At 56.4% G+C, this 55860-nt stretch carries 53 protein-coding genes and 2 pseudogenes (2 of these 55 cut by a window edge); 25 read left to right on the top strand and 30 right to left on the bottom strand.

Going from position 1 to position 55860, the window contains the following annotated elements:
- The 3 genes and pseudogenes from ACTJKZ_RS05240 to ACTJKZ_RS05230 form a co-directional block, all read right to left on the bottom strand.
- Positions 1-752 carry the 5' portion of an MFS transporter gene (locus ACTJKZ_RS05240; RefSeq protein ID WP_405038435.1) on the bottom strand. It extends 553 nt beyond the left edge of the window, so 752 of the gene's 1305 nt are visible here — the first part of the coding sequence; it begins with the start codon at positions 750-752; the stop codon falls past the left edge of the window.
- A 321-nt stretch (positions 753-1073) separates the two neighbouring features.
- A pseudogene (locus ACTJKZ_RS05235) lies at positions 1074-1331 on the bottom strand (amino acid-binding protein); the annotation flags it as partial.
- A gap of 1 nt (position 1332) precedes the next feature.
- On the bottom strand, positions 1333-1647 hold the full coding sequence (locus ACTJKZ_RS05230) for an antibiotic biosynthesis monooxygenase family protein (RefSeq protein WP_161732365.1): 315 nt from the start codon (positions 1645-1647) through the stop codon (positions 1333-1335).
- A gap of 144 nt (positions 1648-1791) precedes the next feature.
- Here ACTJKZ_RS05230 and ACTJKZ_RS05225 point away from each other — a divergent pair, with 144 nt between their 5' ends.
- A complete protein-coding gene (locus tag ACTJKZ_RS05225; RefSeq protein ID WP_260058173.1) occupies positions 1792-2685 on the top strand; it encodes a dihydrodipicolinate synthase family protein in 894 nt (297 codons plus the stop codon).
- A gap of 12 nt (positions 2686-2697) precedes the next feature.
- Here ACTJKZ_RS05225 and ACTJKZ_RS05220 read toward each other — a convergent pair whose 3' ends face one another.
- The 3 genes from ACTJKZ_RS05220 to ACTJKZ_RS05210 form a co-directional block, all read right to left on the bottom strand.
- Positions 2698-3192: an AAA family ATPase gene (locus ACTJKZ_RS05220; protein WP_222924044.1), complete on the bottom strand. Its 495-nt coding sequence runs from the start codon at positions 3190-3192 to the stop codon at positions 2698-2700.
- Between the two features lie 307 nt (positions 3193-3499).
- Positions 3500-3739 (bottom strand): hypothetical protein, encoded by a 240-nt coding sequence (locus ACTJKZ_RS05215; protein ID WP_013357838.1) that lies wholly within the window; start codon positions 3737-3739, stop codon positions 3500-3502.
- 264 nt (positions 3740-4003) lie between these two features.
- Entirely contained in the window at positions 4004-4333 is a 330-nt protein-coding gene (locus tag ACTJKZ_RS05210) for a cupin domain-containing protein (RefSeq protein WP_161732360.1), read from the bottom strand.
- Between the two features lie 139 nt (positions 4334-4472).
- Between ACTJKZ_RS05210 and ACTJKZ_RS05205 the strand changes: the two genes are divergently transcribed.
- The gene (locus ACTJKZ_RS05205) at positions 4473-5111 is read left to right on the top strand and encodes an RpiB/LacA/LacB family sugar-phosphate isomerase (protein WP_161732358.1); all 639 of its coding nucleotides are present in this window, start codon (positions 4473-4475) and stop codon (positions 5109-5111) included.
- A 66-nt stretch (positions 5112-5177) separates the two neighbouring features.
- Here ACTJKZ_RS05205 and ACTJKZ_RS05200 read toward each other — a convergent pair whose 3' ends face one another.
- The 6 genes from ACTJKZ_RS05200 to ACTJKZ_RS05175 form a co-directional block, all read right to left on the bottom strand.
- Positions 5178-5942 (bottom strand): ABC transporter ATP-binding protein, encoded by a 765-nt coding sequence (locus ACTJKZ_RS05200; protein WP_285085778.1) that lies wholly within the window; start codon positions 5940-5942, stop codon positions 5178-5180.
- A gap of 10 nt (positions 5943-5952) precedes the next feature.
- Positions 5953-6819 carry an ABC transporter ATP-binding protein gene (locus ACTJKZ_RS05195; protein ID WP_161732553.1) on the bottom strand — a complete coding sequence of 289 codons (867 nt, stop codon included), beginning with the start codon at positions 6817-6819 and terminating at the stop codon, positions 5953-5955.
- On the bottom strand, positions 6791-7696 hold the full coding sequence (locus ACTJKZ_RS05190; protein ID WP_161732354.1) for an ABC transporter permease: 906 nt from the start codon (positions 7694-7696) through the stop codon (positions 6791-6793). Before ACTJKZ_RS05190 ends, ACTJKZ_RS05195 begins: the two co-directional genes overlap by 29 nt.
- Positions 7693-8724, bottom strand: coding sequence for an ABC transporter permease (locus ACTJKZ_RS05185; RefSeq protein ID WP_440829331.1), 1032 nt, complete (start codon positions 8722-8724; stop codon positions 7693-7695). Before ACTJKZ_RS05185 ends, ACTJKZ_RS05190 begins: the two co-directional genes overlap by 4 nt.
- Positions 8721-10352 (bottom strand): ABC transporter substrate-binding protein, encoded by a 1632-nt coding sequence (locus tag ACTJKZ_RS05180; RefSeq protein ID WP_161732352.1) that lies wholly within the window; start codon positions 10350-10352, stop codon positions 8721-8723. Before ACTJKZ_RS05180 ends, ACTJKZ_RS05185 begins: the two co-directional genes overlap by 4 nt.
- A gap of 90 nt (positions 10353-10442) precedes the next feature.
- Entirely contained in the window at positions 10443-11597 is a 1155-nt protein-coding gene (locus ACTJKZ_RS05175; RefSeq protein ID WP_222924040.1) for a mandelate racemase family protein, read from the bottom strand.
- A 346-nt stretch (positions 11598-11943) separates the two neighbouring features.
- On the opposite strand from ACTJKZ_RS05175, the gene ACTJKZ_RS05170 reads away from it, so the two are divergent.
- The 4 genes from ACTJKZ_RS05170 (at position 11944) to ACTJKZ_RS05155 (ending at position 16210) form a co-directional block, all read left to right on the top strand.
- Entirely contained in the window at positions 11944-13059 is a 1116-nt protein-coding gene (locus ACTJKZ_RS05170; protein WP_222924039.1) for an ABC transporter substrate-binding protein, read from the top strand.
- 165 nt (positions 13060-13224) lie between these two features.
- Positions 13225-13632: a DUF2231 domain-containing protein gene (locus ACTJKZ_RS05165; RefSeq protein WP_013357848.1), complete on the top strand. Its 408-nt coding sequence runs from the start codon at positions 13225-13227 to the stop codon at positions 13630-13632.
- Between the two features lie 12 nt (positions 13633-13644).
- Positions 13645-14946, top strand: coding sequence for a PQQ-dependent sugar dehydrogenase (locus ACTJKZ_RS05160; RefSeq protein WP_440829330.1), 1302 nt, complete (start codon positions 13645-13647; stop codon positions 14944-14946).
- A 631-nt stretch (positions 14947-15577) separates the two neighbouring features.
- Entirely contained in the window at positions 15578-16210 is a 633-nt protein-coding gene (locus ACTJKZ_RS05155) for a DapH/DapD/GlmU-related protein (protein ID WP_253421887.1), read from the top strand.
- Positions 16211-16254: 44 nt separating this feature from the next.
- Here ACTJKZ_RS05155 and ACTJKZ_RS05150 read toward each other — a convergent pair whose 3' ends face one another.
- Positions 16255-16521 carry a hypothetical protein gene (locus ACTJKZ_RS05150; protein WP_161732341.1) on the bottom strand — a complete coding sequence of 89 codons (267 nt, stop codon included), beginning with the start codon at positions 16519-16521 and terminating at the stop codon, positions 16255-16257.
- A gap of 224 nt (positions 16522-16745) precedes the next feature.
- Positions 16746-17957, bottom strand: a complete 1212-nt coding sequence (locus ACTJKZ_RS05145) for an MFS transporter (protein WP_440829329.1) — start codon at positions 17955-17957, stop codon at positions 16746-16748.
- A gap of 129 nt (positions 17958-18086) precedes the next feature.
- Here ACTJKZ_RS05145 and ACTJKZ_RS05140 point away from each other — a divergent pair, with 129 nt between their 5' ends.
- Both ACTJKZ_RS05140 and ACTJKZ_RS05135 read left to right on the top strand, forming a co-directional pair.
- The gene (locus tag ACTJKZ_RS05140; protein ID WP_440829328.1) at positions 18087-18542 is read left to right on the top strand and encodes a winged helix-turn-helix transcriptional regulator; all 456 of its coding nucleotides are present in this window, start codon (positions 18087-18089) and stop codon (positions 18540-18542) included.
- A gap of 355 nt (positions 18543-18897) precedes the next feature.
- The gene (locus ACTJKZ_RS05135) at positions 18898-20328 is read left to right on the top strand and encodes a purine-cytosine permease family protein (protein ID WP_440829327.1); all 1431 of its coding nucleotides are present in this window, start codon (positions 18898-18900) and stop codon (positions 20326-20328) included.
- Positions 20329-20435: 107 nt separating this feature from the next.
- Here ACTJKZ_RS05135 and ACTJKZ_RS05130 read toward each other — a convergent pair whose 3' ends face one another.
- Together ACTJKZ_RS05130 and ACTJKZ_RS05125 are read right to left on the bottom strand one after the other, a co-directional pair.
- The gene (locus ACTJKZ_RS05130) at positions 20436-21758 is read right to left on the bottom strand and encodes an MFS transporter (RefSeq protein ID WP_161732332.1); all 1323 of its coding nucleotides are present in this window, start codon (positions 21756-21758) and stop codon (positions 20436-20438) included.
- Between the two features lie 191 nt (positions 21759-21949).
- On the bottom strand, positions 21950-22954 hold the full coding sequence (locus ACTJKZ_RS05125) for a GT-D fold domain-containing glycosyltransferase (protein WP_161732330.1): 1005 nt from the start codon (positions 22952-22954) through the stop codon (positions 21950-21952).
- 666 nt (positions 22955-23620) lie between these two features.
- On the opposite strand from ACTJKZ_RS05125, the gene ACTJKZ_RS05120 reads away from it, so the two are divergent.
- The 7 genes from ACTJKZ_RS05120 to ACTJKZ_RS05090 all read left to right on the top strand — a co-directional run bounded on the left by ACTJKZ_RS05120 (position 23621) and on the right by ACTJKZ_RS05090 (position 32595).
- Positions 23621-25978, top strand: coding sequence for a membrane-bound PQQ-dependent dehydrogenase, glucose/quinate/shikimate family (locus tag ACTJKZ_RS05120; protein ID WP_440829326.1), 2358 nt, complete (start codon positions 23621-23623; stop codon positions 25976-25978).
- Between the two features lie 297 nt (positions 25979-26275).
- On the top strand, positions 26276-27256 hold the full coding sequence (locus tag ACTJKZ_RS05115; protein ID WP_285085772.1) for a TIM barrel protein: 981 nt from the start codon (positions 26276-26278) through the stop codon (positions 27254-27256).
- 55 nt (positions 27257-27311) lie between these two features.
- Entirely contained in the window at positions 27312-28352 is a 1041-nt protein-coding gene (locus tag ACTJKZ_RS05110; protein ID WP_161734703.1) for a sugar ABC transporter substrate-binding protein, read from the top strand.
- Positions 28353-28368: 16 nt separating this feature from the next.
- Positions 28369-29871, top strand: a complete 1503-nt coding sequence (locus ACTJKZ_RS05105) for a sugar ABC transporter ATP-binding protein (protein ID WP_440829325.1) — start codon at positions 28369-28371, stop codon at positions 29869-29871.
- A gap of 32 nt (positions 29872-29903) precedes the next feature.
- Positions 29904-30875: an ABC transporter permease gene (locus tag ACTJKZ_RS05100; protein ID WP_260058185.1), complete on the top strand. Its 972-nt coding sequence runs from the start codon at positions 29904-29906 to the stop codon at positions 30873-30875.
- Positions 30875-31732, top strand: a complete 858-nt coding sequence (locus ACTJKZ_RS05095; protein ID WP_161734709.1) for a MurR/RpiR family transcriptional regulator — start codon at positions 30875-30877, stop codon at positions 31730-31732. Before ACTJKZ_RS05100 ends, ACTJKZ_RS05095 begins: the two co-directional genes overlap by 1 nt.
- Positions 31733-31734: 2 nt before the next feature.
- Positions 31735-32595 carry a PfkB family carbohydrate kinase gene (locus ACTJKZ_RS05090; RefSeq protein WP_440829324.1) on the top strand — a complete coding sequence of 287 codons (861 nt, stop codon included), beginning with the start codon at positions 31735-31737 and terminating at the stop codon, positions 32593-32595.
- A 41-nt stretch (positions 32596-32636) separates the two neighbouring features.
- Here ACTJKZ_RS05090 and ACTJKZ_RS05085 read toward each other — a convergent pair whose 3' ends face one another.
- Positions 32637-33668 (bottom strand): NADP-dependent oxidoreductase, encoded by a 1032-nt coding sequence (locus ACTJKZ_RS05085; RefSeq protein ID WP_161734715.1) that lies wholly within the window; start codon positions 33666-33668, stop codon positions 32637-32639.
- Positions 33669-34089: 421 nt separating this feature from the next.
- Here ACTJKZ_RS05085 and ACTJKZ_RS05080 point away from each other — a divergent pair, with 421 nt between their 5' ends.
- Positions 34090-34488, top strand: coding sequence for a VOC family protein (locus tag ACTJKZ_RS05080; protein WP_161734718.1), 399 nt, complete (start codon positions 34090-34092; stop codon positions 34486-34488).
- Positions 34489-34647: 159 nt separating this feature from the next.
- A complete protein-coding gene (locus tag ACTJKZ_RS05075) occupies positions 34648-35127 on the top strand; it encodes a glutamate racemase (RefSeq protein WP_237566716.1) in 480 nt (159 codons plus the stop codon).
- Here the strand turns inward: ACTJKZ_RS05075 and ACTJKZ_RS05070 are convergent.
- Positions 35120-35869 (bottom strand): DeoR/GlpR family DNA-binding transcription regulator, encoded by a 750-nt coding sequence (locus tag ACTJKZ_RS05070; RefSeq protein ID WP_440829513.1) that lies wholly within the window; start codon positions 35867-35869, stop codon positions 35120-35122. The genes ACTJKZ_RS05075 and ACTJKZ_RS05070 overlap by 8 nt on opposite strands.
- 82 nt (positions 35870-35951) lie before the next feature.
- On the opposite strand from ACTJKZ_RS05070, the gene ACTJKZ_RS05065 reads away from it, so the two are divergent.
- Entirely contained in the window at positions 35952-36536 is a 585-nt protein-coding gene (locus tag ACTJKZ_RS05065; protein ID WP_161734724.1) for an NUDIX domain-containing protein, read from the top strand.
- Positions 36537-36578: 42 nt separating this feature from the next.
- On the opposite strand, the gene ACTJKZ_RS05060 is transcribed toward ACTJKZ_RS05065, so the two are convergent.
- The gene (locus tag ACTJKZ_RS05060; RefSeq protein WP_161734727.1) at positions 36579-37679 is read right to left on the bottom strand and encodes an NADH:flavin oxidoreductase/NADH oxidase; all 1101 of its coding nucleotides are present in this window, start codon (positions 37677-37679) and stop codon (positions 36579-36581) included.
- A 222-nt stretch (positions 37680-37901) separates the two neighbouring features.
- Between ACTJKZ_RS05060 and ACTJKZ_RS05055 the strand changes: the two are divergent.
- Positions 37902-38200 (top strand): annotated as a pseudogene (locus ACTJKZ_RS05055) (LysR family transcriptional regulator); the annotation flags it as partial.
- Between the two features lie 32 nt (positions 38201-38232).
- Here ACTJKZ_RS05055 and uraH read toward each other — a convergent pair.
- Positions 38233-38655, bottom strand: coding sequence for a hydroxyisourate hydrolase (gene uraH / locus ACTJKZ_RS05050; RefSeq protein WP_222924034.1), 423 nt, complete (start codon positions 38653-38655; stop codon positions 38233-38235).
- Between the two features lie 527 nt (positions 38656-39182).
- Positions 39183-39485: a hypothetical protein gene (locus ACTJKZ_RS05045; RefSeq protein WP_440829323.1), complete on the bottom strand. Its 303-nt coding sequence runs from the start codon at positions 39483-39485 to the stop codon at positions 39183-39185.
- A gap of 77 nt (positions 39486-39562) precedes the next feature.
- Between ACTJKZ_RS05045 and ACTJKZ_RS05040 the strand changes: the two genes are divergently transcribed.
- The 4 genes from ACTJKZ_RS05040 (at position 39563) to ACTJKZ_RS05025 (ending at position 43559) form a co-directional block, all read left to right on the top strand.
- Positions 39563-40372: a thioredoxin domain-containing protein gene (locus ACTJKZ_RS05040; protein WP_440829322.1), complete on the top strand. Its 810-nt coding sequence runs from the start codon at positions 39563-39565 to the stop codon at positions 40370-40372.
- Positions 40373-40746: 374 nt separating this feature from the next.
- Positions 40747-41766, top strand: a complete 1020-nt coding sequence (locus ACTJKZ_RS05035; RefSeq protein WP_440829321.1) for an alpha/beta hydrolase — start codon at positions 40747-40749, stop codon at positions 41764-41766.
- A gap of 753 nt (positions 41767-42519) precedes the next feature.
- Positions 42520-42999 (top strand): fimbria/pilus periplasmic chaperone, encoded by a 480-nt coding sequence (locus tag ACTJKZ_RS05030; RefSeq protein WP_440829512.1) that lies wholly within the window; start codon positions 42520-42522, stop codon positions 42997-42999.
- A 224-nt stretch (positions 43000-43223) separates the two neighbouring features.
- Positions 43224-43559 (top strand): gamma-glutamylcyclotransferase family protein, encoded by a 336-nt coding sequence (locus ACTJKZ_RS05025; RefSeq protein ID WP_161734767.1) that lies wholly within the window; start codon positions 43224-43226, stop codon positions 43557-43559.
- A gap of 387 nt (positions 43560-43946) precedes the next feature.
- On the opposite strand, the gene ACTJKZ_RS05020 is transcribed toward ACTJKZ_RS05025, so the two are convergent.
- The 5 genes from ACTJKZ_RS05020 to hipB form a co-directional block, all read right to left on the bottom strand.
- Positions 43947-45992, bottom strand: a complete 2046-nt coding sequence (locus ACTJKZ_RS05020) for an FUSC family protein (protein ID WP_440829320.1) — start codon at positions 45990-45992, stop codon at positions 43947-43949.
- A gap of 114 nt (positions 45993-46106) precedes the next feature.
- Positions 46107-47489 (bottom strand): M24 family metallopeptidase, encoded by a 1383-nt coding sequence (locus ACTJKZ_RS05015; protein ID WP_440829319.1) that lies wholly within the window; start codon positions 47487-47489, stop codon positions 46107-46109.
- A 172-nt stretch (positions 47490-47661) separates the two neighbouring features.
- Positions 47662-47868, bottom strand: a complete 207-nt coding sequence (locus ACTJKZ_RS05010; protein ID WP_099257387.1) for a type II toxin-antitoxin system MqsA family antitoxin — start codon at positions 47866-47868, stop codon at positions 47662-47664.
- A gap of 103 nt (positions 47869-47971) precedes the next feature.
- Positions 47972-49285, bottom strand: a complete 1314-nt coding sequence (locus ACTJKZ_RS05005; protein ID WP_440829318.1) for a type II toxin-antitoxin system HipA family toxin — start codon at positions 49283-49285, stop codon at positions 47972-47974.
- Complete coding sequence (hipB, locus tag ACTJKZ_RS05000; protein ID WP_161734780.1) at positions 49285-49533, bottom strand: type II toxin-antitoxin system antitoxin HipB; 249 nt, start codon at positions 49531-49533, stop codon at positions 49285-49287. The genes ACTJKZ_RS05005 and hipB overlap by 1 nt, the downstream gene beginning before the upstream one ends.
- A 180-nt stretch (positions 49534-49713) precedes the next feature.
- Between hipB and ACTJKZ_RS04995 the strand changes: the two genes are divergently transcribed.
- Positions 49714-50151, top strand: coding sequence for a GNAT family N-acetyltransferase (locus ACTJKZ_RS04995; RefSeq protein WP_440829317.1), 438 nt, complete (start codon positions 49714-49716; stop codon positions 50149-50151).
- Positions 50152-50184: 33 nt separating this feature from the next.
- On the opposite strand, the gene ACTJKZ_RS04990 is transcribed toward ACTJKZ_RS04995, so the two are convergent.
- The 4 genes from ACTJKZ_RS04990 to ACTJKZ_RS04975 form a co-directional block, all read right to left on the bottom strand.
- Positions 50185-50976 carry an inositol monophosphatase family protein gene (locus ACTJKZ_RS04990; protein ID WP_161734785.1) on the bottom strand — a complete coding sequence of 264 codons (792 nt, stop codon included), beginning with the start codon at positions 50974-50976 and terminating at the stop codon, positions 50185-50187.
- Positions 50977-50999: 23 nt separating this feature from the next.
- Complete coding sequence (locus ACTJKZ_RS04985) at positions 51000-52061, bottom strand: ABC transporter ATP-binding protein (RefSeq protein ID WP_161734788.1); 1062 nt, start codon at positions 52059-52061, stop codon at positions 51000-51002.
- Positions 52058-54283, bottom strand: a complete 2226-nt coding sequence (locus ACTJKZ_RS04980) for an ABC transporter permease (RefSeq protein WP_440829316.1) — start codon at positions 54281-54283, stop codon at positions 52058-52060. The genes ACTJKZ_RS04985 and ACTJKZ_RS04980 overlap by 4 nt, the downstream gene beginning before the upstream one ends.
- Positions 54284-54371: 88 nt before the next feature.
- Positions 54372-55394, bottom strand: coding sequence for an ABC transporter substrate-binding protein (locus ACTJKZ_RS04975; protein ID WP_260058212.1), 1023 nt, complete (start codon positions 55392-55394; stop codon positions 54372-54374).
- 222 nt (positions 55395-55616) lie between these two features.
- On the opposite strand from ACTJKZ_RS04975, the gene ACTJKZ_RS04970 reads away from it, so the two are divergent.
- On the top strand, positions 55617-55860 hold the start of the coding sequence (locus ACTJKZ_RS04970) for a LacI family DNA-binding transcriptional regulator (RefSeq protein ID WP_161734797.1). 791 nt of this gene lie beyond the right edge of the window; the window shows 244 of its 1035 coding nt (coding positions 1-244); it begins with the start codon at positions 55617-55619; the stop codon falls past the right edge of the window.

Raw genomic sequence — 55860 nt, 5'->3', positions numbered from 1 at the left:
GTGGTGGTCATCGCGACCATCAGCATCCCGGCAATCACCACCTGCCAGTTACTGAGCAGAATGCGGAACACCTGTTTCACATCAGGATGACTGCGACGATTGCTGAATTCCTGCGTCTCTTCCAGCTTGCGACGCAGCACGAAAATAAATGGCACAATCAGACAGCCAAACAGGAACGGAATGCGCCAGCCCCATTCGCGGATGGCACTCTCTTCCAGCACCGCGTTGAGGATAAAGCCCATCGCCGCCGCGACCATAATCGCGACCTGCTGACTGCCCGACTGCCAGCTCGTGTAGAAGCCTTTGCGGCCCGGCGTCGCGATCTCGGCCAGATAAACCGACACGCCGCCCAGCTCTGCTCCCGCGGAGAAACCCTGCAGCAGTCTGCCGATCAGCACCAGCAGCGGTGCCCACAGGCCAATACTCTGGTAAGAGGGGATCAGCACGATCATAAAGGTGCCTGCCGCCATGATGGAGAGCGTGACGATCAGCCCCTTGCGACGGCCAACCTTATCGATGTACGCCCCCAGCACCACTGCGCCAATCGGGCGCATCAGGAACCCTGCACCAAACACGGCAAAGGTCATCATCAGTGAGGCAAACTCACTGCTGGCCGGGAAGAAGGTATGGGCGATATAGGTGGCATAAAAACCGAACAGGAAGAAATCAAACTGTTCGAGGAAATTGCCAGAGGTCACACGAAAAATGGCGCCAATCCTGGCGCGGTGAGTCATGGGTGAGGTTGTCTGCATCAGTAACTCCAGTAAGGTATGACGCTTTTTGCCGCGCCTGTGACTGAAGAGTGGATCAGTGCCCGGCGCTAAATAAGTGCAAAAAGGACAATGATTAATGTGCGCACCGCATGATTTCATAGGGTTACTATTTAAAAGCATTTTGATTCATAAAGTTACAGAGACTGCCGATTTTGTCGGCGTGTTATCGGCTCTGAGGTGAGTTTGCGAAAATGTGACAGAATTCATAAGCCTGTTACGGGCAGATAAGGGGATTCCGGGCAGTGTGAAGCCGCCCGTGCAGAGTCTTGCGGCAAAGGGTCTCTGAACTCAGGCGAGCCATATCGCTCCAGGCTCGCCAGGACGCTGCTGCGGTAGCCTGCGAATCAACGGGACATTTACCGCCTCGACGGTGATCCGCTCCGCTTCCAGCACGGCACGCGCCCGTTCGCCTTCCGCAACCAGAAAATGGGCATGGCTCTGCGCACCAGACGAGAAGAGGCCGCCGCCTTCCAGGCCGATTCCATTACGGCCCAGCAGCGTGGCGAGACGGGAAAGGGTGCCTGGACTATTTTGCAGGATCACATGAATATCGAACATGTTAATTTACTCCCTGTTGTGAGGCATATTCTCTGACCAGCGCGGCGATATGAATGCGATAACCGGCAAAGAGGGTTTCACGGCCTTCACGCTGTGCGGCCTGGTGGCAGAGGTTATGTTTCCAGGCCTGCACCGCGGCGTCATCGCGCCACCAGGAGAGCGAGAGTATTTTTCTCTCATCACCCAGGCTCTGAAAGCGTTCAATAGAGATAAATCCATCACTGTCCTTTAACAGCGGTCTCAGGTCAGCGGCCAGTTGCAGATAACGCATCTGGTGTTCGGGGCGGGCTTCAGCTTCAAACAGTACGACAATCATCGCTATCTTCCTTCAGACGAGAGTAAAGAGGGTGATGGCGCAAAAATAGCGGGCGGAGCCAACCGATGCTTCGGCCCGTAACGAAATATGGCTGTGCGGACGAACGTCAGCCAGGCAACGCATTCTTACGATGGAGCAGATGATATGTTCAGCGGACTCAGTGCCTTTCCCCTTACTCCCTTTGCCGAGGGTAACCCCGATGAAGCGGCCTTTCTGCGGCTGCTGAGCAGGCTGACGGAGGCAAAAGTCGACTCCCTTGGTGTGCTGGGATCAACCGGCAGCTATGCGTATCTGACCCGCACGCAGCGCAGGCGCATCGCAACGCTGGCTGTGGAACATGCAGATTCGATTCCGGTGATGATCTGCGTGGGTGCGGTAAGCACCGACGAGGTGCTGGCGCTGGCGGAAGATGCGCAGCAGGCGGGTGCCGCCGCGCTATTACTGCCGCCACTGGGTTATCAGGCATTGAAAGAGGAGGAAGTGTTCACGCTCTATGAGACCGTAACGCGTTACGCCTCGGTGCCGATCTGCGTCTATGACAATCCGGGCACAACCCATTTTACGTTTTCGGATACGCTGCTGGGCCGTATCGCTGAACTGCCTGGTGTGGGTTCAGTGAAAATTCCGGGTGTACCGGCGGAGCAATCAGTAGCGAATGATCGCCTCATGCAACTGCGCGGCACGCTGCCTGCTTCCGTGTCGGTTGGCGTCAGCGGTGATGCCGCTGCCGCCAACGGATTGATTGCAGGCTGTGATGGCTGGTATTCGGTGTGCGGCGGGCTGTTTCCGCGCGTCGCAAAAGCGATGACCGATGCGGCAGCCGCAGGCGATTATGCGAGCGTCAGAGCGCAGTCCGATCGTCTTCAGCCATTGTGGGCACTGTTCCGCCATCACGGCGGCAGTTTCCGGGTGATCAGTGCCGCAGCAGGGCTGCTGGGGCTGACTGAACGCGACTGTGTACCGCGCCCGCTGTTGCCGCTTTCTGCTGCCGATTGTCGGGAGATTGCTGACGTGCTTGCCGCTCTCGGACTCTCCTGATATCAGAAGACGTTAAACGTGGCGCACCAGATGAAAGCCTTCTTCCTCCTGCGGCGGTTCAAAATAGCGGGTAATCAGCGCGAACTGCTCCTCCGTTGCAGCAAAGGCATGTTCGCCGCTCTGATTACGGGCGTGCAGACGCGATTTACACAGTGCGTCCGGCACGTCCAGATAATGCAGGCGATGATCAGCAGAGGACGCCTCTATCACCGAGCGCATCCAGTCACGATTTGCCCGGGTGTTGGCCGGAAAATCGAGCACCACCGGGACACCAGCGTTAAGCAGCGCCACCAGATGGGGCGTCATCGCCTTCCTGAGTTTTGCCGCAACGCGCACGTAATCGGCCACTGAATGCATCTCGTCCTGGTAAAGCGCGGCGAGCCACTGATCCTCGCTGAGGACGACGTAACCGGGCAACGCGCCCAGCTGAGCCGCCAGCGTCGATTTTCCTGAAGCAATTTTGCCACACAGCAGATGCAGTGTGGCAGGTGCAGAGGTCATGAACATGTCACTCCTTTAACAGACGGGTAATAAACCGTGCGGCCGATGTAAGACGCGTCTCGTCGATGCGCGATTCAGGCTAACAAAAGCATGGAGGGATAAGCAATGAGAGGCTGGGGGCGTGTAAGTAAACCCGCATTGACCACCCGGATCAGCATCCGTAGCTGTGGGCAATATGGTGTTGAGAACACCAGGCAATGTTTACACAGACACTAATACGCCTGAACGGCGGAATGCGGTCAGGCGTATGTGCGGAATATCGATGAACGTCCCGAAGCGTAGTGAAGTTGCGCTGAACAGCCAGCCACAGGCATCATTTTTGTGCCATCAGCAACGTCAACAGTTCGCGGCAGCACGCTTCTTCTTCGGCACTGTCCGCAGAGGCCAGATGGCGCAGCAGTTCCATGCAGCTTTTTTCTTTGCCTGCTTCCAGTAATTCCTCAATCAGAAAATTGAGTTTGTCCTGCTCAGAGGCGGCAAAGGATGATGTGAACTCATTTTTGACCGGGATGGTATGGTTCACCGGCAGGGTCAGGGTGTTTTGCATTGGCATATTATTGTCCTGTTTCGGGTTAAAAAACGCACTGATGTTGCTATTAAACTTATACAACGATCCGGTTTTTGTACAGGAATCTGCCTGAATGATTTTTAAGCCGGGGCTAAGCGCAGCGCGGCTGAAGAGGAAGTGCTGGCTAATCATTCAGTTAGGAGTGAACGGAATTTCAGAAAAATTGTACCGGTTTTAAGTTAAATCCGGCGGGCAGGGAAAAGACACAGCATTGGGCAGTTAAACAGGCGGCCCATTGGGCCGCGTGAATTATTTAGCGGCGAGGAAATCTTCGCGCTGCGGTGTAAACGTATCCAGTAACGTGCCCGCCTCAAGACAGACACAGCCATGAACCACATTGGGCGCTTTGTAGAGTGTATCTCCTGCGCCCACCTCACGCGTTTCACCATTGATGGTGAAGGCAAAACGTCCGCTCAGCACATAGGTCAGTTGCTCGTGGGGATGGTGATGCAGCGGGCCGACAGCCTCTTTCTCAAAAATCACTTCTACCGCCATCATGGTGCCGCCGTACGCCAGCACACGGCGGGTTACGCCGTTGCCCAGATCTTCCAATGGTCGCTCTTTATGGTAGATAAACATCGCAATCCTCCTGCGGTTGCCCCTGCTGCGGTAACCGTTTTGTGATGGATCTCACAGCACTCGGGTGAATTAGTTCATGCACTTTAGTGGTTTTTCACTAAAATGAAACAGTGTTTCAATTAATTTATAAGGGTAGATCATGAAAATCGCGTTAATGATGGAAAACAGCCAGGCCGCTAAAAACGTTACCGTGCTGAAAGAACTGGAAGGCGTCGCACAGCCGCTGGGCCATCAGGTCTTCAACGTCGGTATGAGCGATGAGCAGGATCACCATCTGACCTACATTCACCTCGGTATTCAGGCCAGCATACTGCTCAACAGCCAGGCCGTGGACTTCGTGGTCGCGGGCTGCGGCACCGGGCAGGGCGCGCTGATGTCACTTAACATCCATCCGGGCGTCAACTGCGGCTACTGTATCGATCCGGCGGATGCCTACCTGTTTGCCCAGATTAACAACGGTAACGCACTGGCGCTGCCCTTTGCCAAAGGGTTCGGCTGGGGCGCAGAACTGAATCTGCGCTTTATCTTTGAAAAAGCGTTCACCGGTGAGAAGGGCAATGGCTATCCGCCAGAGCGTAAAGAGCCGCAGGTACGCAATGCCGGTCTGCTGAATCAGGTTAAGGCTGCGGTAATTAAAGATAACTATCTCGACACCCTGCGCGCTATCGATCCTGAACTGGTGCGTACCGCGGTCAGCGGCCCGCGTTTCCAGCAGTGCCTGTCTGAGCATGGCAAAAATCAGGAGATCGTTGCGTTTGTGCGTCAACTGACGCACTAAGCCATCCGATTTCACGAGGCCGGTCTGACCGGCCTTTTTTTATCTTCTCTCGGCGTCCATTGCTCTTCAGCTCTGCTGCGCAAGCGCCGGAGGGTTGTGGCGACTCGCCTCGACCAGCATCCGCGTATAGGGAATCGCAGCGCGATCCGCCACCAGCGTCGGCACATCCAGCGTCTCCAGCACCTTACCCTGTTGCATGACCGCCACGCGATGGCAGAGATGCGCCACCACGCCCAGATCGTGTGTCACCATCAGATAGGTCAGGTTCTCCTGCTGCTGCAGATCGCTGAGCAGATTCAGGATCTCCGCCTGCACCGAGACATCCAGTGCGGAGGTTGGCTCATCCAGCAGCAGTACGCGTGGCTCTAAAATCAGCGCCCTGGCAATCGCCACGCGCTGACGCTGGCCTCCCGAAAGCTGGTGCGGATAGCGTGTCTGCCAGGCGCGATTCAGCCCGACCTTATCCAGTATCGCCACCACCCGCTGCTGGCGCTGCCCGATACCCTGAATCTGCAACGGCTCTTCAAGGATGTCGCCCAGCGTGTGACGCGGATGCAGCGAACCATAAGGATCCTGAAACACCATCTGCACCTGACGACAGCGCGCCCGATCGATGCGGTGCGCCAGCGGCTGATCATCAATGCTCAGCTCACCCTGCCAGTGAGTAAACAGTCCCGCCAGGCACTTCAGTACCGTAGTTTTGCCCGATCCCGACTCGCCCACCAGCCCGAAAATTTCACCCGGTTTCACCTGCAGATTTACGTCGAACAGCACCTGACGCTGGCGAGCGTCATCACCAAAACTCAGGCTGAGATTTTTCACATCAATCATCACGTACTCCTTAGTCCGTCAACCAGCTGGCATGACGTTGTAATACCGGCAGGCGTGTACGGCGGTGATCAAGGTCGGGCAGTGCCGCCAGCAATCCCTGGGTATAGGGATGCTGCGCGCGATCGAGTTCACTGGCGGCCAGCGACTCCACCACGCGTCCGGCGTACATCACCAGCACCCGATCGCAGAAGCTGCGCACCAGACTGATGTCGTGGCTGATAAAAATCAGCCCCAGCCCGCGCGCCTTCACCAGATTGTCCAGCAGCGCCAGCACCTGCAGGCGAACCGAGACATCCAGCGCAGAAGTCGGCTCATCGGCAATCACCAGTTCCGGCTCGGTGATCAGCATCATGGCGATCATCACCCGCTGCCCCTGACCGCCGGAAATCTCATGAGGATAGAGCTGATAAACCCGTTCAGGATCGCGGATCTGCACCTCTTCCAGCATCGCCAGCGCCCGCTGACGGGCCGCCGCTTTCTGGTCGCGATGGTGACTGCGCCAGGCTTCGGCGATCTGCTCGCCAACCCGAATCACCGGGTTCAGGGAATATTTCGGATCCTGCATAATCATGGAGATGCGTTTACCGCGAATGGCGCGCATCTGTGCCGGGCTGGCGTGCAGCAGGTCAATATCACCAAACTGCATCCGGCTCGCCTCAATGCGCGCCCTGGCCGGATGCAGGTGCAGCAGGGCGCGGCCCACGGTCGATTTACCGGAGCCGGACTCGCCGACAATCGCCAGCTTCTCCTGTCCGAGCTGAAAGGAGACGCCGCGCACCGCCGGGGTGATCTGGCGTCCGTTAACAAAGTTCACGTGCAAATCGCGCACGTCGAGCAACGGCGAGGCGTTACTCACTGCGGGGATCGAGCAGGTCACGTAGGCCATCTCCTAAGAAGTTAAATGCCAGGCTGTTAATCAGGATCGCCAGACCGGGCACGGTCACCACCCACCAGCACTCCAGCATGTAGGTGCGGCCGCTGGCGATCATCGCGCCCCATTCCGGGTCCGGCGGCTGCGCGCCCAGCCCGAGAAATCCCAGCCCGGCGGCGGTAAGAATAATGCCCGCCATGTTCATGGTGATGCGGATAATCACCGACGGCAGGCAGAGCGGAATAATGTGCTTCCAGAGCACCCGCAGCGGCGACGCACCCTGTAAACGCACCGCCGAGATAAAGTCCGCCTGGCGCAGCGACAGCGTTTCAGCGCGCGCCAGACGGGCAATGGGTGGCCAGGCGGTGAGGGTAATTGCAATCACCACATGCTCCAGACCCGGACCCAGCGCCGCCACAAACGCCAGCGCCAGTACCAGGCTGGGAAAGGAGATGAAGATATCGGTGACGCGCATCAGCACGCCATCGACTTTGCCGCCAAAGTAACCCGCGGTCACGCCCAGCAGCAGGCCCAGCGGCCCGACGGTCACTGAGACCAGCAGCACGATGTAGAGCGTGATGCGCGCCCCCCACACCAGACGGCTGAAGATATCCCGGCCAAACTCATCAGTGCCGAACCAGTGGGCCGCACCGGGCGGCATCAGGGCGTTGTCCAGATCCTGAATCAGCGGGTGATGCGGTGCGATCCAGGGGGCAAACAGCGCTACGATGCAGAGCAGCAGCACAATGCCACCGCCGATGGCGGTCAGGGGATTACAGGCCATGCGCCAGAGGAAAGTGCCGCAACGGGCAGCAAACCGCCGACAGCGCGCCAGCCGCTCGCGGGAAGGACTGACAGACGCAGCATCAAACGAGATAGTCATACTTTGGTCCTCGGATCGAACATCTGATAGAGCAGGTCGGAGATCAGGTTAAGCAGCACAAAGATCAGACCCACCACCAGCACGCAGCCCATTACCGCATTCATATCGCCCAGCATCAGGCTGCCCGTGAGATAGGAACCAAAACCGGGCCAGGAGAAGACTGTTTCAATCAGCACGGCACCCTCCAGCAGCGAGCCATAGGCCAGCGCCACTACGGTCAGCAACTGCACCAGGATATTGCGGAACGCGTGCTGCCAGATAACCTGCCATTCGGTCAGACCTTTGACCCGCGCGGTCAGAATGAACTCCTGCGACAACTGCGCGAGCATAAAACTGCGCGTCATCCGGCTGATGTAAGCCATGGAGTGAAAGCCGAGCAGCGAGGCGGGCAGCACCAGATGATTCAGCGCATTCCGGAACACCTGACCGTTGCCCGCCAGCAGGGCATCAATCAGCATAAAGCCGGTACGGCGCGGCACGATGCCATCCAGGCTGAAGTCCACACGTCCTGCACCGCCGACCCAGCCGAGATGGGCATAGAAAAGGAGCAGCCCCATCATGCCAACCCAGAAGATCGGCGTGGAGTAACCGGCCAGGCTGAGCATCCGTACCAGATAGTCGATGACGCTGTTACGCCGCGCCGCCGCCAGCACGCCCAGCGGGACGCCCAGCCCTGCGCCAATCACAATTGCCAGCGTGGCCAGCTCAACCGTGGCGGGAAAGACGCGCAGAATGTCATGCACTACCGGCTGGCCAGTGAGCAGCGCGTGGCCCAGGTCGCCATGCAGCAGCGCATTGAGATAGATGCCAAACTGCACCCACAGCGGTTTATCAAAGCCAAGCTGGTGGTAGACCTGCTGATAGGTGGCCTGGTCGGCGTCGGGGCCGACTATCGCCAGCACCGGATCCAGCGGCATCACCCGGCCAATAAAAAAGGTCAGCAGCAGCAGGCCGAACAGCGTAATTAACACCTGCATCGCGCGATGGCTGATGCGGCGGCACTGATTTCGTGTCAGGGTCATCATCATGGTGTGCCTCCCGCCAGGGCTTCAGGCGTTTTCCAGACGTCGCGCAGGAAGGTCGTTGCAGAAGGATGCGGCTGATACGCCTGCACACGGTTACTGACCACCACGGAGTCGAGCATTTGTGAAATCGGCATCAGCGCAGGCACCAGCTGGTCATAGCGTTGCTGGATAGCGAAATAGGCCTGCTGCTGGCGGGTTTTGTCGCGTTCCACCAGCGCCTGATCGATCATGCGGTTGAGCTGCGCGTCGTAGAAACCGGTTCGCCAGCCCTGGAAGTTGGTCAGCCGGGCGCTGTCGGCATTGTTCGGGTTGTAGACCAGCGCGCGCAGGCTGGAGTGGGGGTGCGGCTCGACGCCGCTGCCACCGCGTCCGACCAGCAGGCTGAACTGGCGATCGCGCATCGCGCCATAAATCTGGTTGCCGGTGCCGGTAATGATTTTTGCCCGGATGCCGCCCTGCAGCAGCGTTGACTGAATGGCGATGGCGATATTCAGGAACGGCTGATCGGCCAGCACCCGCAGCGTAGTGTCGAAGCCGTCCGGATAGCCGGCTTCAGCCAGCAGCGCACGGGCGCGCGGCACATCAAGCCGGTAACCGGGATCGGGCAGCGTGGCGGGCATCCCCGCCTGTATCGGGCGCTGATGCAGTTCGCCGTAGCCGGTCATCAGGCTTTTGTTAATGCCCTGATAATCGACCAGGTAGCGGACCGCCTCACGCACGTTGTTATTGTCGAAGTGCGGATCTTTCATGCTCATCGCCAGGTAGTAGATTGTCCCTTTTCTGACGGCATTAATAGTGAGGTCGGGATCGTGACGCAGGGCGCGCACGTCGGGGATCGCCATGTTGCTGGCGATATCAAGATCGCCTTTCTGCATCATCAGCCGCAGGGTCTGCGATTCCTGCAGGTGACGGAACACCACCCGCGACATCTTCGCCTCACCGCGCCAGTAGTCTGTCGCGCGACTCATGCGCAGCACATCTTTTGCCTGCCAGACATCCAGCCGGAACGGACCGGAACCCGCTTCATGCGTGGTGAGCCAGCGGTTGCCCCAGTCGCCATCGACTTCATGCTGCTGCACCGTTTTGCGGTCCAGCACCACCATGCTGCCCAGCGCCGCCAGCGAGTAGATCACCAGCTGCGGATCGTTGGGTTTAGGCAGGGTGATCACCAGCGTGCGGTCGTCGGGGGCGGTGACCATCTGGTCCACATTGTCGCGGCTGAAACCGTAGGACTTCCACACCGACGCCTGCGCCAGATTCAGATGCAGCACGCGACGCATAGACCAGACCGCATCGGCGCTGGTGAGCGGATTGCCGGAGTGAAACCTGACGTTGTCGCGCAGGTGAAAGGTCAGGGTGCGGTTATCCGGGCTGACTGACCAGCGTTCCGCCAGCGCCGGGCGTACTTCGGTGAGCTGCTGCGGATTCAGCTCCACCAGGCCGTCATAAAGATTCACCACAATACCGACCACCTCGTTGCCGGTCATCGCGGCCGGATCCAGGGTAAGCAGGTTGTTCATGTTCATGCCGACGATCAGCTGGTCATCCGGGGTCTTTGCCTGGATTGACGCGCTGCCCGTGAGCACCAGCAGCGTGATCAGCCACGCGCCACATCGTTGTGTCAGGGTCATAGGTAAAGTCCAGCAGGTCAGAGGTTTTTCCCGTTTACCGCATCATCAGGGCTATGCGGCAACGGGGTTATTATTGTTTGCCGTACTTCATTACCAGCGGTTCAGCGTGTGGGTCTCAATCCAGCTGAAGTTGATATCCTCTCCCAGCCCGCTGCGGGTGGGCAGGGTGACAAAGCCCCGATCGTCCATCGGATCAATCAGGCTGTTGAGATACGCAGGCGGCGTCTCATAATCCAGGAAGGGATGCAGCAGGCCGCGCTCATACCAGCGGCAGTTACGAATTGCCCCGACTACCGCCAGGCTGGCTGCGCCGTTGCCGTGAACTTCGCAATCCATGCCAAAGGCTTCCGCCAGACTGGCCACTTTCATCGTGGCGGAGATGCCGCCTACGCCATTGGCCCCGGCACGCAGAATGTCGCAGGCGCCAGCACGGACCCAGTCGGCACGGCTGTGATGTTTGCCGCCCAGGCTCTCCGGGCCGAGCACGTCGATAGAGAGGTTGTCCGCCAGCCAGGCGTAAGAGGCCATGCTCTCTTCCTCCATCGGCTCTTCAAACCAGGTGAAGTTAAGCTTCTCCAGCGCCTTGCCGATGGTCAGCGCGTCACTGCGGCTGTACCAGTGGTAGCCGTCCAGCATCAGTGCGATATCCGGGCCAACCGCTTCACGCACCGCGGCGCAGGCTTTGATATCCATGGCCGGGCTGGGCGCAAAGGCGACCGGGGGCATCCAGGTGTGCAGCTTGATTGCCCGATAGCCGCGTGCCACCAGCTTCTCCGCGAACTGTGCGTACTCATCCGGCGTCGATAAACCGCCGCTCATTTCGTCGCCACACATGGTGCTGCCGTAAGCCGGGATCTTCTCGCGATAGCCGCCAAGCAGCTTATGCACCGGCTGTTTCAGCCTGCGCCCAATGAGATCCCACAGCGCCTGCTCAACAGCGGAGAGCGCACGCTCGGTGAGCTGATGGGCGCTGCCGCGCTGCCAGTGCACCAGATCCTGCCATAGCCGCTCGCGGTCAAAGGCGTTCTGACCGATCAGCACCTTGCGGAAGAAGGCGTTAACGACATGAGATCGCACCACTTCAGGCGGCGCAAAGGCGTAGCCGCAATCGCCATCCTCGCTGCTGAGGGTCAACAGCGCCATCTGCGCATCATTTTCCGGGCCGGGATGGGAGTGGCCGGCGCTGTCGGCAACGCGCCGGGTAGGATAGGTAAAGAGGGTGACATCTATGGCGCTGATCTTCACGGTTATACTCCTGTGGCTGGCTTTCCTGATGGATTATTAAAACGCTGTTTCATTTTTAATCTAACCTTCACAATTCTTTAACGCATTGGCCAAATCGATACGATTAATGGCTAATATGTGTGCAGTCGCCCAGGGTGTTGTGAGCATATTCACGAAAGCTGTCCGTTTTGTGAGCAGCAACACGCTGCGCTTTACCCTGATCCGGATCCCGGTTCATGGCCACTTAACTCATTAACCTCGCCGCAAAAAACATTTAACCGGATGACTTCCCCTGAACGCCGTTTTAGGTGATAGTAACGCCGCTTTACATTAATAATTCTCATTATCATTTGTGCGGGTTTTCATCATGAAAAAATGGTTTTTAGCGCTGGGGATGCTCACGCTGGCAGGGACGGCTTCGGCCAAAATGATTACCGATGTCGCAGGCCGTCAGGTTGAGGTGCCGCAGGAGGCAAAGCGCATCATTCTGGGTGAGGGCCGTCAGATCTATCTGCTGGCCGCATTTGATACCGACGCCCCGTTTAAACGGGTGATTGGCTGGCGTGATGATCTCCACAAAGCGGACTGGGACGGTTATCAGGCCTATGAAAAGCGTTATCCGGAAATTAAAAAATTACCGACCTTCGGCGGCGCGAAAGATGGCACTTTCAACGTCGAGCAGGCATTAACCCTGAAACCCGATCTGGTGCTGATGAATCTGGAGTCGAAAGCGGCGACTGATGAAGGCAAGCTGATTGAAAAATTGCAGGCCGTGGGTGTGCCGGTGGTGTTTATCGATTTCCGTGAAGCGCCGATGGTGAATGCTGAGAAAAGTATCCGCATCATGGGCGAACTGGTGAACAAGCCGGCGCGTGCCCAGGAAATTATCACCTTCCGCCAGCAGCAGATTGACCTTGTGACTTCGCGCCTGAAGAACTTTACCGGCTACCGCCCGAAAGTGATGATTGATCGCGCAGGCGGCTACAGCGACGAGTGCTGCATGTCGTTTGGCAATGAAAACTTTGGTCAGATGGTGGAGATCGCGGGCGGTCGCAACATCGCGAAAGACCTGATCCCTGGCACCTTTGGCACCGTTAACCCGGAGCAGATTATCGCCAGCCAGCCGGACGTGGTGGTGGTAACCGGCGCGAACTGGAAGAACTACAACACCGTGGGCAAATGGGTTGGCGTCGGTCCGGGTGCCAATGTCACCGACGCGACGGCGCGTCTTAAGGCGCTGATGATGCGCGATGCCTTTAAAACCCTGCCGGTGGCACACAACGGCAACGTCCACGCTATCTGGCATCAGTTCTATGACAGCCCGTATCAGTTTGTGGCGATTCAGACGCTGGCGAAATGGCTGCATCCCGATCTGTTTGCCGATGTCGATCCGGATGCCACTTTCCGCACGTTCCACGAGAAGTTTCTGCCGCTGCCTTACCAGCCAGGCTACTGGGTCACTTTACCCGCTGATAAGCCCTGACTGACCGGCGATGACAGGGACGTCATCCGCCTGATTTGCAATTCCTCCTGAATAAACCCTCTGTTTCTCTTCAGATTTACTAATATTTTACAGGCGCGGGGTCGGTTGCTCTGAGCAGCGCGACATCTGACCTGGTCCGCATTCACGTTAAAAATGGAGAGAAACATGCGCAATACCCTGGGAAGATCGGCGTTTGCCGTGACGCTGTATGCTCTGCTGGAGCCGGTACCGCTGGGCTTTTTTGTGGCGGCCTGGCTGTTTGACATTCTCTACATGCAGACCTTTGTGCAGTTCTGGACGGATGCCGCAGGCTGGCTGATTGCGCTGGGACTGATACTGGCCATCGTGCCACGTCTCATTGCACTGGTTTATCTGTTTCGCGGCAGTGACAGCGCGGAAAAGGGCCATTTCTGGCTCTGGCTGGTGGCCATCATCATCGCTATCGTCAATGCATTTATTCACAGCCGTGATGCCGCCGCGGTGATTCCGTTGGGCGTAACGCTCTCGACGCTGGTAGTAGCGCTGCTGCTGCTGGCGAATGTGCAACTTGCGTTACGTCAGCGTAGCGCTTAAGGAGGAGCCACCATGAACATACCGCATAAAACGCTGCTCGCGCTGACCCTGACCGCATTGCTGTCAGGCTGTGATGATGGTGCGCTGGTCGATCCGCAAAAGCAGATCGGACCGAACCCCGAACTGCCGCAGGCGCAGAATTTCTTTATGCCGCCGATGCAGGTGCCGGAAGGGACGCCGTGGAAAGCCGGGGAAATGCCAAAAGTGGCTGACGGGCTGAAGATTGAAAAGATTGCTGAGAATCTGCAGCATCCGCGTCAGGTCTACGTGCTGCCAAACAATGATGTGCTGGTCGCGGAATCCAACGGCCCCTCAAAACCGATCACCCGACCTAAGCAGTTGATTATGGGCATTGTGCAGAAAGCGTCAGGTAAGGGCGGCGCAGGCGGCAACCGCATTACGCTGCTGCGCAACGTCAATGGCAAATGGGAGCAGCACCGCTTTATCGAGAATCTGCACTCGCCGTTTGGCATGCAGTTGATTGGGAATACGCTCTATGTGGCGAATGCTGACAGCCTGGTGAAGTTCCCCTATCGCGAAGGGGACACGGAGATCCGCACCGCACCTGAAGAGGTCACGGAGCTGCCGGGCGGACCGATTAACCACCACTGGACCAAAGCGCTGTTAGCCAGCCCTGACGGCAGCAAGCTCTATGTCGGTGTCGGATCCAACAGTAACGTCACCGAAAACGGCATTGGCGCAGAGTATCGCCGGGCAGCGGTGCTGGAGGTGGATGCGGCCAGCGGTGCCAGCCGTATTTACGCCAGCGGTCTGCGCAATCCGACTGGCCTGCAGTGGGAACCGCAGAGCGGCAAGCTGTGGGCGGTTGTCAATGAGCGTGATGAAATCGGCTCCGATCTGGTGCCGGACTACATGACCTCGGTGCAGGATAAAGGTTTCTACGGCTGGCCCTATAGCTACTTTGGTCAGCATGTGGATACCCGTGCCGAACCGCAGCGTCCCGACCTGGTTGAGAAGGCGATCAAGCCGGATTATGCCCTGAGTTCGCATGTCGCGCCGCTGGGCCTGTTGTTCTACGGTGATGACAACATGCCGCAGTACCGTGGTGGTGCGTTTATCAGCGAGCATGGCAGCTGGAACCGGACGCCGCTGAATGGCTACAAAGTCGTGTGGGTGAAGTTCGAAAACGGCAAGCCGGTGGGTCAGCCGCAGACGGTGGTCTCAGGCTTCCTGACGGACGATGAAAAGCAGGTCCGTGGTTTGCCGGTGGGTCTCGCCAGCGATAAACAGGGCGGCGTGCTGATTGCTGACGACGCAGGGAACACCATCTGGCGTATCAGCGCCGCGAAGTAAGTTCTGCGCGGGTTGAGTTATCGCCCTAAAACAGGCATAAAAAAAGGATTTGGCATCTCGCCAAATCCTTTATTTTTTTGTTCGCTTCCCGGCTGGTAACCGCGTTGCGAACGAGGTGCTCAGCACTCTCCACAAGCAAGATTGTAAAATGTGCGGCTAAGGATTTCAAGTTTCGCCAAAATACTGTATGTTTATACATGTGTTGAGTGTTGAGCATCGCCTCATTGTCGACTGGCCGCTCCCAGGGGCACGGTTTTAAAATCCCGGCAGGCATCAGGTGGTGCTGGCCTGTGGCTTTAACCATGAGTGCCGCTCAGCCCTCTCCACAAAGATGTGCTTAGGCGCCCGGCGGGTAGAGTCAAAGCCCTGGTTGCCGAACAGCGCGCTCCTGAAAAAGGAGAAGGAAAGTGATGGAACTGACTAAGCTGATTCTGGATCTTATCCGGGTCATCTTGCAGATCATCGTTGCCCTTATGCAACTGACCGGTCACGCAGGTTAACCGGAACTTGAAACAAGGCGGAGCTAACCACTCCGCCTTTTTTCTGTGTCAATTCTCTGTCATTAAAGGTGGGTATGGTGGTGCGGCAAAAGCACGCCGCCGGGGTGTTGCTTATCCTGACCGGGAGTAATATGTCCATTGCCGCCGCTATGCCCGCCCGATTAACGCACACCTGGATTGATGAAAGTGTACGGATGCGGGAAACCACCGTGGGTCAGCAGTGTGAGATCCTGGCGCACAGCACGCTGGAATACAGTGAGCTGGGTGACTTCTCCTATGTCGGCGAGCACTGCTGCCTGGCCGACACACAGGTGGGGCGTTTCTGCGCCATTGCCAGTCAGGTGCGTATCGGTGCGCCGAATCATCCTATGGACCGCGCCTCGCAGCATCGCTTTACCTACTGCCCGGAGTATTATCATCCCGACGCGCGGCGCGATCAGAGCTTCTTTGCTGCCCGTCGTGCCGATCGGGTGGTGATTGGCAATGATGTCTGGATCGGGCACGGCGTCATTGTGCTGCCCGGCGTCACTATTGGCGATGGCGCGGTGCTGGCCGCGGGCGCAGTGGTAACGAAAAACGTTGCGCCCTACAGCGTGGTGGGCGGTGTTCCGGCCCGGCCATTGCGGGTCCGGTTTACGCCTGCGATTGCCGCCCGCCTGCAGCGCATTGCCTGGTGGAACTGGCCACTGGAGAAACTGCTCGCGAATCTGCCCGACTTTCAGCACGGTAACATCGAAGCGTTCTGCCAGCGTCACGAAGGTTAATTATCCTCCCGGGCCATTCTCCCGCTGACTGAGGGCGTGCCGGCCTATTTAAAAAAGAGCCAGCCCGCCACGCTAAGCAGTCCCAGGGTCAATACGACAAACACTTCGCCGCGGGCAAAAGCATTCTCCCGGTGCTGCTCGTCATTTCGAATATCATGAAAACGCGCCAGCGCACGCTTTTCATCAGGGGCGGTGACTTCTTCAAACTGTTTCTCGTAGCCGCTCTGTGACAGCTGATCCATACCCGCGCTGTCGCTTCTCTCCAGCACAGTAATCTGGTGACCCTTTTTAAAAAAACAATACTCCGGCATGTGCTCCTCCTGGAACAGGGTGGCTGTGAGAAATAACCTATATGAACCGGCAGGGCGTTGTATACCAAAGTCTTCAGGCAGCAGGTTCAGACGTCGCCCGCCGGAGGGGGCGCCTGTCCCGCAGGGCAACTATCACGCACCGCGCCGATCTGCGCTTTGTCCCGCCCGGAGAACGCCACCGGGTCATCGGTAATAAGGAAAATGGTCAGCAGACCAGGGTAATTTTATGATTGACCTGCTCTGCACCCGCACAGAAAGGCGCAGGCGCTGACCGCGGCACCGGCATAGCAGACGGCATGCCATCCCCAGAGGGCGTAAAGCTGGGTGGCGGCAGTCGCGCCCAGCGCACTACCCAGCGAGTAAAAGCACATATAGGCACCCACCAGACGACTGGCCGCCTCGGGCCGGGCCGCCACGAGCAGGCTCTGATTAATCACATGCACCGTCTGGATAGCGAAGTCTGGCAGGATCACCCCTAAAACCAGCAGCAGAAGCGCGCTTTGCAGCGCGGCTATCGGCAGCCAGGAGAAGGTCAGCAGCGCCAGTGCGAATCTCGTGGCGCGTTGCCCCCGTCCCTGATCAGCCCATGTGCCCGCTCTGGAGGCCGCCAGCGCCCCGGCCAGGCCCGCCAGTCCGAACATCCCAATCTCAGTGTGTGTCAGCGACAGGGCGGTCAGCGGCAGCACCATCGAGGACCAGAGCATACTGAAGGCCGCAAAAATCAGCAGCGCCAGGATGCCTCGCCTGCGCAACAGCGGTTCTGTGCGGAACAACCGACGCACCGACAGTAACAGCTGAGGGTAAGCGGTGCGCGGCGTCTGGCCGGTTGTAGCGGGCAGCACTTTCACCAGTATCAGCGAAATGAGCAGTAACAGGCCCGCGGCCGTCAGATAGACCGCACGCCAGCCCGCCAGATCGGCAATCATTCCGGCAACAAAGCGCGCCAGCAGGATGCCGATCACGATGCCGCGGGTCACGCTGCCCACCACCTGTCCGCGCTGTTCTGGTGACGCCAGCATGGCGGCCCACGCCACCATTAGCTGCGTGACCACCGCCATGAATCCCACCAGCAGCATTGCGCAGAGCAGCGTCATCAGGTCTGGCGCAACCGCAGCAGTGATTAACGCCAGCACGGAAAACAGCAACTGGGTAATCACCAGTTTTTTGCGGTTCACGCAGTCGCCCAGCGGCACCAGAAAGATGAGCCCAAGGGCGTAGCCGCTCTGCGTAGCCGTTACCACTGTGCCAATGGTGCCGCTGGAAACCTGCAGGCTGGCGGCGATCGACTCCAGAAGAGGTTGTGCCGAGTAAACATTGGCGACCGCCAGCGCAGAGGTGAGTGAGAACAAAAAGATCATCCGGGACGAAAGCGCCGGGATCGCGGCTGGGGGCGAATCGGCTTCAGGATCATGCGCCTTGCCAATCGTACAGGTCATGTTGCTTTCCTTTCTGGTTTTTATTTGAAACTGGATTGGCGATATCTTTAACCGGGCTGGTTTTTTTTTGCCACTCCTTTTCGGAGTGGCTAAACTGGCATCATGAGACAGGCAGCGTGAGAGAAGAGCATGGCTAAGCAGGAATCCCTGAGAACCAGCGAGTGTCCGATCGCCAGAACCCTGGAGTCGATAGGTGAGCGCTGGTGCATGATGATCGTGCGTGAAGCCTTTGATGACGTCCGCAGATTCAGTGACTTCCAGCGGAATTTAGGGCTGGCGAAAAACATCCTGGCGTCACGCCTGAAGCAGCTGGTGGAGATAGGGGTGTTTGAGATTGCGCCAGCCTCCGACGGCAGTGCCTACAGCGAATATGTTCTGACCGAAAGAGGTCGTGCGCTGTTTCCGGTTGTGGTCGCGATGCGCCAGTGGGGCGAGCGTTACCTGTTTGAGAAAGGCGAGACACACTCCGTGCTGCTGGATAATGTGGAAGGAAAGCCGCTTGCGCGGCTGGAGGTTATTTCCTCACAGGGGCAAAAACTGGAACCGGCCGACTGTCATCGTCAGCGAGTGGTTGCTGAAGGGTAACCGTCAGGATTTTTCCTCTTCCGCACACTCTGAAACGGACAGGCCTGACATCGCACGCGTTACCCGATCATCGCTATTGTCGGTGGCGGTGATCGAACAAAATGCCTTACTCCCGTTTTACGCTCCGTCATAAGGGCGTTATCCCCGGAAACAGGTCCCCGCGCTTCCTCATCCTTTCGTGCCCCGCATCATGACAGGCCTGTCGATATCATCACATTTTCCAATGACCGGTTGCCTTGTAACTTGTCAGGGCGCATGACATTCTCGCTAATTGTATAGACATGTATCTTCAACCAGAAACCGGGCACATTACTTTTTCAGTTAACGCGTCTCTTACTGTTCCAGCGAGGAATCTATGTCGGTCAAATCATCTGTATCAGCTTATTCAGGCGCAGAGAAACCACGCCTGTCAGAAACCCGTTCCATTGATTACATCCCGCTGCGTGAGCGTCATGGTCACTCCTTTAGCCAGTTCACGCTCTGGTTCGGTGGCAATCTGCAAATCACGGCCATTGTCACGGGTGCACTGGCGGTGGTGCTGGGTGGAGACGTCGTGTGGTCGCTTATCGGCTTACTTGTGGGACAGATTCTGGGTGCAGCGATCATGTCTTTGCATGCGATCCAGGGCCCGCGTCTGGGTTTACCGCAGATGATCACCAGCCGTATGCAGTTTGGCGTGTTTGGTGCCGTCATTCCGCTGGTGCTGGTGTGCATGATGTATGTGGGATTTTCAGCCAGCGGTACAGTGCTAGCGGGACAGGCGCTGGCTAAACTTATCGATGTCAGCAATTCAGCCGGGATGATCCTGTTTAGCATGCTCATCGTGATCATCGCGGTGCTGGGCTATCGCATGATTCATCAGCTCGGGAAGGTCGCGAGCGTCATCGGCGTTTTAGCTTTTGCTTATCTGTTTATCACGCTGTTCACCACGCATGACTTATCCGCCGTGTGGCAGAATCAGCACTTTACCCCGGCAAATTTCCTGCTGGCGGTTTCCCTTTCTTCCTCCTGGCAGATTGCCTTCTGTCCCTATGTGTCGGACTATTCGCGCTATCTGCCAGCTGATGTCTCCGCGAAGAAACTCTTCTGCTCGGTCTTTTTTGGCACCGTACTTGGCACGCAGGCTTCAATGACGCTGGGGGTGATTGTTGCTTCCATTGCCGGAAGTGCGTTTGCAGGCAATGAGGTCGGTTACATCGTGAGCATGGGCAGCACGGCGACCATGGCCATGGTGATTTATTTCGCCATTTGCTTTGGAAAAATCACATTTACCACGCTGAACGCCTACGGCAGTTTTATGTCACTGACCACCATTATCTCTGGCTTCCGTCAGCAAACCACGCTGAGTCGGGGCGGGCGTATTCTGTTTGTGGTGCTGATGGTGACGCTGGCCTGCGTCATTGCTCTGGTCAGTGAGCCGGCCTTTCTGAAATCCTTCACCCACTTCCTGCTGTTTCTGCTGGCTTTCTTTGTGCCGTGGAGCGCGATTAGCCTGACCGATTTCTATCTGATCACCAGGGGCAAGGTTGATGTCCCGGCACTGTCGCAGCCGGGTGGACGCTATGGTCGCTGGAACCTGGCCGGTATTACCGTCTATTTTCTGGGCGTGCTGGTGCAACTGCCGTTTATCGATAATCCGCTGCACCATGGATCGCTGACCTGGATTTTTGCCGGTAATGATGTCTCGTGGATCATCGGCTGGTTTGCGACGGCACTGTTATGGCTGATCGCCAGCCGCTGGGATCGCCGGGGCACACCTGAACAGTCAGTTTATCCCGCAGAGTGACACGCTGAAGCCCCTGAGCAACCAGCGCTCAGGGGCTGTCAGTCTGTGTGGGTGTGATCGCCCGCATGTCAGATGACCGTCGTGCCAGACAATCTGATTGTCTGAAATCAGGCGGCTGAAACATCCGCTGCGCCGGTCTGCGCCTCTGCCACCAGCGGTTTCTCCGGTTGCAGCAGCGTCATTGCCAGCATACTGCCAAAGGCGATCAGCGCGGTGACGGTAAACATTGCGTTGTAGCCGTAATATTCCGCCAGCCAGCCGCAGAGCATCGGAGAGATAATCGCTGCCAGATTGGCTATCGCCAGCGTCATGCCGCTGTAGGTGCCCACCGACGCTTTCGGGGTGACATCAATCACCACCGACCAGTAGACATTGTTCACCAGTGCATTCAGTGCATTGCCCAGGGTCATGAGTGCAATAATCCCGGCAGCCGACTGCACATAGGGGATCGCCATAAAGCAGCAGGCAGTGCCGCACAGCGTGACGGCGGCAAACAGATTGCGCGCCAGACGCAGGTTACGGAAGCGGGCCAGCAGGGCGTCGGCAATGCGACCGCCCAACAGCACCGTGATACAGGCGCCGCTCCACGGGATCATCGCGACGTACCACAGTGAGTGCAGGTCGTAGTGGAAATTATCCTGCAGATATTTCGGCATCCAGGTCACCAGAGTAAAGGTGATGTAGAGGAATGAAAAGTAACCGAGCGCGTTGCAGACCAGGGTGCGGCTGGTAAAGAAGCGCCACCAGGGGAGGGGGACACTGTCGCCCGCGCTGCGGCGCTGACCAGTCTGGATAAGCTGACGTTCTGCGGCGTTGGTATGTGGACTTTTCTCCGGGCTGTCGCTGAAGGTGCGGGCAAACAGCGCCATCGCCAGCAGGGAGAACACACCCAGCAGGATAAACATCATCCGCCAGTCATGGGTCAGCAGCAGCAGGCCCACCGCAATCGGGGCGGTCAGCAGTGCACCCACCTGGGTCGAAAGCAGGCCGATACCCAACGCGAAGCCACGCTCGCTGTCAGGTGCCCAGTGGGCAATCGCCTTGTTCATCAGCGCATAGGCCGGGCCTTCGGAAAAACCAAACAGGATGCGCAGGGCAGCAAAGCCCATAATGGCGGAGCCGCCAAACAGCGCCATGCCCAGTTCACCCGCCCAGGCGGTGGCGATCTCCAGCAGCGACCAGAGCACGCCGGCCAGCAGCCAGACTTTTTTCGTGCCGATACGGTCGGCAAGAAAGCCGCCACACAGCGAACCAAACAGATAGCCAAAGCCAAAGTAACCCAGCACGGCACCGAGCTGGACTTTGCTGAAGTGGTACTCCGCCGCTATGGCGTTGGCCGCAAATGACAGGGCGCCGCGATCGATGTAGTTGATCAGGGCGATCAGGAACAGCAGTGAAAATATGGTGTAACGGTAACGGCTGGTTGTCATCTCACTTCTCCTGATTAAATGTCTCAGGAGAGCAGAAGCAAAATTGATGCCGGAAAGGGCATTTATCCGGCAAACAGCGGACAAGCACTGGGTACGGGCCGCTGAGCCCGCCCCGTGTAGGGTTAGCTGATCCCGCTAATTATTCGCCTGCGCATCAATGCGGTGCAGTCATTGCCTGTCGATGGTGAACCTCAGGCAGCGTTATGATGCGTGCTGCTGACGTGGGGCAGTGGGATAAGCACGACGTCCGCTTCAGCCGTGGTTTTATCCTGTGGCATTTCGCCAACGTGCTGCAACATCTGCCGCTGATACGTCGCATCAGCGACTGTTGTCTGTTCACTCAGCAGCACGCCCGCTTCATTAACATTTTTTCCTGCCACTTTTACTTTGCTGGTGGCACTGGCCAGCATCCACTCATATTCAATATCGACATGGCCGCTATCAATACAGCGAATTCCGCGCTGACTTAAATCATACGCCAGCACGGTTGCCGTCGGCCCTAATGAAATTAAGACCAGGTCAAAGTTGACGGCATTCGCTAATACCGTATCGAAAAGACGATCATAAACGGAAAAAGCATTACGGTTCAGCGTCGTAATACGTTTAATTTCGCTGGCCCCCTCCAGTAAATCATTGCCTAATCCCAGACGTGTGCCACTGCCTTCAACAATTAATACCCGGCGACCCTGATAAAGCTGTTTAAATTTATCGAATATCGTCCTGGATAATTGTTTGCTTTTATAATCGTGATAAGGGCGGGTCACTGAGGTATTGCCATACTGGTACTGATGATTCAGCAGAGCATCATAATGTTTAAAGTAAAATGATTTATGGAAGAACCAGAACAGGGCCGATCCATTTTTCATACTGCGGGTGGTGCGAAAAGCATCCGGCAGGCAAATCAGACAGTCCGGGTTGTCCTGGGGGGCCTGCAGCAGCAGCGCCTTGAGCCTTGCCGACAGTTTTGGGTCAAATGGCTGAAAGCCAATGTTTTTATACCAGGTCATCTCCAGTTCCCCGTCGCCGTAACGGGCCAGTGATAATTGCGGTTTACGTAATAGCAGATCGATAGTTTCTTCTATCGACATGACGGAATAACGCTTTACCCGTACCTGCGCGGCAGGATAGCGAATGGCTGCATTAATAAATTTAAACGGGAAACGAAACTTACGATAAATACTGTGAAGTGCGGACATAGTTAGCCTTGGGTTATTGCTGCCAGAGAAAATCCCGCCTGCTGGCCGGATAAATTCTTATAACAGTGCTGATATATATCACAGATAGAAACAGCGTCAGGCTACGGAATATCTGAAAGCGATTTCATGGTCAGAATCCCTTTTATTATTAATCTGTTTCTTATTAAATGAAGCGCTAAAAAAATAATGGCAGATTAAAGTCAACTGCCAGAATTAATACTTTGAAAATCATTGACACCGCATGAGCACTGATCAGCAGACAGTTTAAAACTGCAGTGTATTAAGTTTTCTGCTTATAGCATTAAGAGCTTTTGCAGCACGGCGTGAATAAACCATTAGGCTTATTTGACACTTATTACCCCTGTTTGATCAGACTTAAGCTGGCGTTCATGAAGCGCAACGGGTCTGTCAGTTATTCACCTTTGAACAAAAGGTGCGATAACGCACGGCCTATCGTTAATTTTTTGTGATGGATATCGCGTATTTGGCCCTTAGGAAAGTAAATAAAGCGGTGGTAAAGCCTCTGCAGTCGACATTTCTAATAAATATTACTAATGATTTACGCCTGTACACGTTTTTACATATTTCTCATGTACGTTAAAATCTCGTTGAATTTATGTTTCCAGCTTAACTTTCTGATGACTGCTAATGACCCGAGGATGGATCATGATCAATAAAATAACCAGTGTAATCATGGTGATATTTGCTATCGCCCTGATTTACATGGGAGGACAACTTCTGCTTGCAGGAGGCAGCGCGTTTTATGCGTTGATGGGTGTGGGCGTTCTGCTCAGCGCGATTCTGCTGATGATGAACAAACGTAGTGCACTGACGCTGTATGCGCTGCTGATGTGGGTTACGCTGTTCTGGACGATCTGGGAAGTGGGCTTCGACAAATGGCAGTGGATCCCGCGCGGCGACCTGTTTGGCGTGCTGGGTCTCTGGCTGGCGCTGCCATGGGTGGTACGTCCTCTCTATCAGGGACAGCGTCGCTTCCATCCTTTCCTTGGCGGCTCAGTGGTGCTGATGGTGCTGCTGGTGATTGGCCTCTGCTTCTACGATCCGCTGCCGCAACAGGGCACCATTAACACCCAACGTAATAGTTCCGCGACCGGCGGTGCTACTGAAGAGTGGAACGCCTATGGCGGTACGACGGATGGCCAGCGTTTCTCGGCACTGAAGCAGATCACTAAAGATAACGTGAAAGATCTGGAAGTGGCCTGGACCTATCACACCGGCGATTTGCGCCAGGGTGATGATGCGACTGAATACACCTTTGAAGCGACACCGCTGAAAGCCAACGGCATGCTCTACTTCTGTACGCCGCACAATGAAGTCCATGCTCTTGATCCGGAAACCGGTGCGGTGAAGTGGAAAACAGCGCCGGATAAAAACCGCTCTTATCTGCAGCAGCACCAGACCTGTCGTGGCGTGAGCTACTTCGATGCCGGTCAACAGGCGGAGCAGCAGACAGGCGCATCCCCGGCTATCTGCCGTAAACGTATCTTTAATGCGACCACCGATGCCCGCCTGCTGGCGCTGGATGCCGATACCGGTAAAGCCTGTGCTGACTTTGGTGACAACGGCGTGGTAAACCTGCGCGCCAACATGGGCGAGGTGCGTCCGCACGCGCTGATGCAGACTGCCGCGCCACTGGTGGCAGGCAATCTGGTGATCGTTGGCGGTTCGGTGATGGATAACGGCTTCAACAGCGGCAACCCATCGGGTGTGATCCGTGCCTATGATGCCGTTACGGGTCGTCTGGTGTGGAACTTCGATCCGGCTAATCCGGATCACACCGCACCGGTCGCCGCAGGCGCAACCTATCCACAGGATACCCCGGTCGCCTGGGCCACCCTGAGCGCCGACCTGAAAAACGGCCTGGTTTATGTGCCGTTTGGTAACGCCTCGCCGGATGAAGTGGGACTTGAACGCGATCCCGCCAGCAACACTGAAAAATTCCGTGATGCGCTGGTGGCACTGGATCTGAAAACAGGAGCGTTCAAATGGCGTTATCAGAGTTCGAACCACGACCTCTGGGATCGCGATAACCCGTCACAGCCGTCGCTGGTGGACATCAACTATCAGGGCAAACCGCAACCGGCGGTGATCCTGCCGACGAAAACCGGCAACCTGTTTGTGCTGAACCGCCTGACCGGTGAGCCGGTTTACCCGGTAGAGCAGGTTAAGGTCTCCACGGATGGCATTAAGGGCGAACAGTACGCGGCGACCCAGCCGGTCTCCAGCCTGAACTTCATTCCGCAGCCGCTGACTGAGAAGTCGATGTGGGGCATTACGCCATTTGACCAGATGGCCTGTCGCACGACCTTCCGTGAGCTGCGTTATGATGGTAACCCTTGGACGCCGCCAACCGAGAAAGGCTCGCTGATCTTCCCGGGCAACATCGGGGTGTTTAACTGGGGTTCCGTGGCTGTTGATCCGCAGCGTCAGATGCTGATTGCGGCACCGGTGCGCCTGGCCTACAAATACAACCTGATTAAGCGCACGCCGGAAACCGAAACCCAGCGTACTTTCACCAAAGATGGCACGCCGTACTGGAATGAAAACTTCCACGGAGATTACGCTATCCACATCCAGCAGATGGCGTCGGGTCTGGGTATTCCCTGCATCGCGCCACCGTGGGGACGGATGGTCGGTGTGGATCTGACCACCGGCAAAACTGAATGGCTGCGTCGCGTCGGTACCACCAAAAACCTCAAGACCAGCTTCCTGCCTGGCCGCTTCCCGCTCGGTTTCCCGATGGGTATGGTGGCGCACGGCGGACCGCTGCTGACGGCGGGTGATCTGGTGTTCCACGGCGCAACGGCAGATAACTTCTTCCGTGCTTACGACAGCACCACTGGCGAACTGCTGTGGCAGACTGAACTGAGCGCGGGTGCGCAGGCCACGCCATCCACCTTTATGGGCAAAGATGGCAAGCAGTATGTGGTGATTGCCGCGGGCGGCCACGGCTCGCTCGGCACCACGGCGGGCGACAGCGTTGTCGCTTTCCGTCTGAAGTAATCCTGACCCGCTGAGCGCCGCCCCGGCGCTCAGCTTTTTTCACACCTCTGCCTGTCAGATCTCACGCCCGGCTTATCGCGACAACCTGTTGTATTTCATCTCAATTCTTTCATCTCCGTATTCACACCATCTGATAACGCATCGAAACCATTTCGTGACAGCGCTCCCGCTTTAACGATTTCTCCTGCCTGACAGACTTGCGCATTAAGCCGCGAGGCGTAGATTAATATATGACTTCACAATTAATCGTGAATACGAAAAGTACTTCACAATACGCACTCTGAAGGATTGATGCTCATGTCGGAACTGAAATTTGCTACCCGTCTTAACTCTTTCGCCTCGGGGGCGCACCTCTACTGGCCCGATCAGCAGGGCAAGCCCTCTGTGCTGCAGATGGTTGCCCGTGCAGGCAAGGTCAAAGGCTTAACGCATCTCGACCTCAACTATCCGCAACATCTCACCAGCGATATCGCCACACTGCGCCAGGCGATCAGTGATGCGGGTCTGGCCGTTAACGGTATGCAGATGCGCTGGGACGCGCCGCAGTTCAAAATCGGCGCGTTTACCCATCCCGACGCGAAAGTGCGTCGCGAAGCGATTGAACTGACCAAGCGCGGCATCGACGCGGGTCGGGAATTTGGTTCACGGCTGATGACGCTGTGGATGGGGCAGGACGGTTTCGATTACTGCTTCCAGGCGGACTATAAGAAAATCTGGGAGGATGCGGTCAGCGCCGTGCGTGAAGTGGCGGAGTATGCACCGGACGTTGACGTCAGCATCGAATATAAACCCAATGAGCCACGCGCCTACAGCATCTTTCCCAACGCCACCACCTGTCTGCTGGCTGTGGAAGAGGCGGGCTGCGCCAACCTGGGGATCACCCTGGATTTTGCTCATGTCCTGTTTGCCAATGAGATCCCGGCTTACGCCGCCGCCATGGTGGCGCGCCGCTCACGGCTGCTGGGGCTGGACCTTAATGACGGCTGGGGCAAGCGTGATGACGGCCTGATGGTCGGCTCAGTCAACCCACGCGCCACGCTGGAGTTTCTCTGGCAGATGCAGCGTGATGGCTACCGCGGTGCCTACTACTTCGATACCTTCCCGGATGCCAGCGGTCTTGACCCAATCCGTGAGGCAGAAAGCAATATTGCGACCGTGACCCGTCTGCTGAGGCTGTGTGACCAGCTGCACGACAACGCGGCGTTACTGGCGGCCATCGGGCGTCAGGATGCGGTGGCCTCTCAGCAGATCGTCAATGACATCATGCTGGCGCGCTGACAGCCGATTAATCATAAAAACATCACACCTCTACCCAACACCCTGAGAATAAAAAATGAAAAAACGCCTGCTTGCTCTTATCGCCTCCTCACTGCTCTGCAGCACGGTTTATGCGGCAGAACTGGCACCGCTGCAATCCGATACTGAACCGGATCGCACCGACTGGACCCAGCTCGACACCAGATATGGCGCACTGCCAAAAGTCGATAAGTCGCTGAAGATTGGTGGGGTATCGAAAACCCTGACCAATGAGTACTGGCGCTCACTCGGCCAGGGCTATCAGAACGTGGCGAAAAAGTATGGTTTCACTGTCGCTTATCAGGCGGCAGCCAATGAAGACGATCAGCTCGGTCAGCTCTCCATTGCGGAAACACTGATTTCGCAGGGCTTTAACGGCCTGCTGGTTTCGCCGCAGACCGATATCAACCTGGAGCCTGCACTGGAGAGTGCCAACAGTAAAAATATTCCGGTGGTGAACGTTAATGATGCAGTAATGCCGAATGCGCGCTACTACGTCGGCAACGTCCAGAAGGACAATGGCGTGCGGGTGGCGAAGTGGTTTATTCAGCACCATCCGCAGGGCGGCAAAGTGGCGGTGATTGAAGGGCAGCCAGGGGTTTATGCCGCCGGACAGCGCACCCGTGGCTTTAAAGAGACGCTGGACAGCGCAGGGAAGTTCACCATCGTGGCCAGCGTGCCCGCTAACTGGAGTCGCGAGCAGGCCTTTAACGCCGCATCGACCATTCTGCAGCAGCATCCTGATTTGATCGGCTTCTATGCCAACAACGACACCATGGCGCTGGGCGTGGTGGAGGCGGTACGCGCGCAGAACAAAGCGTCACAGGTGGCCATCTTTGGCACTGACGGTATTTCCGATGCCTACGCCTCGATTAAGCGCGGCGAGCTGACCGGCACGGTCGACAGTTTCCCGGTGCTGACCGGTGAAGTGGCGATGGACGTCATTATCCGTCTGATCAACGGACAGAAACTGTCGCGCGTTGTCTCGACACCTCAGGCGCTGATCACTAAAGAGAATGTCGAGGCGTTCTCAACCAAAGACAACAACCGGTTGCGTCAGCTGCTGGCTCAACAATAGGTCAGCGGGAGCGGGTATGGAACAGTTTCGCTTAATGATGTGTGGCATCAGCAAAAGTTACGGTAACGCCGCCGCGCTGCAGGAGGTCGATTTCTCAGTGCGGCCCGGCGAGGTGCACGCGCTGATTGGGGAAAACGGCGCGGGTAAGTCGACGCTGCTGAATATCCTCTCCGGCGTTCGCGGCGCGGACAGCGGAGAGATCAGCGTCAACGGAAACCGGGTGCAGATCCGCAGTCCGCTCAGCGCCCGTCAGGCCGGGATCGCGATGATCCACCAGGAGTTGCAGCATGTGCCTGAGCTTTCCGTGGCGCAGAACATGTTTCTGGGTCGCCCGCTGACCCGCGCCGGGGGCTGGTGGGTGGATAAAAAGGCCCAGCTGGCGCGGGCCACCCTGATTCTGAAGACGCTGGATCCCACTATCGATCCCGATACGCCGATCAGGAACCTCAAGGTATCGCAGCAGCAGATCGTTGAGATTGCCCGGGCGCTGCTGGATGACGCCAAAATCATCGCCATGGATGAACCGACCTCCAGCCTGACGCCACGCGAATTTGATCGGCTGGCGGAGCTGATTGGCGATCTGAAGTCGACCGGCGTTTCGCTGATCTATGTCTCGCACAAGATGAATGAGATTTTCCGGGTGTGCGACCGCGCCACCATTATGCGTGACGGAAAGCAGGTTGGGGTGGTCAACATCAGTGATGAGGATGAGGAGAGCATCGTCGCCAAAATGGTCGGACGGAAGATCGACAAGCTTGACCATCAGGCATTTGTCACCGATCGCGAAGTGCTGCGGGTAGAGGATCTGACGCGTGGCAATGAGGTGGTGGCGGCCAATTTCAGCGTTCGTGCGGGCGAAGTGCTGGGGATTGCCGGGCTGGTGGGTGCCGGGCGCACCGAACTGCTGAAGTTGATTGCTGGTATCGACCGGCGCACAGCTGGCAAGGTAAGCGTCAATGGCAACGCAGTGCAGAACCACAACGTGCGCGCGGCCATCAAAGCGGGCATTGGCCTGGTGCCGGAGGACCGTAAGAAAGAGGGCATTATCAAAGAGCGGGCGGTGAAGATGAATATGGCGCTGCCGTCGATGCACCGCTTCACGTCGGCGGGGCTGATGAACCAGGCCCGGCTGGACCGCGAGGCGTTGAAAGTTATGGGCGACCTGAAACTGCGCCCGCTCGACATTGAGAAAACCATCGGCACGCTGAGCGGCGGCAATCAGCAAAAAGTGATCATCGGCCGCTGGGTTGCGGCGGATGCCAATGTATTTCTGTTTGATGAGCCGACGCGCGGTATCGATATTGGTGCCAAGTCTGAAATCTATCACCTGATTGAAAAACTGGCCCAGGCGGGCAAAGCCATTGTGGTGGTGTCGTCAGAAATGACCGAGATCATGCGCATCTCCGATCGGGTGCTGGTGATGCGCGAGGGCCGGATAACCAAAGAGTTAACCGGCAGCGCGATCACCGAAGAGAACATTGCCCGTTATGCCATCAAAGATATCGACCAGACGGCCTGACCGCTTACCTGACACTATTTAAGGTTATAACTATGACAACTCACACATCTACCGGGCCGGGTACCCGACCTGCGCTGCGGCTTAAATTTAATCTGCGTGATGCCGGTACCTTAATTGGCTTACTGATTATCGTGGTGACATTTTCGTTTCTGTCACCGGTCTTTTTCACCCTGCCTAATCTGCTGAATATTCTGCAGCAGTCCTCCATCAACGCCCTGATCGCACTGGGCATGACGCTGGTGATTATCTCCGGCGGGATTGACCTCTCGGTCGGCCCCACTGCGGCGCTCTCTGCGGTGCTGGGTGCAACCCTGATGGCATCGGGCGTGCCGGTGCCGCTGGCGATCCTCGCGACGCTGGGTGTGGGCGCGATGTGCGGACTGTTCAGCGGCACGCTGATCGCCTATGCCGGGCTGCAGCCGTTTATTGTCACGCTGGGCGGCCTGTCGCTGTTCCGGGCCATTGCGCTGATCTACACCGGCGGCAATCCCATCTTCGGTATTCCGCTGGAATTTCGCAGCCTGATCAACAGTACGCTTTTCGGTATCCCCACGCCGATTGTGATTGTGGCAGTGATTGCGCTGCTGCTGTGGACGGTGATGAATAAGACCCCGCTGGGGGAATATATTCTGGCGATTGGCGGCAATGAAGAGGCGGCGCGGGTCGCAGGTGTGCCGGTTAAGCGCACCAAGGTCACGGTCTATATCTTCTCCGGCCTGCTGGCCTCACTGGCCTCGCTGATTCTGATTGGTCGTCTGGGGGCTGCCGAACCGACCATCGGCAACCTGTGGGAACTGGATGCGATTGCGGCGGCGGCGATTGGCGGTGCGTCGTTAATGGGCGGCAAGGGCAGTATCTTCGGGACGCTGATCGGCGTGGTTATCCTCGGTGCGTTACGTAATGGCTTGACCTTACTGAACATTCAGGCCTTTTACCAATTGCTCGCTACCGGCCTTATTATTATCATAGCGATGTTGATTGACCGGGCGACCCGAGGCAAGTAATGAAGCAAGATCCGCGAGCCATTGGCGCTCAGATTCGTATGCGTTTGCCCCAGCTGACGCCGTTAGAACGTCGGGTAGCTGAGGCGATAATTGCCCGAACCGACATTACCGAGCAATCCTCATTAAAGGAGATTGCGCGGGAGAATAATGTCTCTGAAGCGATGATCGTTAAGATTACCAAAAAACTTAACTTCACCGGCTTCAGGCATTTCAGAAGTGGCCTGATTTATTACAACCAGTCTGAAGTGGCAGGGCTGCATGCGGAAATTGAGCCGGATGATTCATCGGAGCAGTTGCTGGCCAAAGTTTTCAGAACCTCTATCCAGGCGATTGAAGAGACCTTATCGATTCTGGATGTTTCTGAATTCAATCGTGCGGCGGACATTATCTTTAAAGCGCGTCATATCGATCTCTACGCCGTGGGCGGTTCTGCCGCCGTGGCGCGGGACCTGTCACACAAGATGCTGAAGATTGGCATTAAGTCGACTGCCTATGACGACGCCCACATCATGCTGATGTCTGCCGCCGTGTTATCTGATGACGATGTGGTTATCGCCATCAGCCATTCGGGTGCTACGCGTGCGGTGAACGATCCGGTCAGACTGGCGGGAAGGAATGGCGCGAAGGTTATCGCCATTACCAACTACGCCGAATCCCCGATCGCGCAGAGTGCGCATGTGGTCCTCAATTCAACCTCTCAGGGATCGCATCTGCTGGGTGAAAACGCCGCGTCACGCATCGCCCAACTCAATATTCTGGATGCGCTGTTTGTCGCTATCGCCAAGAAAGATCTGAAGCGGGCGGAGAAGAACCTGATGAAAACCCAGCATGCGGTTCAGGATCTGCGGGAATTCTAGCTATGAGCAAAATTGCAGTCACCGGCAGTCTTCACTACGACATTATGCTGGATGCACACCATCGCCCGGAAAAAGGCGAAACCGTGATGGGCAGCGCCTGTCACTATAAGTTTGGTGGCAAGGGAGGTAATCAGGCCGTCGCAGCGGCACGCGCGGGTGCCACAGTGCGCTTTGCCGGTTCAGTGGGGCGCGATCAGCAGGGGCAATTCCTGCTGGATCATCTGCAGCAGGCGGGGGTCGATTGCACCGCCGTCAGCATCATTGATGCGCTTCCCTCCGGGATAAGCGTGGCGATTACCGATGCCGAAGGAGATTACGGTGCTGTGGTGGTCTCCAATGCCAATCAGCAGATCCCGCTGGAGACCTTTGTGCAACCCGGCTTCTGGCAGGAGGTGTCGCTGCTGGTGCTGCAAAATGAAGTCCCGGAAGCGGTGAACCTCTGTGCGGCCCAGGCGGCACAGCAGCGGGGGATTACGGTCTGCGTCAATGCCGCGCCCGCCCGGCCGTTGTCAGCCGCGTTTGAAAACTGTATCGATCTGCTGGTGGTGAACGCCATTGAAGCGCGCGATATGTGCGGGATTAGCGTGCAGGATTTGACGTCGGCGCGCTCAGCGGCAGAATCGCTGGCCAGCCGGTTTGCCAGAGTGGTGGTTACCGCTGGTGAACATGGTGTGGCTTACAGCGAGGCGGGAGAGACGCATACACTGGCGGCGCAGAAGGTGACACTGGTCAGCACCCACGGTGCCGGGGATTGTTTTGTCGGCGTGTTGTGTCAGCGCCTGAGTAGCGGGGTAACGCTGGCAGAAGCGGTGAGTGCGGCAAATCGTGCAGCTGCCGAACACGTTTCCCGGCAGCCGCACTGATTAATGGCGTGCCACGTCAATGACGTGGCACGCTAACGTCATCAGGCGCCGACGTTCACCACGGTTTTACCGAAGTTTTTGCCATTCAGCATATCGATAAACGCCTGTGGCGCGTTCTCTAACCCTTCAATCATGTGCTCGCGATAGTGGATTTTTTTGCTCTCCACCAGCGGACGCATCGCCTCCAGGAACTCCGGATAACGGTCACCGTAATCCTGGAAGATGATAAAGCCCTGCATACGGATGCGGCGCTTCAGAATGCCCGCCATGATCAGTGAGGTTCTGTCCGGGCCTTCCGGCAGCTCACGCTGGCTGTAAGCCGAGACCAGACCACAGACCGGCACGCGCGCAGCGGTGTTCAGCAGCGGGAACACGGCATCAAACACTTTGCCGCCGACGTTTTCGAAGTAGATATCGATGCCATCCGGGCAGGCATTTTTCAGCTGCTCTTCAAAGTCGGCACTGTGGTGATCGAGGCAGGCATCAAAGCCCAGCGTATCGACCGCGAAACGGCATTTCTCTTCACCGCCCGCCACACCGACGACACGGCAGCCTTTCTGTTTACCCAACTGACCAACTGTTGCGCCTACCGGACCGGTTGCGGCGGCAACGACGAGGGTTTCACCCGCTTTTGGCTGACCGATATCCATCAGGCCCATATAGGCGGTAAAGCCTGGCATCCCGAGAATGCCCAGCGCCCATGACGGATGTGGCAGATCGTTGCCCAGCTTCGCAATCTCTTTGCCATCGGAGACGGCATATTCCTGCCAGCCGCTCTGCGCCAGCACCCAGTCACCGGTTTTAAACTCGCTGTTTTTCGATTCGACGACCTGACAGACGGTGCCGCCCACCATCGGCTGATCCAGCTCTGCCGGCGCGGCGTAGGATTTACCCTCGTCCATCCGGCCACGCATGTAGGGGTCAAGCGAGAGATAGATGGTCTTCAGCAGCAGTTCACCCTCTTTGATTTCCGGGACGGGCTGGGCCACATGGCGGAAATTCTCTTTGGTCGGCTCACCGTGAGGGCGTGAAGCCAGTAACCAGGCGTGGTTCTGGGTTGCTTGTTCAGTCATATTGTCATCCTTTTATAGCCGGGCAATGCTCAGGGCATCACCATATGAATACCGGGAAAGTGTAGATGACAGCGGCGGGAATGCGTTTAACGCTGTGAGCGGTAAGCATGATTTACCGATAACAGCGCATAAGGTGCTAACCGCGGGGACACCGCGGATGCAGGACCATTCATGTCGCGGGTTCAGACTGACGGCTGTTCACATCCGCTTGCAAAAAAACGGGCAGGCGAGTCTTCAGCCGTGCGGTATGACACGCATTACGCGAAGTAAACGCGGGTTGACTGTCAGCTCCCTCCCAAATCCGCTAAAGCGGGCTTTTTATGCCTTCAATTTATGGACATGGAAAGTTGCTGCGCATCCGGCGTCACGGGTAGCTCTGAAGATTGTGATAAATATCAGGGAATTTTACAGGGAGAGAACCATGATTATCCAGCATCTGCGTATTGCCCGACCGGTGACAGACCTGACGCAAAGCAGTCAGAGCTATTGCCACGGGCTGGGGTTGCAAGAAATCGGTGAGTTTACCGATCATCAGGGGTTCAGTGGCGTGATGCTGGGCGCTGAAGGGCTGGGCTGGCATCTCGAATTCACGCTCTGTCACACGCATCCCGTCCGGCCATCGCCAACGGATGAGGACCTGCTGGTGCTCTACATTCCGCAACGGCCTGACTGGCTGGCCCGATGTGCCTGTATGGATGAGGCAGGATTTCTGCGGGTTCCTGCATTTAATCCTTACTGGGATCAACGGGGCGTGACATTTAGCGACAAGGATGGTTATCGTGTTGTTATCCAGCATGCAGCCTGGCAATCCGCAATCTGACGTGTAACGGAGCTCACCCTGAACATTCTTTGCTTTCACACCGCGGCCAGTAATATCGCAATATTTGATGATGCCGCCAGCGCACTGGCATATGAGACGTCGCCGCTGAATCATCTGGTAATGCCTGCGCTGCTGGCAGAAGCGGAATGCAGCGGCGGGATGACAACTGGATTACGCCGCCGTATTGCCCAAATGATTGAAACGCTGCTGCCGCAGTTCGATGCGGTGCTGATCACCTGCTCGACGCTGGGGCCGGTTGCCGGTGATTTCAGCGCGCAGGATCGGGTTATGCGCACCGACGGGATGTTAGCGGAGGCGCTGCAGCGGCAGGCAGGGCGGACAGTCGCGCTCTGTGCGGCAGAATCAACACTGGCGGCGACGCGGACGCTCTTCTGCCAGCGGGGCAGCCAGACAGAGATTGCGCTGGTGGAGGGCGCGTGGGCGGCGTTTAAAGCGGGGGACACAACACGATACTTTGCACTGATTGCGGCAGCCGCCGAGCAGGCGTATCAGCAGGGAGCCATTGCGGTGGCTTTGGCGCAAAGCTCAATGACGCCGGTTGCCCTGCAGTTTCCCGCGGCACGGCGACCGCTGACAGGCCCGCATCTTGCGCTGCACGCCTGCTACGAACTCAGATGATCGTCACACCCTGCTGGCTCAGCGCCAGTTGCAGCGCGTTGTCCGGCTGCGTTTCTACAATCAGCGTGCTGGCCAGTGACAGATCGCCAATGGCAAAGGCGGAGGCGGAATTCAGCTTTTCGGCTGATGCCAGCACCACGGTTTCTGCTGCACGTCCTGCCAGCGCACGCTTCACCGTCGCCTCTTCGTAATTGCCGGTGGTCAGCCCGGCCGCCGGATGCACACCGGTCACGCCCATAAAAAAGAGATCGGCATTAATGCGGTTGATCGATTCCAGCATTGATGCGCCCACCGTCACCACTGAATGCTTATAGAGCTGCCCGCCAACCATAATGATCTCCACCAGTGGATGATCGGCTAATGCCAGCGCCACGCTGGGACTGTGGGTGATGGCGGTAAAGCTCAGCGCTGCGGGTAACTGTCGCACCAGTTCCGCGCTGGTGGTCCCGCCATCAATCAGCACAATCTGTCCCGGCTGGATCAGCGAGATTGCCTTCTGCGCGATAACCTGCTTTGAGGCGGTCTGCACGCTTTTGCGCGTTTCAAAGGTGGCCAGCGCAGCGGAAACCGGCAGGGCACCGCCATGCACCCGCTGCAATAAGCCTTCAGCCGCCAGTTCACGCAGGTCGCGGCGGATAGAGTCTTCGGAGAGGCCAAAGCGCTGGCTGAGGTCGCGCGATTGCACCTGTTTTTCCTGGGCGAGCAGGGCAAGAATCGTCTGTTTTCGCTGGCGGGATAGCATGACTGGCCTTTGCATGTTTTTTCTTGAAGTTGCACGATTTTGCATGATAGCGTGATAGCTGTCTACTATACTGGAGAGCATCATGCAGCAGAACCATCCCCGCGTGCGCATCATCAATGAGCAGTTGCTGTCAGATAACTGGTATACCCTGAAGAAATATACCTTCTCGCTGCTGCGCCGTGACGGCCGCTGGCAGGAGCAGAGCCGTGAAGCCTATGACCGCGGTAACGGCGCAGTGATCCTGCTCTACAACCGTGACAAACGTACGGTGGTGCTGACCCGTCAGTTTCGCTTTCCGGTTTTCCTGAATGGACATGATGGCTTTCTGATTGAAGCGGCCGCCGGTCTGCTGGATAACGCCTCGCCCGAAGCGCGTATTGTTGCCGAAGCGGAAGAGGAGACGGGTTTTCGCGTCAGCCATGTTCAGAAGGTGTTTGAAGCCTTTATGAGCCCCGGCTCGGTGACGGAGAAGCTCTATTTCTTTATTGCTGAGTATGACGATCAGCACCGCAGCGGCGAAGGCGGCGGAATTGCGGAAGAGGGTGAGGATATCGAGGTGCTGGCTCTCGATTTTGATCAGGCGTTACAGGCCATCGATCAGGGCAGGATTGTGGATGCTAAAACCATCATGCTGCTGCAGCATCTGCGACTCAAAGGTATCTTATAAGAAAGCGGGCAGAGCAACGTCTATGTGTTCTGCCCGTAAAGCTTACTGATCCTGCGTCAGAATGCCTTTAACATCATGTGGCTCAGAACGCAGATATTGCGGCGGAACCTGGACTTTGCCTTCCAGCACAGCCGCAGCGTGCCACGGCCAGCGTGGATCGTAGAGAATACCGCGCGCCAGTGCGACCAGATCGGCATCGCCCTGTTGAAGCACACCTTCCGCCTGCTGCGGTTCAGTAATCAGGCCAACCGCAATCACCGGAATCGACACCTGTTCACGGATATCGCGTGAGAACGGCACCTGGTAGTTAGGCCCCACGCTGATTTTCTGATCTTCCGACAGACCCCCACTTGAGACGTGGATATAGGCGCAGTTCAGCGCTTCCAGCTCACGTGAAAAGGCGATCGACTGCTCGATTTCCCAGCCGCCTTCGACCCAGTCCGTAGCAGAAATACGCACGCCTACCGGCACGGACGCGGGTACGGCTTCACGGACGGCTTTGAACACCTCCAGTGGGAAGCGCATACGGTTTTCCAGCGAGCCGCCATATTCATCACTGCGCTGATTCGACAGCGGCGACAGGAACTGATGCAGCAGATAGCCGTGTGCGGCATGGACTTCGATCAGCTCAATATCCAGACGCACCGCGCGTCGGGCGCTATCGACAAAGGCCTGTTTTACCCGCGCCAGATCGTCAGTGCTCATGGCAACCGGCTTCACTTCATCCGCGCTGTAGCTCAGTGCGGACGGTGCCACGGTTTGCCAGCCGCCGGCTTCAGGTGCAATCTGCTTACCGCCTTCCCAGGGTACGGCACACGACGCTTTGCGGCCCGCATGGCCGAGCTGAATGCCCACCGGAATAGAGGAGTAGCGGCGCACATCTTCCAGCACCGTTTTCAGCGCAGCTTCATTGTCATCATTCCACAAGCCCAAATCGCCGGGAGAGATACGGCCAATATCCTCTACGGCGGTGGCTTCAATAATCATCAGACCTGCGCCTGAAAAGGCCAGCTGGCCAAGATGGATACGATGCCAGGCGGTGGCATTGCCTGCTTCAGCGGAGTACTGGCACATCGGCGCAATCACAATGCGATTATCCAGCGTAAGTTCGCCCAGCGAGACAGTGGAAAAAAGTTGGCTCATGTTATCTCCATGGTTTTATGACTGACGTGACAGGCAATAACTATAGCGGGGGATTGGAGAGACCGGGGTTAATGCAACGTGACATTTTATGACTACGTACCGGGTAACGGGTAGATTGCAGCAATCCCTGCGGGTTCTGAAGCAGGGACTGATACGTTAATGGTTCAGCCAGGCTGTACTGTGCAGGTCTGGCTGAACCGGGAGTTTGTCGCGGAAGCTTCGTTACGGTTCGAACGTCAGGGAGTGAAAGTTAAGATCACCAGAGCGCATCGTATTGGCGTCAATGAGAGTAACGGGCATCTGGCCGCGGGACTGGCTGGGCAGGGTTCATTAAGACGTTCAGCTATTCGCTGTCATCAATTTTGCGGCAGGGTGACATGGTGGAGATCCTGCGCGACTGGCGTCCAGCGGGTTATTCGTTTCATCGGGTTTATCCGCAAAACCGGCACGTGAAGCAACGGTTACGGGGGGTTATCGACTGGCTGGTGGCGTGCTTTCCGGCGCGGGTTGCAGAAGAGTGAGGATCCGGCACCTGAGTGCCGGATTGGGCAAATTAGTTGCCGCGATAGGTTGAGTAACCAAACGGGCTCAGCAGTAACGGGATATGGTAGTGCTCACCGCTGGCGTCCATGTTGAACTCAACCGGGATCTCAGGGAAGAAGGTTTTCTGATTGGTTTTTTTATAAAAGTCACCGGTTTTAAACACGACACGGTAGCTGCCCGCGCTGGCCGTTTTGTCCTGCGGGAACAGGGCGCTGATGCGACCATTGTTATCGGTGACGCCTGATGCCAGTTTCACCCAGTTATCCTGCTGCTTCTGATCCAGTTCAACTTCAATACCGGCTGTTGGCTGGCCGGTTTGCAGATTAAGAACGTGCACGCTCAGTGGATTTTTAGCGGTAGCAGGCTGAGCTGCGATAGCGGATGCGCCAGAGGTCATCAGTAATGTTGCAATCAAAGCATATGAAGTTTTCATCAATGTTTCCTTTATTGATTGGTTGAAGTCGGATGACAGTTCAGAAAGAGTAATGCGCCTGAGGGCAAAGAGATATTCAGCCGCAGGAAATGTGAAATTTCTGAGAAGAGACACACTTTTTTAGTTACATCATACAAATATCAAATATAAACCTCAGACCTGCTTCAGTGCAGACAGTGCTTACCAGAATAAAAGTTCATGTTAAACCACTTCTCAATTCTGTCCTGAAAGCAGGGCGTTAACGGGTATGAATTGTCTTTATATGACGTGAGTCAATAAGTTACAGGCTTCACTAATGAAAATAGCCAGAGCGGCGCTGCACCCAGAGTAGCGCCGCTCTTTTTTATTACTCCTGCTGTCCTGATCCGGCATGGCAGCGCAGAGAATCCCTTCCTGGCAATGCCGGTAATCATTATCAGAAGGCATCAGGACGATGGCTATCGCCATACCACATAAACAACCCTATTCAGGACGACAAGCAATGAGAATGCGTAAACTGGCGCTGGCCCTTATGTTACTGGCAGGCGCTACTGATGTTTCAACGGCAATGGCGACGGAGTTATCGACTGCCGATCCCGCCTTAAATAGCCCGGTGAATACCCAGCCTGCACCTGCAGCAGCAGCGGTTTCGCAACCGGAGGCGAGCCCGCTATCGCCAGCCAGTACTGAAGCACCAGCCGCGACAACAACCGCTGCTGCATCGCAGCAACCGGCTGGTTCTGTAGCGACAACTTCATCCAGCCCAATATCAGAGCAGCAATCCGTCGCAACGGTGCCAGAAGCTGCATCCGGTTCAGCGCCGGCAACGCAGCAGGCTGAGACTTCTGCACCGGTTCAGCCCCAAGCGGACAGTAATCAACCGTCACCGGCTACAAAACCAACAGCTGATTCATCTTCCGGGGCAGAAATGAGTGAGCCACATCCGGCAGTAACCTCAGAGCAGCAGGCCACAGACGAAAACACCTCGAAAAAGCCTGCCCGGACTCAAGCTGCCGCCGATGAACCGCTGTTTACACCTGAACAGGAAGCCCGTATTGGCGAGATAGCGCAAGCCTGGCTGCTGAAGCATCCGGAATTACTGGTTGAAGTGGATCAGAAACTGCAGAAAATTCAGTATGACGAGCAGATGAAAGCGATGACCACTGCGGTAATTAAACATCAGGATGAATTGCTGAATGATAAAACGGTACCTGCTATTGGGCCTGAGAACGCTAAAGTCGCGGTTATAGAATTCTTCGATTATCAGTGCAGCGTCTGTGCCCGTCAGGCCCCCGTTATTCAGTCACTGATGAAAGCGAATCCCCAGGTACGCTTTATCTTTAGAGAGTGGCCCATTTTTGGCTATCGCTGGAAATCCTCTTTTGAAGCAGCCGAAACAGGTTTAAGAATCTGGCAGCAAAAGGGCGGCGATGCCTATATGAGTTACCACAATGCACTGTTTGCCAGTGGTCATATTGAAGGGGCGCTGACGCATAAAGATGTCACTAAGGCGGCTTCTGCAGCGGGTGCCGGTAAGTTAAAAAACAGCGATATGCTCGGGTCATTGTCGCGCACGGATATCCTGGCGAAAAATTCAGGCTTTCAGGGCACGCCGGGAATCATTGTGATGCCTGTAGCGGGTGCGACCGAAGAGACCGTAACGGTATTCCCTGGTGGCGCCATGGAATCGATGCTGCAGGATGCGATCGATAAAGCTCAGGGTCAGGCCGGCCACTAACAACGGCATACAGAATCATCTCGTCAGTTATCAACTGCCGGACATGTATCGACGGTCTGACCGAGACAGGGTGTATAACCGAACGGACTCAGCAGCGGGATAGGGTAGCGAGCACCGTTGGCGTGCATGCTGAACTTAACCAGAAAAAACACTATGCTTTTAACGTTTTTCAGACGCTCAGGCGTCGCGCTTGATTGCTGAAAATCGATACAGATAGCAGCAAAGTAGCCTGTTAATAACGAAAATAATCAGAGAGGGTAAAAGTGCCACATAAATAGCGTGCTATTTAGTAGTTTACAATCTAGATTCGTCGTGTCATTGTCCTGCCAACCAGATAGCACACTACTTAATAGCAAGTTAATTGGAATCCTGTGATGAAAATGAAACTGATCGCCAGTGCATTATTGTTAGCCAGCCAGATGAGTACCGCGTTTGCTGCACCCTCTGAAAACAGTCCGCAACCGACTGCAGGCGTGGCCGCTTTCCTGAAGGCGCTCAACAGCGGAAATGGTAAACCGATTGAGCAACTCTCCGTCAAAGATGCCCGAGCGGTATTAACGGGTGCGCAGAAGGGCACAGAACTGCCGCCGGCACAGGTTTCACAGAAGATCATCACCGTACAGGGCAAGCCTCTGACGCTGACCATCGTTAAGCCCGAGCACGCCAGCAGCACCTTGCCGGTGTTTATGTTCTTCCACGGCGGTGGCTGGGTGCTGGGTGATTTTCCGACCCATGAGCGACTGGTACGTGACATGGTGAATGCATCCGGCGCTGCTGCGGTATTTGTCAATTATCAACCATCGCCAGAAGCCCATTTCCCGGTGGCAATTACTCAGGCCTATGAAGCCACTAAATGGGTCGCCGAACATGGCGCTGAAATTGGCGTTGACGGGAAACGTCTGGCGCTGGTCGGTAATAGCGTTGGCGGTAACATGGTGGCGGCGGTTGCCTTGCAGGCGAAACAGTTTAAAACGCCAACCATCCGTTATGATGTGATGCTGTGGCCAGTTACCGATGCGCGTTTCGACACCGCGTCGTATGATCAATTTGCTGACGGACATTTCCTGACGAAGAACATGATGAAGTGGTTCTGGGATAACTATACCGTTTCGGAAAAAGATCGTAATAACATCCTGGCATCACCATTGCGTGCCACCACTGAACAGCTGAAGGGGCTGCCGCCAACGCTGATTCAGACTGCAGAGCTGGATGTGTTACGTGATGAAGGTGAAGCGTTCGGTCGTAAGCTGGATGCAGCAGGCGTGCCGGTTACCGTGACGCGTTACAATGGCATGATTCATGATTACGGTTTGCTTAACGCGTTAAGTCAGGAACCCACGGTCAGAACGGCCATTAATCAGGCGGGTGAAGAGTTGCGTTCGCATCTCAAATAACTGACCGATCATGAATCCAACCCCGGACCGAATCGTCGTCCGGGGTTCTTACCAGACGGGAAGTTTGAAGGAATCAGTTCGAAGACGCAGGGCAGAGCGATTGCCGGAACACCAGGAAAGAACGGAGCAGTATCGAAGTGATAAGTGCGCTGTTAATATCTTATTTAACATAATATACATTATGCGCACACTCATTATGGCCGGAAGCGTGATGCTCTGTTGTATGGTCTGCTCACCATTTTGGGCTGATCCTGACGGTTTTCCTCTTTACAGCAAAATCTGTCAGAAACGATCACAATGTCTGCCTGGCCTTGTTATTGTCGCTTACTCTGTTCCGAAACTGAAATAATGTGATGCTACTTATTCAGCATGGCTTTCCCTGCGGGACAGCTTCTTCTGTGACGCTACACGCTATCCTCTTACCAACAAATCTGATGTCGAAAATGTGCAGTCGGACGATGCGATGACGGCTTCGCCCTTTGCGGCTGGCTGAATGCACTGCTGCGTATTCTGACCGTTTCTCTGCTCAGGTGCTTTGCACAACTTAAGCAGTGACGTCGCTACGTGAAAATTAGCGCATTCATCAGGGCTGTCGGCCACAAAAATGCTGTAGAGGCGTCTATACATCACCGCTTTATGTTCATCCTCATAGTCTGCCGTGCAAACCACTAAGTTGTCGTAAACGCGTCCACGTGTAACTACGCTTTCTTCACTCCGTTCCTTGCCAGGTTAATCCTGTAATAAGCAAGAGTCATAGTCATACCGCCGGTGGTAAAAATGTATCCGGAAGAAATGCGATCGTTGCGTCTGTTACTTACTTCACGTCAGGGGCTGCCCGCGGACAAAGAGAGCCTCTACTGGTTAAATATTTATCAGATCCCTGCGCTGAAAAAAGAGCTTAACGCGGCTGAACGTAACGTGGTGTTACCGCTACGAATCCGGCTAAAAATCTTTATCCGGCCTGAGGGACTAAACGCCCCGCTGACCACCGATCCGGAAAAGCTCCGTTTCGCGGTAAAGGGAAATAAAATCGCCATAACGAATCCTACTCCCTGGTTCATGAGCTTGAATGTCTATTCTGAAGGTCAGCAATCAATAAAAAATCTCACTCTTGCCCCACAATCTGATGCTTATATTGACAGTCACACTCCGCCGAAACCCGGTGAGTCAGTGAGTTATGCGGTGATCAATGACCAGGGGATTCCGGTTAATTACACGACAATCTTGAAGTAACCGGACGGGAGTGCCATCTGCCAACAGGCAGAGTGCACATAAAACCGACCTTTTGCGGCAGTCCTGGGCGTCGCTACATGAATTCTGCGCATCTGATGGGGCTGGCAGTAGGCAGAATTTACCTGTGCATGGCGTTTTGAGAGGCTCATGAGGCGGTTCCGCAAGACAATCCATTTTAGCCGCGCTAGAGTTGCTGGCTTCCACTGTTTCAACAACGAGAAAAAATGAAACGCTTATTTGTCTATGGCACTCTCTGTCCGGGCCGCGAGAATGCCCATATCCTGGAAAATATTGGCGGAGAATGGCTGGCCGGTTCGGTTAACGGTACCTTCTATCAGCAAGGCTGGGGCGCAGCGGCTGATTTTCCGGGCATCGTTCTGGATGAGCATGGCCCCGACGTGCCGGGTTATCTGTTTCTCTCCGACCAGCTGGATGCCCACTGGCCGATGCTGGATGCGTTTGAAGATGGTTACGATCGCGTCGAGGTTTGCGTTTCTGCCGAGGATAATCGGCAATACAGTGCGTGGATTTATCAACTCCAGCCGCAGGAAAGCCGCTGAGTTATTACCGCTGAACTTTTCCTGCATCAACCCTGCTTTCCTGCAGTGAGATGCACGCGCCCTGCTCTTATTGCAGGCTTCTGGCGCAGCAGGACGCGTTTATGACTGGTTTCAACCAGGCGTGTCTGGCCAGAGAATCGAATGCAACAGACGGAATTAAAAGCGGTATAATGCCTGCGCTTCACGCTCAGGCCATTGCTGGCCATTTATACCAGCCAACCTTTCCACTTTGCTGACCTTATTTTCCTGCCAGACAATCTATACGAGCACGTTGCCTGATTCTTAATTTGAATAAGAGCTAATGTATGATGTAACTAAAATCAGATCATCCGCTCTGGTCCTGGCAAGCACTCTCTTAGCCCCACCAGCCAGCCCTGTTACACCGGGTTAATCTGGCCAGCGCTGATGTGGAAATAGTGATACCCGAATATTAAACAGATGGATTAGCGGTGCAACTGCACCACTCTCCTGTCGGGCAATCGGCTCTAGCCGCAGCAGTAACAGGTCCAGCTCATCCAGCAGATCCTGATGCGGCGCAAGCTGTAGCCTCTTCATCTTGCGCTTCAGATAGAGCGCCAGTTCGTGAAACATCTGTCCGCTATCAATCCGATGGCTTTCAAGCACCTCACGATAGCGCGCATAATAATCATAGCAGTTAGCACCCAGCCAGGTTTCGGTAATCAGATACCCCCCCACCACGATATCCGGTACCGGATCGAGCCGTTTGCGCGGCAGAATCACGTTCACCCTGTCGAGCATCCGCGCAATAAATTGCTGGCGAGACAGCAGCGTGGCCGAATTGCGCTCCACCATTTTGATAAACCCTAACAGATCGCGAAGTCCGCGCTGCACCGCTCTTCTGGCAATCCATGACGGTCGTTTGTTACGGATCAACGCCGTCAGCACCACCGCAAACATAATCCCCACCATTGATGAGATGGCCGCATTAAGCGTGACGATCAGGTTCGGGACATAGTGATGGCTCAGGCCGATAAAGCCAGGGATCTGAATGGCAACACTCAGCCCCACCATATTGGTCGCCGGGTTAGCAATGACCAGACTCAGCAGCATCAGACCCGGCAGCAGACAGATCATCAGCGCCTGCAACGTGTTAGCCTGCGGGATCAGAAAGGCGATATAGAACAGACTGACCACCAGGGCAATCATTACCCCTTTCACGAACAGTTTCATAGGCGTTACCGGGGAATCAACGCCGGCAAAAAATGAGCTGATGATGGCCGCCATTAAAGGTGCATTCGCGCCATCGGCCCAGCCGCTGCCAATCCAGAACAGGCTGGAGAGAAAGGTTGCCAGAAAAGCGGTCAGCGCAGAGAGTCTTAGCAGCCCCTTGTCGATATGACGGTGTTCGCGGATATTGCGGATCGCCGCCCCATCTCCATGGCTATAGAGATCCCCGGCGCGCGCACTGACGTTCTCAAAGGCATCGGCAATACGGACAAAGTTAGCCATCCGCTCCAGCAGGCCGATCAGCAGCAGACTCTCTTCGGTGGCAAGCTGCCCTGCCCGCCATTGATTTTCCAGGGTGGCCTGACTGGCAGCAATCGCCTCACGCAGTCCGGCGATATCATTAATGCGGTCATGATGCAGCCACAGCAGAAACGCCTGAAATACATCGGTAACGCACTGCGGAAAACGGATATTCAGTTCGGCCAGCACGCCCAGCCGTGCCTCAATCGCGGTCAGGGTTGGCAGCAGATAGGTCAGATGCTGATACTGCACGCTGACCAGACGAATGACATTACGCGCCGCTTCGCCCTCATAAACACAGTGGGTCAGCAGCGTTTCAACACTCAGTGGATAACCCGCCATCTGGATCAGGATATCTTCCCGCTCCAGCGATTTGTTCTTTGCCATCCCGCTAATCAGTTCATCACATAATTTGCGCGCGTTCTGAAACCAGAGATTGACGCTCTGCCCCAGCAGATGGTGCATCGACACCGGGAACACCAGCCGGTGAACCAGCGTGCTGCAGAGGATCCCCAGCGTGATCTCCTCAATACGTGAAATCACGGTACTGATAATCGCAGATGGCGTATCCACATCGGGAAAGCCCATAATCGCCGCGCTGTAACCCGCCAGCATAAAGATATAGCTCTTCGGCGTGCGGTCATGCAGAGAAAGATACAGGCAGACCGTCACCCATAGCGACACACTGAGGCTGAACAGCACCGGCGACTGCACGGTTTCGGGATAGATTAGCAGAATAAAGATGCCGCCGAGCAGCGTGCCCATCAGACGAAACAGCGATTTCGAGACGGTCGAGGCGGCATAGAGTTGTGAGGTGACAAACACGGTGGTTAGTGCCCAGGCCGGTTTTTCAAAGTTGAGTAACAGCGCCACAGAGAGTGCGATAAACGCGGCAAGGGAGGTTTTGCAGGCAAACAAAACCGCGTTTTTGGTAAACCATTTCATCGAATGAGAGCAACCAGGAACTTTCTGAGGCGCGTATCCTGACAGATGCGTTTGGGTTTTACTCTCAGTTAAATTTTACAAATTATTACCGGCCTGAGGCGGCCGGTGCATTCTCTACCGGCGCACCAGCGCACGATGCTTATCCAGTAAGAAAGGGCGCAGATAGCCTACCGTGTTCGAGAGTAAAATCACCTCCCCGGACAACCGGATTTTCAGTACCTCGGTCAGGTAGGCTCTGCGCCGGGTCATACGCTGCCACACCGCCGGAAAACGGCTCGCCAGCTCGTCACGCAATGCGGCGTCTGCCAGTCCGACCGTATCTTCAATACTGCAGCCGCCATAACCCGGCACCGATGGGATAATATCAATCTGCAACAGCATACCGCTCTTCAGGGTCACTGCTGAATCGGGATAGATGGGCGAGCTTAACCACTCTTCGTCAGCCACCAGATGTCCTGGATTGAGATGCCAGCCATATTGCGCTTTGGGCAGTACCGTTTCGATATGCGTATAGAGTTCGCCGCCGGTAATTCCGATTCGCAACTGCTCCAGCCAGCTGACCACAGCATGATAATAGGGGATCGCCAGCCGGTCTAACCAGTCAGAAACGTGACACTGTAACTCAGAAGCCTCACTGACGACATACGCAGAGCGGCTGGTCAGGCCGCCTTTATAGCCGACCGTCAGTGAGAGCTTGTCGCCAGTTGAAATCTGTTTGTCTGACGGATAGAGCCGGGCCTGGGCGAAACGATCGCCGGTCGCGGCAATCGTGACGACACTGTTTGGCTGCCCTTCTGCATTCAGCCGTGCGCCTGACGCCTTCTCTGTCACACCCGGCGCTACGCTATCCAGCGCAGCCAGCATCGCGGTTGACGCAAGATTGGCGCCAGCCTCATAAAAGGCGACTTCATCGGCGCAGTTAACGCAACGCGCACCGAGGTCTGGCGAGATAAACAATCCGGTGGCGTTAACCAGATGCACATCGCCACCCGCCGCCTGAGCCGCTGCAGCGTAGACGAACTGCGGCAGATCAAAAAGCGCCTGCTGCCTGCCGGTAAACAGCTTCCAGCCCACCAGCCCGGTGCGTTCATCCGCCTTAATGCCTGCCTCTGTTAACAGCTGATCCAATGGCTGCTCCCCATGCATCGGCTGATTGGGCAACGAAAAGATCGGCGCATGCAGACAGCGTCCCGGATTGCGGGCAAAAGGCACCAGCTTGAGGTTCTCATTACCCATGATATAGGTAAGCTCGCCCTGCTGATTCACCACCAGCAGCGCCTCCTCAAAACGCGGAATGAATCCCGCCAGATATTCAAAATTGCTGCCGTGCTCTTTGTCGGCATAGATAATCAGTTGCGCAATCTGCTGCTGCTGCATCCGCTCAATAATGGCGGCCAGACGGCGATGCAGTGTTTCATCAGATATCACAGGGCTGGCAACACCGGGAAAGACCGGCGGTGACGGGATTGTTTTCAGGGCATAGCGATTGGCATCCATAACGCACTCCAGTGGCCAGATTGATGTGATTGTGATTCCCGTTCCCAGGGTAAACCTGAGGTTTCTCCTGTACGGTGCCACCATCACACAACTTACTCGTTGCGTGTTATCAAAAGAGGGACATTCACCTGTCACAGAGACAAGGAAGCCCGCACTAAGCGGGCTCTTTGTCTCATTTAACAGGCACGCCGGCATTCTCCAGCGCTTCAGCCTTTTCGGGATATAACTCCGACGTTCCGGCATTCATAATCACCGCGCCACAGCGGATGCAGTGATCGCCCTTTACATCCGGCACAACGTCCTCGGGATTACCCGTATTAAGACTGACGTCGCGCGTGGCGTACACAAACGCCTCTCCTTCACATCCCGGACACTTCATACCATGACTCTCCTGTTAAGCCTGTCAGATAAGCATAGCCGACAGGCTTTTAGCCATACACAGGAGGCGAGGTTTTTCAGGATAGTGCCAGCTTATAGCGCCATCACTCTTTGTGCCGCAGCCGCTCCAGCATAATCAGTGAATGACTGAAAATGGCGTCGGCGATGTGCTGTGGATAATCGGCCGGTAAGGCCTCGCGCACTGAGACCACCGCTTTGGGAAACTCACGGACGAAGAAGTCGAAGATCTGCTGCAAACTGTCACGATCAAAACTGACGCTTTTTGCCGTGGCGATAAAATGGCGCGGAAAGATTTTGTCGATTTCTGTCTTCTTCCCCTTAGTGGCACGCAGCCCCATCGCAAGCTTTAGTGCACGCCTGTTCAGGCCGGTACCGCCCAGCACCGGATAAGCGGAGATCACATCATAAAAGGGTGTCAGTCGATAACTGCCGCCGCGCTCAATAAACAGCGAGAAGTTTTTTGCGTGACCATCGGTAGCACCAATCAGCCACTGAAACACCTGGAACATCATAAAGCGATAGCGATCTTCAATGGCGTTGCTCGATCCCATCAGTATCTGCATTATTTCTGCAATGCCCGGCCCGCCGTCCGACGCATATTTGGTCGAGGATGGCAGCCCCAGCGCCTGACAGAAATCCTCCTGTGGCAGACGAATCAGCCGGGTTCGGTCGCGCGACCAGCGGCGATCAAAGCGCTCAACGGCCAGGGCGCGCATCTTACCGGCCCGGATAATCGTCGCCTGCGGCACATCAATACCCAGTGCGCGGGCCAGCGCCAGACAGAGATACTCATTCTCTACGCTTTCACGCATATCCAGCGTCGAGGCTGGCTGTTTAATCTCACCGATCGGCAGCTTAATGATGTGCGAGGTGGGCGTGGCACCGGCAGGAATGCTCCAGCCCTCTTCGGTCAGCAGCAGCGCCGTTTTCTCCTGTGCGCCCGCCACCGAAATGCGGAAGTCAGTCTCTTCACGCAACATCCCCAGCGGGATATCTGACTGATAGGCTGACAGCACACTCTCAAGCCGGGCTTCATCCAGCACCTCATAGCGAGCCTGCAGCGCGGGCAGCGGCATATCGGGCGGCAACAGCATAGTCGCCCCGACGCTGTCACGTCCCACTTCCTGCAACAGGTCAAACGGCTGACGGGATTTAATCTGGTAACGCGCCACGATTCTGTCACGAATCAGCGGGCTATCTGGCAGCAGGTTATCGAAGAAGTTAATCACGGCGTGTGAGGTGATTGCCTTAACCTGCAGCGGCAGAGAAAGTGACAGTGGCCTGGATAGCGGGTTACTCAGCCAGCCGGTGTCATACTGAAACTCATGAGCGCCATTGCGCTGCCGGGTGAGCACGCCTACCCGCTCGCCGTTCATCCACGCAATCAGCCTTTGCATTACCACGCATCCTCATCATGCAATTGAGGCGCACTGGCCTCCTCTTTTTCCACTACGTCCAGACTCACTTCCAGCGCCTGTAAAAGCTTAAACAGCGTGGCCAGCGAGGTAGTGTCAGGCGCATTTTCAAAGTGAGAGATGGTAGCCTGTTTCAGGCCAACCTTTTTCGCCAGTTCACTCTGGGTCCAGCCGTTGCGCTGGCGGATAAGCTTTAGCCGGTTTGCCAGCTGTAGCGGGCTGTATATCATGGGGTCACTCCTAAAGAATCACAGGCTGTAAGCATAGCGCAGAGGGTTTATCCCCGATGGGGTATAAAGCGCACTTTATACCCTTAAAAGGATAATATACAGATTATACCTCTCAGAGGATAATGTTGAATTTATCCTTTTTGAGGGATAAAGACAACGCATGGATAAGAGAGGAACAGGATGAGCACATTTATCCTTACCCATCAGCAAAACGACGACGATCGGGAAGCGCTACTGGCAGGATTAGGGGCTTACAACCGGCAATTTATCAGTCGGGAGAACTGGGGGCCGCTGTCGGTTTCTCACAAAGATGCAGAAGGTGTGTTACGCGGCGGATTGATCGCCTCGCGCAAAGGAAACTGGCTCTGTATTGATTATCTCTGGGTGGACGAAACGCTGCGTGGCAGTGGTCTGGGGCGTGCGCTGATGGAAGCGGCAGAGCAGGAGGCGGTTGAACTGGGCTGTCTCTTTGCGCTGGTGGATACATTTAGTTTTCAGGCGCTGCCGTTTTATCAGAAACAGGGTTATCAGCAGCAGATGTCCCTGCCCGATTTTCCGCAGGACGGCATGCAGCGCCACTATCTGACGAAAACGCTAAGCCCTGCGGCATCACGCTGACCTGAGTACAGTCAGCGTGACAGGGTCACTGACCTACAAATCAGCAATGCGGCGGAGGTCCGCTTCGGCGCCGGGTGCCACAGCAAGCACCTGGGCCCCTTTAGTGATGCGGTCGCCTTCGGTATTGAACGGGTGGCACCAGCCGCCCGCCTCTTTCACCAGGCAGTAACCCGCCAGGCAATCCCAGGCGTGCATATAAGGTTCGTAGTAACCCACGACCCGACCAGCCGCGACCCAGGCCAGCATCAGCGCGCCGGAGCCGATGCGGATAAAGTTACCGCCCGCCGACAACAGCGCCGCCACAATCTCGCCCACCTGTTGCGGACTGACATAGCTGTTAGCACCAAAGCCGGTAACGTGGTTTTGCAGCGTGCGTGTGGCATCGACCTGCAGACGACGCCCGTTAAGCGTCGCGCCCTGCCCCAGTGCCGCTACGTAGCACTCCTCATAGGTGGGTGCGAAAATCACCCCGATGACCGGTACATCGCCACGCAGCACCGCAACAGAAACACACCAGCTCGGCATCCCATTGAGAAACGGGCTGGTGCCATCGATCGGATCCACCACCCAGGTATAGTGAGAGGTTCCCGCCTGCAGACCCGTCTCCTCGCCCAGGAAGCCATCATCGGGAAACGCATCCCGTATATGGCTGGCGATCAGCTGCTCCACTTCCCGGTCGGCAATCGACACCACATCCTGCAAATCGTACTTCGTCTCCACTACCAGCGTCTCGCGGCGGTTAAACCAGGATAACGCGGTAGCGCCCCCTTCGCGGGCAACGGCTTCCGCTAACGCCAGTCGCGCCATTATTTCCTGCGATTCCATGCGAACTCCTCGGGTTAATCAGATTAACGGGCTATCAGGGCTAAACCCTGCGGCTTAAAGTTGACGCCAACCGTGGCGGCGAGCGGCAGACGCTGTTCCATCTGCGGGTCGATAATGAACAGCGCGCCAAGCTCGGTAGCGACTTCATATTCGATATGATCGCCCAGCCAGGTGCTGTGGATCACTTCACCCTGCAACGCACCCTGACCGTCGCCGGACAGCGTAATAAACTGTGGCCGCACCGCCAGCTGAGCAGTGCCGGGTTTAGCGCCGGCACCCCGCACCCGGAAGCGCTGATTACCCAGCCGCACCAGCGCGTCATCTGCATCCGCCTGTTCTACTTCACAGGGCAGAATATTGGCTTCACCCATAAAATCCGCGATAAAGACTGAATTGGGCGAATGGTAAAGCGTCTCCGGCGCGCCCTGCTGAGCAATATCTCCCTCTTTCATGACAATAATCTTATCGGAGACCGCCAGCGCCTCCTCTTGGTCATGGGTCACGTAGACGGCGGTAAACCCGAGCCGCTGCTGCAGATCGCGGATATCGGTGCGCACCCGACGGCGCAGACGCTCATCGAGGTTCGACAGCGGCTCATCAAGCAGCAGCACCTGCGGTTCCAGCACCAGCGCACGGGCCACCGCAATACGCTGCTGCTGTCCGCCGGACAGTTCGGATGGCAGCCGCTGTCCCTGACTCTCCAGCCCCACCAGCTTCAGCCCCTCGCGCGCCCTGTCCTGCGCCTCGCGTTTGTTCATGCCAGAAGAGAGCAGACCGTAAAGAATGTTGTCGATGGCGTTCATATGCGGAAACAGCGCGTAGGACTGAAACACCATCGCCACGTCGCGCTCATTAGCGGGCAGATGGGTCACCTCTTTGCCGCCAATCAGAATCCGCCCCGAGGTAGGATGCTCCAGCCCGGCCAGCAGCCGTAGCGTGGTGGTTTTACCGCAGCCGGATGGCCCGAGCAGCGTTACCAGCGTGCCCGGCTCTACGGTAAGCGACAGATCCGGCACTGCAGTAAAACCAGCAAATCGCTTCGCGACATGTTCAAACACCACCGATCCGGCGTTAATGGTCGTCATACGGCTCTCTCCTGAGTCAGAGTAGATGCAGAGGGTGCGGCAACAATCACCGCCGGTTGGGTTGCACGGCGCAGGCGACGATCGCCCACCAGCAGCTGGAAAAGACCAATGATCAGCAGCATCACCACAATCAGTACCGAGGAGTAGGCAATCGCGACGCCATACTCGCCATTCTCCACCAGCCCGACAATATAAGAGGTCGCCATGTTGTACTGGGCGCTGACCAGAAAAATCACCGCACTGATCGAGGTAATGGCCCGCACAAAGGCGTAGACGAGCGCGGCGCTGATCGCAGGTTTGAGCAGCGGCAGTACCACTTTGCGCAGCGTGCGGAAACTGTTGGCGCCCAGCGTCAGTGAGGCTTCATCCAGACTCTTATCCAGCTGGCTCATCGCCGCCATCCCGCCCCGCACGCCGACCGGCATATTACGGAAGACAAAGCAGGCGATCAGGATCATCGCGGTGCCGGTGATCTCCAGCGGCGGCAGGTTATAGGCCATCACATAGCTCACACCTATCACCGTGCCGGGAATGGCAAAACTCAGCATCAGCATGAATTCAAAGGTCTGACGGCCGGCAAACTTCTGTCGCACGATCAGCCAGGCAGTCAGCAGCCCCACAATGGCGGTGAGCGGTGCGGCAATCAGGGCGATTTCCAGCGTGGTCCAGAAGGAATTCCAGGCGACGCCGCTCCAGACCAGCTGCCCCTGATTCACGCTGACACTGAAGGCGCGGATATAGTGATCCAGCGTCAGGTTATTATTCAGCCCCCAGGACTGCACAAAGCCGCCAATCATGATCATGCCATAGATCACCAGGGTGAAGAGTCCCCACGGGATCACCATGCCATAGACGCTGTAGCGCACCGGACGCGGCAGCATCACATGACGGCCGCCGTCGCCTTTGCCGGTTACGGTGGCGAAGCTTTTGCCTGAGAGCCAGACGCGCTGCACCAGAAAAGCGGCAAGGGTAAAGCCCAGCAGGATCATCGCCAGCACCGCCGCGCGGCTTGGGTCGTTCTGAGCGCCGACCACGGAGAAGAAGATCTCTGTCGAGAGCACGCCGTGACTGCCGCCCAGCATCATCGGGTTGCCGAAATCGGCCATGCTTTCGATAAAGCTGATTAAGAACGCGTTGGCCAGACCTGGCGCCATCAGCGGCAACGAGATGCGGGAGAACGTGCGCCAGCGGCTGGCGCGCAGGGTCTGCGACGCCTCTTCCAGTGACGGACTGACCCCCTCAACTACGCCAATCAGCACCAGGAACGCAATGGGAGTAAACGACAGCACCTGGGCAATCCAGATGCCGGTCAGCCCATAGAGCCAGCGGCCCGGCTCGATACCGAACAGCGTCGCCAGCGATGCTGTCACCACGCCGGAGCGGCCAAACAGCAGGATCAGTGCCAGACCGATAACAAATGGCGGCGTGATAATGGGCAATATGGTCAGCATCCGCAGCGCTTTTTTATAGGGCAGCCCCGTACGCGTGGCCGCCAGCGCAAACGCCAGGCCCAGCAGCGTAGAACCACTGGCGGTCATCAGCGCCAGTCCCAGCGTGCGCCAGGCCGTGCCGCAGGAGCCGCCGGTGAAACAGCCGAGGCTCCAGATGGCGGGATCCTGCACATTGGCAATCAGCCCGTCCGGTTTAAAGCTGCCGTCACTATCCTGCACCGAGGCAACAAACAGGCTCAGCACCGGATAGAGCACAAAGGTCGTAACCAGCGCCACCAGCAGCACAATTGACGCCACCACAAAGGCATCGCCTTTCAGCACGCCGCGCTCCGCCAGGGCAAAGGCGAAGATAAGCAGAAAGACGGTCAGCAGCAGCAGTGCGCCCGCACCCATCGCCGGTTGCCCCTGCGCCAGCGGCCCGAAGAGGTTCTCCAGCCACAGCCAGTTCCAGCCACTAAACCCAATGGCATGCCCTTCCAGCACCAGAAACAGAATGCCCGCCACGCTGAACAGCAGCAGCAGCGTGCTGCGGAAGCGGCCTGGCGGCAGAAAGACGCTGGCCGCAGAGAGCAGCCATAGCGCGACGGCGATCCCCAGCCAGCTGCGTAACGCGAGCTGCCCCAGCGCCGGTGTGTTGTTCTCATCGGCCCACAGGCTAGACAGCCAGTCTCCCGTAAAAAAACCCTGCTCCAGGCTATACCAGGGCAGCAGCGTCAGCGCGATGGCCCCCGCCAGCAGCGTGCCGGTTAAGCGACGATTGTGCGCATTCATAAATCACCTCCATCAGGAAGCGGACATCAGGCTTACGCCACCGCGGTCTGGCACAGACCCGGCTCAGCAGGCCGGGCGCACACCACCGTTATTGCGCGCTGGCACCAATCTCTTTATCCCAGCGACCCAGCAACGCCTTGCGTTTTGCCGAGTCACCATAGGTTTTGAAGTCATAATCGATCAGTTTGATATTCTCGAAGCGTGGCGCGTATTGAGAGATCTCCGCCTTGCGGTTAGAAGGCAACTGGAACGACTTCGCCTCTTTCATGTGCGACTGAGCCTCCGCGCTGAGCGCCCAGTCGTACCAGCTTTTAGCATTAGCCAGATTGCGCGCGCCTTTAATGATCGACATTGAACCAATTTCATAGCCGGTGCCTTCGCAGGGCGCGACGGGCTTAATCGGGAAGCCATCCACCTCCATCGCCACGGCATCATGCATAAAAACAATGCCGACGGTGGTTTCACCGCGCGCGGCGGCCTTAACCGGTGCAGAGCCGGACTTAGTGTACTGAGAGATGTTGGCATTGAGCTTCTTCAGGTAGTCAAAGGCCTTGTCTTCACCCATGATCTGCACCAGCGTCGACAGAGTGTTATAGGCCGTGCCGGAGGAGTTAGGATTGGCGATCTGAATTTCCCCTTTAAAGCCAGGGTCGAGTAAATCCGCCCAGCAGGCCGGGACCTTCAGCTTTTTCACCGCCAGCAGTTTCGTGTTGTAGCCCCAGCCCAGCGCACCGGCATAGACGCCCACGGTGCGATACCCGGAGATCTCCGCGACTTTCTGTGACCACGGCTGCTGCTCATCGAGCAGAGGAGATTTGTAGGCCTGGGTTAAGCCCTCTTCGGCGGCCTGCATATGCGGGTCACCGGTGCCCGCCCACCAGATATCGGTACGGGGATTGCGCGCTTCACTGCGGATACGGGCATAAGCTTCACCGGCAGAGAGCCGCACCATGCTGAGTTTGATGTCGGGATGACTCTGGCTGAACAGCGTGGTCATCTGTTCACACACCACCACATCAGCAGAGCAGATCATATTAAGGCCCGCCGCCGAGGCAGCAAACGGCACCAGAGGGCAGATGATGACAACAGCGAGCAGAGAGGGATAACGCATGGTGTTCTCCTGGGGCTGGATGACGCATGTGCGCCAGCTTTTGCACATGTGTGCAAAGATGTAAGCAAAGTAGTACGGCGACCCGGCGACCCTGTCAATTGAGTTGCTATGCAATTGTCAGGGTCTGTCACAAATTTGAAACATCTGGCAGGCAGGCACCCTTTGCACACCCTTGCAATTTCAGGCAGACTCAGTACAGGCAACAGAGGGGCTAGGCAAAAGATGCAGCAGCTTAAAGCAGTAGTGAGTGCGCAGGATGTCGCTGACCGGGCAGGCGTCTCCCGGTCAGCGGTCTCCCGCACCTTTACGCAAGGTGCCAGCGTGTCGGAGTCCACCCGTCAGCGGGTGATGAAAGCGGCTGAAGAGCTGGGCTATCACGTCAATCATCTGGCTCGCGGTCTCGTACGCAACCGCAGCGGCATTGTCTGCTTAATCGCCTCCGAAGTGGATACGCCCTACCGTGCCA

The organism is Pantoea sp. 22096 (assembly GCF_052045955.1).
Lineage (GTDB): Bacteria > Pseudomonadota > Gammaproteobacteria > Enterobacterales > Enterobacteriaceae > Pantoea > Pantoea alfalfae.
This window is presented reverse-complemented; position numbering and strand designations above follow the sequence as displayed.

What these genes read in the sequence shown, in the direction of transcription:
- ACTJKZ_RS05230 (WP_161732365.1), bottom strand. Translation starts at nt 1,647, where the DNA reads ATGATTGTCGTACTGTTTGAAGCTGAAGCCCGCCCCGAACACCAGATG.
- ACTJKZ_RS05225 (WP_260058173.1), top strand. Translation starts at nt 1,792, where the DNA reads ATGTTCAGCGGACTCAGTGCCTTTCCCCTTACTCCCTTTGCCGAGGGT.
- ACTJKZ_RS05220 (WP_222924044.1), bottom strand. Translation starts at nt 3,192, where the DNA reads ATGTTCATGACCTCTGCACCTGCCACACTGCATCTGCTGTGTGGCAAA.
- ACTJKZ_RS05215 (WP_013357838.1), bottom strand. Translation starts at nt 3,739, where the DNA reads ATGCCAATGCAAAACACCCTGACCCTGCCGGTGAACCATACCATCCCG.
- ACTJKZ_RS05210 (WP_161732360.1), bottom strand. Translation starts at nt 4,333, where the DNA reads ATGTTTATCTACCATAAAGAGCGACCATTGGAAGATCTGGGCAACGGC.
- ACTJKZ_RS05205 (WP_161732358.1), top strand. Translation starts at nt 4,473, where the DNA reads ATGAAAATCGCGTTAATGATGGAAAACAGCCAGGCCGCTAAAAACGTT.
- ACTJKZ_RS05200 (WP_285085778.1), bottom strand. Translation starts at nt 5,942, where the DNA reads ATGATTGATGTGAAAAATCTCAGCCTGAGTTTTGGTGATGACGCTCGC.
- ACTJKZ_RS05190 (WP_161732354.1), bottom strand. Translation starts at nt 7,696, where the DNA reads ATGACTATCTCGTTTGATGCTGCGTCTGTCAGTCCTTCCCGCGAGCGG.
- ACTJKZ_RS05185 (WP_440829331.1), bottom strand. Translation starts at nt 8,724, where the DNA reads ATGATGATGACCCTGACACGAAATCAGTGCCGCCGCATCAGCCATCGC.
- ACTJKZ_RS05180 (WP_161732352.1), bottom strand. Translation starts at nt 10,352, where the DNA reads ATGACCCTGACACAACGATGTGGCGCGTGGCTGATCACGCTGCTGGTG.
- ACTJKZ_RS05170 (WP_222924039.1), top strand. Translation starts at nt 11,944, where the DNA reads ATGAAAAAATGGTTTTTAGCGCTGGGGATGCTCACGCTGGCAGGGACG.
- ACTJKZ_RS05165 (WP_013357848.1), top strand. Translation starts at nt 13,225, where the DNA reads ATGCGCAATACCCTGGGAAGATCGGCGTTTGCCGTGACGCTGTATGCT.
- ACTJKZ_RS05160 (WP_440829330.1), top strand. Translation starts at nt 13,645, where the DNA reads ATGAACATACCGCATAAAACGCTGCTCGCGCTGACCCTGACCGCATTG.
- ACTJKZ_RS05155 (WP_253421887.1), top strand. Translation starts at nt 15,578, where the DNA reads ATGTCCATTGCCGCCGCTATGCCCGCCCGATTAACGCACACCTGGATT.
- ACTJKZ_RS05150 (WP_161732341.1), bottom strand. Translation starts at nt 16,521, where the DNA reads ATGCCGGAGTATTGTTTTTTTAAAAAGGGTCACCAGATTACTGTGCTG.
- ACTJKZ_RS05145 (WP_440829329.1), bottom strand. Translation starts at nt 17,957, where the DNA reads ATGACCTGTACGATTGGCAAGGCGCATGATCCTGAAGCCGATTCGCCC.
- ACTJKZ_RS05140 (WP_440829328.1), top strand. Translation starts at nt 18,087, where the DNA reads ATGGCTAAGCAGGAATCCCTGAGAACCAGCGAGTGTCCGATCGCCAGA.
- ACTJKZ_RS05135 (WP_440829327.1), top strand. Translation starts at nt 18,898, where the DNA reads ATGTCGGTCAAATCATCTGTATCAGCTTATTCAGGCGCAGAGAAACCA.
- ACTJKZ_RS05130 (WP_161732332.1), bottom strand. Translation starts at nt 21,758, where the DNA reads ATGACAACCAGCCGTTACCGTTACACCATATTTTCACTGCTGTTCCTG.
- ACTJKZ_RS05125 (WP_161732330.1), bottom strand. Translation starts at nt 22,954, where the DNA reads ATGTCCGCACTTCACAGTATTTATCGTAAGTTTCGTTTCCCGTTTAAA.
- ACTJKZ_RS05120 (WP_440829326.1), top strand. Translation starts at nt 23,621, where the DNA reads ATGATCAATAAAATAACCAGTGTAATCATGGTGATATTTGCTATCGCC.
- ACTJKZ_RS05115 (WP_285085772.1), top strand. Translation starts at nt 26,276, where the DNA reads ATGTCGGAACTGAAATTTGCTACCCGTCTTAACTCTTTCGCCTCGGGG.
- ACTJKZ_RS05110 (WP_161734703.1), top strand. Translation starts at nt 27,312, where the DNA reads ATGAAAAAACGCCTGCTTGCTCTTATCGCCTCCTCACTGCTCTGCAGC.
- ACTJKZ_RS05105 (WP_440829325.1), top strand. Translation starts at nt 28,369, where the DNA reads ATGGAACAGTTTCGCTTAATGATGTGTGGCATCAGCAAAAGTTACGGT.
- ACTJKZ_RS05100 (WP_260058185.1), top strand. Translation starts at nt 29,904, where the DNA reads ATGACAACTCACACATCTACCGGGCCGGGTACCCGACCTGCGCTGCGG.
- ACTJKZ_RS05095 (WP_161734709.1), top strand. Translation starts at nt 30,875, where the DNA reads ATGAAGCAAGATCCGCGAGCCATTGGCGCTCAGATTCGTATGCGTTTG.
- ACTJKZ_RS05090 (WP_440829324.1), top strand. Translation starts at nt 31,735, where the DNA reads ATGAGCAAAATTGCAGTCACCGGCAGTCTTCACTACGACATTATGCTG.
- ACTJKZ_RS05085 (WP_161734715.1), bottom strand. Translation starts at nt 33,668, where the DNA reads ATGACTGAACAAGCAACCCAGAACCACGCCTGGTTACTGGCTTCACGC.
- ACTJKZ_RS05080 (WP_161734718.1), top strand. Translation starts at nt 34,090, where the DNA reads ATGATTATCCAGCATCTGCGTATTGCCCGACCGGTGACAGACCTGACG.
- ACTJKZ_RS05075 (WP_237566716.1), top strand. Translation starts at nt 34,648, where the DNA reads ATGACAACTGGATTACGCCGCCGTATTGCCCAAATGATTGAAACGCTG.
- ACTJKZ_RS05070 (WP_440829513.1), bottom strand. Translation starts at nt 35,869, where the DNA reads ATGCTATCCCGCCAGCGAAAACAGACGATTCTTGCCCTGCTCGCCCAG.
- ACTJKZ_RS05065 (WP_161734724.1), top strand. Translation starts at nt 35,952, where the DNA reads ATGCAGCAGAACCATCCCCGCGTGCGCATCATCAATGAGCAGTTGCTG.
- ACTJKZ_RS05060 (WP_161734727.1), bottom strand. Translation starts at nt 37,679, where the DNA reads ATGAGCCAACTTTTTTCCACTGTCTCGCTGGGCGAACTTACGCTGGAT.
- uraH (WP_222924034.1), bottom strand. Translation starts at nt 38,655, where the DNA reads ATGAAAACTTCATATGCTTTGATTGCAACATTACTGATGACCTCTGGC.
- ACTJKZ_RS05040 (WP_440829322.1), top strand. Translation starts at nt 39,563, where the DNA reads ATGAGTGAGCCACATCCGGCAGTAACCTCAGAGCAGCAGGCCACAGAC.
- ACTJKZ_RS05035 (WP_440829321.1), top strand. Translation starts at nt 40,747, where the DNA reads ATGAAAATGAAACTGATCGCCAGTGCATTATTGTTAGCCAGCCAGATG.
- ACTJKZ_RS05025 (WP_161734767.1), top strand. Translation starts at nt 43,224, where the DNA reads ATGAAACGCTTATTTGTCTATGGCACTCTCTGTCCGGGCCGCGAGAAT.
- ACTJKZ_RS05020 (WP_440829320.1), bottom strand. Translation starts at nt 45,992, where the DNA reads ATGAAATGGTTTACCAAAAACGCGGTTTTGTTTGCCTGCAAAACCTCC.
- ACTJKZ_RS05015 (WP_440829319.1), bottom strand. Translation starts at nt 47,489, where the DNA reads ATGGATGCCAATCGCTATGCCCTGAAAACAATCCCGTCACCGCCGGTC.
- ACTJKZ_RS05010 (WP_099257387.1), bottom strand. Translation starts at nt 47,868, where the DNA reads ATGAAGTGTCCGGGATGTGAAGGAGAGGCGTTTGTGTACGCCACGCGC.
- ACTJKZ_RS05005 (WP_440829318.1), bottom strand. Translation starts at nt 49,285, where the DNA reads ATGCAAAGGCTGATTGCGTGGATGAACGGCGAGCGGGTAGGCGTGCTC.
- hipB (WP_161734780.1), bottom strand. Translation starts at nt 49,533, where the DNA reads ATGATATACAGCCCGCTACAGCTGGCAAACCGGCTAAAGCTTATCCGC.
- ACTJKZ_RS04995 (WP_440829317.1), top strand. Translation starts at nt 49,714, where the DNA reads ATGAGCACATTTATCCTTACCCATCAGCAAAACGACGACGATCGGGAA.
- ACTJKZ_RS04990 (WP_161734785.1), bottom strand. Translation starts at nt 50,976, where the DNA reads ATGGAATCGCAGGAAATAATGGCGCGACTGGCGTTAGCGGAAGCCGTT.
- ACTJKZ_RS04985 (WP_161734788.1), bottom strand. Translation starts at nt 52,061, where the DNA reads ATGACGACCATTAACGCCGGATCGGTGGTGTTTGAACATGTCGCGAAG.
- ACTJKZ_RS04980 (WP_440829316.1), bottom strand. Translation starts at nt 54,283, where the DNA reads ATGAATGCGCACAATCGTCGCTTAACCGGCACGCTGCTGGCGGGGGCC.
- ACTJKZ_RS04975 (WP_260058212.1), bottom strand. Translation starts at nt 55,394, where the DNA reads ATGCGTTATCCCTCTCTGCTCGCTGTTGTCATCATCTGCCCTCTGGTG.